This window comes from Ancylomarina sp. YFZ004 (genome assembly GCF_054254355.1).
Genome location: NZ_JBTCHQ010000009.1, coordinates 173,014 through 230,684 on the forward strand (window position 1 = coordinate 173,014; position 57,671 = coordinate 230,684).

Annotated in this window: 46 protein-coding genes (2 of these 46 only partly in view); 21 read left to right on the top strand and 25 right to left on the bottom strand. The window is 35.6% G+C overall.

The window, feature by feature from the left end; genetic code table 11:
* The 9 genes from ACXR6G_RS14630 to ACXR6G_RS14670 all read right to left on the bottom strand — a co-directional run.
* Positions 1–1,504: the 5' portion of a YjjI family glycine radical enzyme gene (locus tag ACXR6G_RS14630; RefSeq protein ID WP_458362183.1), read on the bottom strand. 38 nt of this gene lie to the left of the window's left edge; the window shows 1,504 of its 1,542 coding nt (coding positions 1–1,504); its start codon is at positions 1,502–1,504; its stop codon lies off the left edge, out of view.
* 189 nt (positions 1,505–1,693) lie between these two features.
* Positions 1,694–2,038: a chaperone NapD gene (locus tag ACXR6G_RS14635; protein ID WP_458362184.1), complete on the bottom strand. Its 345-nt coding sequence runs from the start codon at positions 2,036–2,038 to the stop codon at positions 1,694–1,696.
* 11 nt (positions 2,039–2,049) lie between these two features.
* The gene (locus ACXR6G_RS14640) at positions 2,050–2,613 is read right to left on the bottom strand and encodes a nitrate reductase cytochrome c-type subunit (RefSeq protein WP_458362185.1); all 564 of its coding nucleotides are present in this window, start codon (positions 2,611–2,613) and stop codon (positions 2,050–2,052) included.
* A gap of 40 nt (positions 2,614–2,653) precedes the next feature.
* On the bottom strand, positions 2,654–3,451 hold the full coding sequence (gene napH / locus ACXR6G_RS14645; protein WP_458362186.1) for a quinol dehydrogenase ferredoxin subunit NapH: 798 nt from the start codon (positions 3,449–3,451) through the stop codon (positions 2,654–2,656).
* A 153-nt stretch (positions 3,452–3,604) separates the two neighbouring features.
* Positions 3,605–4,390: a ferredoxin-type protein NapG gene (napG, locus tag ACXR6G_RS14650; RefSeq protein ID WP_458362187.1), complete on the bottom strand. Its 786-nt coding sequence runs from the start codon at positions 4,388–4,390 to the stop codon at positions 3,605–3,607.
* 85 nt (positions 4,391–4,475) lie between these two features.
* Positions 4,476–7,265: a nitrate reductase catalytic subunit NapA gene (gene napA, locus ACXR6G_RS14655; RefSeq protein ID WP_458362188.1), complete on the bottom strand. Its 2,790-nt coding sequence runs from the start codon at positions 7,263–7,265 to the stop codon at positions 4,476–4,478.
* Positions 7,266–7,408: 143 nt separating this feature from the next.
* Positions 7,409–8,314, bottom strand: a complete 906-nt coding sequence (locus tag ACXR6G_RS14660; RefSeq protein WP_458362189.1) for a c-type cytochrome — start codon at positions 8,312–8,314, stop codon at positions 7,409–7,411.
* 1 nt (position 8,315) lies between these two features.
* Entirely contained in the window at positions 8,316–9,641 is a 1,326-nt protein-coding gene (nrfD, locus tag ACXR6G_RS14665) for an NrfD/PsrC family molybdoenzyme membrane anchor subunit (protein ID WP_458362190.1), read from the bottom strand.
* 59 nt (positions 9,642–9,700) lie between these two features.
* Complete coding sequence (locus ACXR6G_RS14670) at positions 9,701–10,603, bottom strand: 4Fe-4S dicluster domain-containing protein (RefSeq protein WP_458362191.1); 903 nt, start codon at positions 10,601–10,603, stop codon at positions 9,701–9,703.
* 416 nt (positions 10,604–11,019) lie between these two features.
* Here ACXR6G_RS14670 and ACXR6G_RS14675 point away from each other — a divergent pair, with 416 nt between their 5' ends.
* Entirely contained in the window at positions 11,020–11,433 is a 414-nt protein-coding gene (locus ACXR6G_RS14675) for a DM13 domain-containing protein (protein WP_458362192.1), read from the top strand.
* A gap of 50 nt (positions 11,434–11,483) precedes the next feature.
* Here the strand turns inward: ACXR6G_RS14675 and ACXR6G_RS14680 are convergent, their stop codons facing one another.
* From ACXR6G_RS14680 to ACXR6G_RS14690, 3 genes are all read right to left on the bottom strand, one after another.
* Positions 11,484–12,491, bottom strand: coding sequence for an NAD-dependent epimerase/dehydratase family protein (locus ACXR6G_RS14680; protein WP_458362193.1), 1,008 nt, complete (start codon positions 12,489–12,491; stop codon positions 11,484–11,486).
* 78 nt (positions 12,492–12,569) lie between these two features.
* Positions 12,570–12,980, bottom strand: coding sequence for an OsmC family protein (locus ACXR6G_RS14685; RefSeq protein WP_458362194.1), 411 nt, complete (start codon positions 12,978–12,980; stop codon positions 12,570–12,572).
* A 244-nt stretch (positions 12,981–13,224) separates the two neighbouring features.
* Positions 13,225–13,608: a GxxExxY protein gene (locus ACXR6G_RS14690; protein WP_458362195.1), complete on the bottom strand. Its 384-nt coding sequence runs from the start codon at positions 13,606–13,608 to the stop codon at positions 13,225–13,227.
* Positions 13,609–13,959: 351 nt separating this feature from the next.
* On the opposite strand from ACXR6G_RS14690, the gene ileS reads away from it, so the two are divergent.
* From ileS to ACXR6G_RS14705, 3 genes are all read left to right on the top strand, one after another.
* Positions 13,960–17,400: an isoleucine--tRNA ligase gene (gene ileS, locus ACXR6G_RS14695; protein WP_458362196.1), complete on the top strand. Its 3,441-nt coding sequence runs from the start codon at positions 13,960–13,962 to the stop codon at positions 17,398–17,400.
* A 38-nt stretch (positions 17,401–17,438) separates the two neighbouring features.
* On the top strand, positions 17,439–17,819 hold the full coding sequence (locus ACXR6G_RS14700) for a TraR/DksA family transcriptional regulator (protein ID WP_458362197.1): 381 nt from the start codon (positions 17,439–17,441) through the stop codon (positions 17,817–17,819).
* Between the two features lie 187 nt (positions 17,820–18,006).
* Positions 18,007–18,621, top strand: coding sequence for a lipoprotein signal peptidase (locus ACXR6G_RS14705; RefSeq protein WP_458362198.1), 615 nt, complete (start codon positions 18,007–18,009; stop codon positions 18,619–18,621).
* Between the two features lie 108 nt (positions 18,622–18,729).
* On the opposite strand, the gene ACXR6G_RS14710 is transcribed toward ACXR6G_RS14705, so the two are convergent.
* From ACXR6G_RS14710 to ACXR6G_RS14720, 3 genes are all read right to left on the bottom strand, one after another.
* Positions 18,730–19,740 (bottom strand): hypothetical protein, encoded by a 1,011-nt coding sequence (locus ACXR6G_RS14710; RefSeq protein WP_458362199.1) that lies wholly within the window; start codon positions 19,738–19,740, stop codon positions 18,730–18,732.
* A gap of 119 nt (positions 19,741–19,859) precedes the next feature.
* Positions 19,860–21,434: a glutamate--tRNA ligase gene (gltX, locus tag ACXR6G_RS14715; RefSeq protein WP_458362200.1), complete on the bottom strand. Its 1,575-nt coding sequence runs from the start codon at positions 21,432–21,434 to the stop codon at positions 19,860–19,862.
* A 159-nt stretch (positions 21,435–21,593) separates the two neighbouring features.
* On the bottom strand, positions 21,594–22,550 hold the full coding sequence (locus ACXR6G_RS14720) for an HU domain-containing protein (protein ID WP_458362201.1): 957 nt from the start codon (positions 22,548–22,550) through the stop codon (positions 21,594–21,596).
* An 823-nt stretch (positions 22,551–23,373) separates the two neighbouring features.
* Here ACXR6G_RS14720 and ACXR6G_RS14725 point away from each other — a divergent pair.
* The 4 genes from ACXR6G_RS14725 (at position 23,374) to ACXR6G_RS14740 (ending at position 25,825) form a co-directional block, all read left to right on the top strand.
* A complete protein-coding gene (locus ACXR6G_RS14725) occupies positions 23,374–24,273 on the top strand; it encodes a hypothetical protein (RefSeq protein WP_458362202.1) in 900 nt (299 codons plus the stop codon).
* Between the two features lie 41 nt (positions 24,274–24,314).
* A complete protein-coding gene (locus ACXR6G_RS14730; RefSeq protein WP_458362203.1) occupies positions 24,315–24,773 on the top strand; it encodes a hypothetical protein in 459 nt (152 codons plus the stop codon).
* Positions 24,774–24,884: 111 nt separating this feature from the next.
* A complete protein-coding gene (locus ACXR6G_RS14735; RefSeq protein WP_458362204.1) occupies positions 24,885–25,220 on the top strand; it encodes a CidA/LrgA family protein in 336 nt (111 codons plus the stop codon).
* Positions 25,220–25,825, top strand: coding sequence for an LrgB family protein (locus ACXR6G_RS14740; protein ID WP_458362205.1), 606 nt, complete (start codon positions 25,220–25,222; stop codon positions 25,823–25,825). The genes ACXR6G_RS14735 and ACXR6G_RS14740 overlap by 1 nt, the downstream gene beginning before the upstream one ends.
* 153 nt (positions 25,826–25,978) lie before the next feature.
* Here ACXR6G_RS14740 and ACXR6G_RS14745 read toward each other — a convergent pair whose 3' ends face one another.
* The 4 genes from ACXR6G_RS14745 to ACXR6G_RS14760 form a co-directional block, all read right to left on the bottom strand.
* The gene (locus ACXR6G_RS14745; protein WP_458362206.1) at positions 25,979–26,866 is read right to left on the bottom strand and encodes a hypothetical protein; all 888 of its coding nucleotides are present in this window, start codon (positions 26,864–26,866) and stop codon (positions 25,979–25,981) included.
* A 295-nt stretch (positions 26,867–27,161) separates the two neighbouring features.
* Positions 27,162–27,914 (bottom strand): DUF4197 domain-containing protein, encoded by a 753-nt coding sequence (locus tag ACXR6G_RS14750; RefSeq protein ID WP_458362207.1) that lies wholly within the window; start codon positions 27,912–27,914, stop codon positions 27,162–27,164.
* A gap of 142 nt (positions 27,915–28,056) precedes the next feature.
* Positions 28,057–30,495, bottom strand: a complete 2,439-nt coding sequence (locus tag ACXR6G_RS14755; RefSeq protein ID WP_458362208.1) for a TonB-dependent receptor — start codon at positions 30,493–30,495, stop codon at positions 28,057–28,059.
* Between the two features lie 286 nt (positions 30,496–30,781).
* Complete coding sequence (locus ACXR6G_RS14760) at positions 30,782–31,144, bottom strand: hypothetical protein (RefSeq protein WP_458362209.1); 363 nt, start codon at positions 31,142–31,144, stop codon at positions 30,782–30,784.
* A gap of 228 nt (positions 31,145–31,372) precedes the next feature.
* Between ACXR6G_RS14760 and ACXR6G_RS14765 the strand changes: the two genes are divergently transcribed.
* The 11 genes from ACXR6G_RS14765 to gcvH all read left to right on the top strand — a co-directional run bounded on the left by ACXR6G_RS14765 (position 31,373) and on the right by gcvH (position 48,057).
* On the top strand, positions 31,373–32,245 hold the full coding sequence (locus ACXR6G_RS14765; RefSeq protein WP_458362210.1) for a M23 family metallopeptidase: 873 nt from the start codon (positions 31,373–31,375) through the stop codon (positions 32,243–32,245).
* A 54-nt stretch (positions 32,246–32,299) separates the two neighbouring features.
* Positions 32,300–33,448 carry a 1-deoxy-D-xylulose-5-phosphate reductoisomerase gene (locus ACXR6G_RS14770; RefSeq protein ID WP_458362211.1) on the top strand — a complete coding sequence of 383 codons (1,149 nt, stop codon included), beginning with the start codon at positions 32,300–32,302 and terminating at the stop codon, positions 33,446–33,448.
* 81 nt (positions 33,449–33,529) lie between these two features.
* Positions 33,530–34,873, top strand: a complete 1,344-nt coding sequence (gene rseP / locus ACXR6G_RS14775; RefSeq protein ID WP_458362212.1) for an RIP metalloprotease RseP — start codon at positions 33,530–33,532, stop codon at positions 34,871–34,873.
* Between the two features lie 87 nt (positions 34,874–34,960).
* Positions 34,961–35,161, top strand: coding sequence for a twin-arginine translocase TatA/TatE family subunit (gene tatA / locus ACXR6G_RS14780; RefSeq protein WP_458362213.1), 201 nt, complete (start codon positions 34,961–34,963; stop codon positions 35,159–35,161).
* Positions 35,162–35,351: 190 nt separating this feature from the next.
* A complete protein-coding gene (locus ACXR6G_RS14785; RefSeq protein WP_458362214.1) occupies positions 35,352–36,617 on the top strand; it encodes a transglycosylase SLT domain-containing protein in 1,266 nt (421 codons plus the stop codon).
* A gap of 82 nt (positions 36,618–36,699) precedes the next feature.
* The gene (locus ACXR6G_RS14790; protein WP_458362215.1) at positions 36,700–37,716 is read left to right on the top strand and encodes a DUF4837 family protein; all 1,017 of its coding nucleotides are present in this window, start codon (positions 36,700–36,702) and stop codon (positions 37,714–37,716) included.
* Between the two features lie 50 nt (positions 37,717–37,766).
* A complete protein-coding gene (locus ACXR6G_RS14795) occupies positions 37,767–38,147 on the top strand; it encodes a hypothetical protein (protein ID WP_458362216.1) in 381 nt (126 codons plus the stop codon).
* Positions 38,148–38,351: 204 nt separating this feature from the next.
* Positions 38,352–39,431, top strand: a complete 1,080-nt coding sequence (pdxA, locus tag ACXR6G_RS14800; RefSeq protein ID WP_458362217.1) for a 4-hydroxythreonine-4-phosphate dehydrogenase PdxA — start codon at positions 38,352–38,354, stop codon at positions 39,429–39,431.
* A gap of 54 nt (positions 39,432–39,485) precedes the next feature.
* Positions 39,486–40,067: a Holliday junction branch migration protein RuvA gene (ruvA, locus tag ACXR6G_RS14805; RefSeq protein WP_458362218.1), complete on the top strand. Its 582-nt coding sequence runs from the start codon at positions 39,486–39,488 to the stop codon at positions 40,065–40,067.
* A 26-nt stretch (positions 40,068–40,093) separates the two neighbouring features.
* Positions 40,094–47,566: a T9SS outer membrane translocon Sov/SprA gene (gene sov, locus ACXR6G_RS14810; protein ID WP_458362219.1), complete on the top strand. Its 7,473-nt coding sequence runs from the start codon at positions 40,094–40,096 to the stop codon at positions 47,564–47,566.
* A gap of 116 nt (positions 47,567–47,682) precedes the next feature.
* Positions 47,683–48,057 (top strand): glycine cleavage system protein GcvH, encoded by a 375-nt coding sequence (gcvH, locus tag ACXR6G_RS14815; RefSeq protein WP_458362220.1) that lies wholly within the window; start codon positions 47,683–47,685, stop codon positions 48,055–48,057.
* A 74-nt stretch (positions 48,058–48,131) separates the two neighbouring features.
* Here the strand turns inward: gcvH and ACXR6G_RS14820 are convergent, their stop codons facing one another.
* The 6 genes from ACXR6G_RS14820 to rimP form a co-directional block, all read right to left on the bottom strand.
* Positions 48,132–49,346: a hypothetical protein gene (locus ACXR6G_RS14820; protein WP_458362221.1), complete on the bottom strand. Its 1,215-nt coding sequence runs from the start codon at positions 49,344–49,346 to the stop codon at positions 48,132–48,134.
* 11 nt (positions 49,347–49,357) lie between these two features.
* Positions 49,358–49,963: a hypothetical protein gene (locus tag ACXR6G_RS14825; RefSeq protein WP_458362222.1), complete on the bottom strand. Its 606-nt coding sequence runs from the start codon at positions 49,961–49,963 to the stop codon at positions 49,358–49,360.
* Positions 49,941–50,480, bottom strand: a complete 540-nt coding sequence (locus ACXR6G_RS14830; protein WP_458362223.1) for an RNA polymerase sigma factor — start codon at positions 50,478–50,480, stop codon at positions 49,941–49,943. Before ACXR6G_RS14830 ends, ACXR6G_RS14825 begins: the two co-directional genes overlap by 23 nt.
* Positions 50,481–50,867: 387 nt before the next feature.
* Positions 50,868–53,921 carry a translation initiation factor IF-2 gene (gene infB / locus ACXR6G_RS14835; RefSeq protein WP_458362224.1) on the bottom strand — a complete coding sequence of 1,018 codons (3,054 nt, stop codon included), beginning with the start codon at positions 53,919–53,921 and terminating at the stop codon, positions 50,868–50,870.
* A 63-nt stretch (positions 53,922–53,984) separates the two neighbouring features.
* Complete coding sequence (gene nusA / locus ACXR6G_RS14840) at positions 53,985–55,223, bottom strand: transcription termination factor NusA (protein ID WP_458362225.1); 1,239 nt, start codon at positions 55,221–55,223, stop codon at positions 53,985–53,987.
* Positions 55,224–55,243: 20 nt separating this feature from the next.
* Positions 55,244–55,708, bottom strand: coding sequence for a ribosome assembly cofactor RimP (gene rimP, locus ACXR6G_RS14845; RefSeq protein ID WP_458362226.1), 465 nt, complete (start codon positions 55,706–55,708; stop codon positions 55,244–55,246).
* Between the two features lie 341 nt (positions 55,709–56,049).
* Here rimP and ACXR6G_RS14850 point away from each other — a divergent pair, with 341 nt between their 5' ends.
* Together ACXR6G_RS14850 and lpxD are read left to right on the top strand one after the other, a co-directional pair.
* Entirely contained in the window at positions 56,050–57,285 is a 1,236-nt protein-coding gene (locus tag ACXR6G_RS14850) for an HD domain-containing protein (protein ID WP_458362227.1), read from the top strand.
* A 349-nt stretch (positions 57,286–57,634) separates the two neighbouring features.
* Positions 57,635–57,671: the 5' portion of a UDP-3-O-(3-hydroxymyristoyl)glucosamine N-acyltransferase gene (gene lpxD / locus ACXR6G_RS14855; protein WP_458362228.1), read on the top strand. The gene runs 998 nt beyond the window's last position; 37 of the gene's 1,035 nt are visible here — the first part of the coding sequence; the start codon lies at positions 57,635–57,637; its stop codon lies off the right edge, out of view.

The following is a 57,671-nucleotide window of genomic DNA, read 5'->3' on the forward strand; positions in this document are numbered from 1 at the left end:
TTTTAGCTATTCTTTTATCTACATCGGCATTATCCATTGAGTTAGCTGCAAACAATGTACTCCCATATCTCGAACCTTCTTCTCGGAATTCTTTTAAATCACTTCGACGAACTAAGTAGCCAGTTATTCGAACAAACTCACTATCTGATAGATTGAAAGTGAACATTCTCATTCCCTTTTTAAAAGCACCTTTGATGATATCTAGAACAGCTGCAGGGTTTCGTTTTACGGTATCATCGAAATGGAAAATATCACTTATGCCACCATTAAAGAGATGGTGATGTGGAGCGACGGTCTTGATGTGAGAGTAGATGTCAGGCTCTTCGCCAATAGGAATTCTAGCTCCTGCAGTTTCTTCAATATCAATATCAATTCCAGACTGAGAATGAAAGAAAGCTTTGCCGTTGTTGGCTTCACAATAAGGTAGTTGTCTAGAATCAACCAATTTTTTCATTTCCTCAAGAATACGATGTCCTAATTGATTTGCCTCTTCGCTATGTCCATAGGTAAAATCTTGACCATCATTTTTCATCAAGATATTTACACATTCCGCGAGTCCGTAGAATCCAAACATCGCAGAGAAATTATCTAACTTGATGATGCCTTCTTGAGCTAAGAAATCGGTTTCGAAGTATTTCACAGTCTCAACCAAATACTTTACCCTTGCTTCAATAACATCCAGTGTCATCTGGCAATATTTGGGTAAGGTCTCCGAAAAAAATGTGTCTAAACTTCCTTTATGAGTATCTGTAATCTTTTTTAGATTCAAACGGATTAAAGTATGAGATCCTCCGCCTTCAGGTAGAGAATTATAACAACTCACGACACCATAGTCACCCTTAAAATCGGCAGCCGTCATTTTATGATTTGCAATATGTGGCTTAGCAACTTCAAATACAGTTTTTACAGCTTCGGTTAGAAGTGCATCCGATGTTTTTTCGGTATCGTACTTTAGAGTCAAATTCGGAACGACTTGTTTGAGTTCTCGCTCAACTTTCAAAATTGCTCTAGCTATGATATTGTCCTCAGGACCAATGTTGATGTGTACAAATGCATCTGGCAATGTTCTGTCAATATAACGCCAAAAAAGTTTAAGCTTTTTATATATTGCTTCTTCAGATAGGTCACCAACAAAGGGTAGTAATAATTGATCGATATTTCCCAAATAAACAGAATAACCCGTTATTGATGGAACATGGCTATATAGGATAGATAGGAAATTGATGGCTTCATCAAAATCAGATGGAGGATCGAGTTCGAGATACGTTACACCTTTTTTAAGAGCCAACTTATAATCAGGAAGTATGTAACGTGGGCGATAGGGAGCAGATCCTTCAAACAGGTCACAAATGACTTTTTCGCTCAATGCTTCCATCGCTTCAGTCGATACTTTAGGATAAGCTTGTGTACTTTCAGCAATATAGGCCAAATGGTGTTTTTTCTGCTTGTAATCTAAGTTCCCGTCTGTTAAGACTTCGCGAACTCTATTTTTAATATCTTCCATTTTCTCTCAATTTGATAATTAGATTTTTGCTAACTAATTATTTGCCCTCAAAAATAGCTAATTCCTACTTCATATGAAATGTTATAAAGCCTCATGATAATTAAATAAAAACACGAATTCACGAATCAATTTCTAATTCGTGAATTCGTGGTGTAAACCTATTTTATGAGATAATTAATCTCTATTTTATCAAAATTTCTTTTTTAAATCGCCTGCATAACTTATTAATCCAGCATCTTGATTTGTGTCATTCAGCCATTCGTTAATATCTTCAGACTTTTCAATTTTATCCTTCTCTTTTTCTAACTCATCTTCTGAATAGGAATACATCAAATCAGCAGATATCACATGATCCATTTTTTGAATCTGTTTGAGTTTTCCAATCTCTTCACTTATATCTTCTCCATCAATAGTCACTATAATCTTTGTTTCGTCGTGCATGAAATAATCACACACATCCGAAGCTTTTATTAACTCTAAAGTCGATTCGCAATACTCAGGTAAGACCCGAATCACTATACTTGAAATATTCATATTAATCTGTTTTAGATCCCTTCGTTTACTTTCTCCTTCAAATCTGATTCCTCAATTCCGAACGTTTCGCGGAATTCGCGTGTAAACAAATTCTCAATATTGATAGTCACATTTGCTTGAGGAACGTGACATTGAGAACAGTGAAAATAAGCATTATTTAATACATCCATCTTTTCGATAAAGACTTCTGAATTATCAGGGTTAGAATACTTTCCGTTTTCTTCTTTTAAACTAGGACGCCACGATTGGAAATGGGTTTTTGAAATCTCACGAGCTCCAGATTCTTTAACCTTATCAGGCATATGGCAGCTTAAACAAATGTTGTTATCCATTTTAATTGGAAAGAACCCAGCTGTAGTGTGTGGAATCATAGGCGGTGCATTTTCAAAAGCACGCTCTATCGTGTTTCCAGCCGCAGGTTTATCGACATTGAAATCAGCTTTCATCTTAAAATTGGTTTCATCTGAATCCAAATCCGCATCAATAAAGCCCAATGTGTCTTCATCAATTTTAGTCTCTTTGGGCTGCTGGCAAGCCACAACAAAAAATAGAGTAATTAGGGCTAAATATTTCATGTGTTCTATTTTAAATGTCATTTTCAATTTTATAATTAGTTTACTTTTTCAAATCAAATTTCAAAGCATATTTAAGTGCATTATCATCGCAAGCTTCTATGCAACGACCACAATTTGTACATGCTCCAGAGCGAATGAAATCACTCTCTTTACCAACTATTGATAGCACTTGTTCTTCGACACAAACATCGAAACAAGCCATGCAATTGGTACAATTATCATGATTGTGTTTTATTTTGATGATGGCTTGTTTCCCAAAAACGGAATAAAAAGCCCCAAGAGGACAAATATGTCCACACCATCCTGCTTTTAGAATAAACAGATCGACTAAGAATACCAATGCAACAATAGCTAAACCAGATCCTGAACCAAAGACGATTGCGCGATGTAACATTGAAATTGGACTAATAACCTCAAAGGCTGCCATTCCAAAAACAAAGGAAACGAGTAAGCTTAGTCCAAGAATGTAAAATCTGATACTTCTAGTGATATTGATCTTACTTTCGTTCTCTATCTTAAAGGTTTTTCGAAGGCGGAAAGCTATATCTGTGACTATATTCATTGGGCAAACCCATGAGCAGAACATGCGTCCACCAATAACTACATAGATAAGAAAGACAATTAATGCTCCCCAAAGAACAGAACTTGAAGCCAGAAATCCAGCTGCAACTATTTGCATAACAGCATATGGATCACTTAGGTTAAGAATATCGGCTATAATCGCAGAGCTATAATTACCTCTGACTATTTCCCAACCGAAATAATTACCTCCTACAAAAAGTAAAAGGATTCCGATCTGGACAATTCGCCTTGGTATTAAATATTGATATTTTCTCATTCAAATTCGTTTATAAACGTATTCTTAAAAATGTTTAACCACAGATTACACAAATTCTCACAAATTCCTCACGATGCACATTATATCACCATTTTTTCTGACCGAAGCTCTCTTAAAGGCCAATATCCCCATATCAACACATCTTCAAATCATCTAATCTTCTATCAAATCATCATCATTTAAATAATCAATGGCTGATTCTATATCTTTTTCATCATCATTTCTTTTGACGTCCTGTTTAATTCGGTCTTCATCAGATTTATCCCAACTCTTGATATAATGATCGCCAACCTCACCAGTTGATTTGTCTATTGGTAATATGAAGACAGCTGCCTTCTCTACGATACATACTTGTTCACATACACCACATCCGGTACACACATCGCTATGAACGATAGGTAAAAGTTTAGCATGTTTTCCAGTGACAGTATTCTCTTCGTATTTCAGACTAATAGCTTTATCAATTAGAGGACAAGCTCTATAACAAGCCTCACATTGAATGCCCCAATAAGCTACACAGGATTCTTTATGAATAACCGCTAAGCCCATTTTCGAATTGAGAATATCAGGCTTATCTTCTTCCTTAGTCAAAAGTTTTAAATCTAAAGCTCCTGAAGGACAAGCATCGGTACATGGCATATCGGTACACAAGTAACATGGGATAGTGCGAGGCTCAAAAAATGGTGTGCCATTGGCAATTCCATCTCCGGGCTGTGCCAACTTAAGCGTATCGTATGGGCAAGCTTCGACACATTGACCACACTTGATACAAGCTTTAAGAAAATCTTTTTCTTTCAAAGCCCCTGGAGGACGCAGTACATAGTCAGACTTAGAGTTGGCCTTTATGGAACTTCCCCATATAAGACCTCCTCCGCCTAAAAAGACTGTGCCTTCAAATATTCTTTGAATTACTTTTCTTCTTGTTGCCATCGGTTTCATATGAATTATAAATTAAGAATTATGCGTTATGAATTATCGGATTAGAATATCTATAATAATTAATAACTCTACATTCATAATTAGTTTAGGCTTTCGTTATCTTAATTGCACACTTTTTAAAGTCTGTTTCTTTCGAAATAGGACAAGTTGCATCCAAGCAAAGCTTATTGATGAATACTTTCTCATCGAACCAAGGCACATAAACTAAGCCTCTTGGTACACGATTCCTACCTCTTGTTTCGATGTGTGCTTTCACACGTCCTCTTCGTGACTCAATCCAAACCAGATCACCTTCTACAAAGCCTTGTTTTGATGCATCCTTAGGGTGCATATAGCATAAAGCTTCAGGTACGGCACGATAAAGTTCAGGAACTCTCATTGTCATTGTTCCAGAATGCCAGTGCTCAAGAACACGGCCTGTACACAACCAGAATGGGTATTCCTTATTCGGAACCTCAGGTGCTTCCATATAAGGGCGGAAGAATATTTTAGCTTTATTCTTAAGGTCAACCTTAGGTTTTGACATATCGGGTTTTGATAGTGAACCTTGAGGCATGTTTTTAAGTGCTTTTCCGTAGAAGGCAAAAGGACCAACATTTGCTTTTTTAGCGTAAACATCGTATTCAGAATTGAAACGCCAAAGTGTTTCTTTTCCATCTACAACTGGCCACTTTAAACCACGACATTTGTGGTAAGCATCGAATGGAGCCAAGTCGTGAGCATGACCTAAACCAAACTCGCGATATTCTTCCCAGAAATATTTTTGAAGGAAAAAGCCATAACCTTCGAAAGGTTTGCCTTGTCCATCTAGAACTTTACGTTTATCACCTTCTGCTTCTGTGTTTAATCTGCCTTCACCAATAGGATCTGGCCATGCAAATTTCTTAGCATGTTCGTTAGCAAATAAAACATCGAAAAGTGTATCGTCAGGAGAATATCCCATAGCCTTAGCACCTTCCATTACATCAGGTAAGCCACCTTCTAAGCCAGGTATTTTTTGCTCTCCCCAAACTTCACTCAACTTAAATCGTTTCGCAAGCTCGGTAAATTGCCAGATATCAGGCATTGAATCTCCAACAGGAGTAACTTGTTGAATCCAGTGTTGTGTGCGTCGCTCAGCATTACCATAAGCTCCCCACTTCTCATATATCATCGACGAAGGAAGAATCAAGTCGGAAACCTTAGCTGAAATTCCTGGGTAAGCATCAGAACAAACGATGAAATTATCCATGGTTCGAGCTGCTTTAATCCAATGATTGGCATTGGCGGAATTTTGGTAAGGATTACATACAGTAATCCATGCAAATTTAATTTTCCCATCCTCTATGTCTCTGTGAATTTTCATCACATGACTTCCTACCTTAGGATTCAAAGTTCCTGCTGGTATCTTCCATATTTTCTCAGAGAAATCGCGATGTTTCGGATTTGCCACCAATAAATCGGCTGGCAAACGATGAGCAAATGTTCCTACTTCACGTGCAGTTCCACATGCCGATGGCTGTCCGGTTAAACTAAAAGCTCCACTACCAGGTTTCGATTGCTTTCCTAATAACAAATGCACCATATAGGCCTGTTCGTTTACCCAAGTACCACGAGTATGCTGATTAAAGCCCATGGTCCAATAAGAACAAATTTTCCGGCCCTTTTCAATATATAAATCAGCTAAAGCTTTTAGCTTCTTCTTGAAATCTTCAATGGACTCATCAGGATCACCCTTTGCTATATTGGCAACAAAGTCTAAATTATAGGGTTGTAAGCCTTTTTTAAAATCTTCGTAACCGATAATCCAATGGTTCTTCGCTTTATCGCGATGTGTCATTTCCATTACATCACCTTCTTTATAACCTAAGTAGGCAAGAGATTTTCCTTCATCTCCAGTAAGCTTTTTAGCTACCTCGTTACGTACGGTTTCTTTTTCCTTATCTGTAAATTTTGGATGATCAGGCTTACGCATACCGTAACCGATATCAACAAATCCTGTAGCAAATACAGTATATTTCTTCACAAACTCCCAGTCGATTGATTCCGGCTGGTTGTAAACAATTTCATTAGCGATATAGTTCCAAATAGCAAGATCGGTATTGGGTTTAAACACAATTTCGATATCAGCTAAATCAGAAGTTCTATTGGTATAAGTTGTCAGGTTTACAATCTGAGTTTTTTCAGGATGACTCAACTTATTTGCCGTGATACGAGACCAAAGAATTGGGTGCATCTCTGCCATATTTGCTCCCCACGTTACAACGGTGTCTGTTATCTCCATATCGTCGTAATTTCCTGCAGGCTCATCGATACCGAATGTTTGAATAAATCCGGCTACAGCCGAAGCCATACAGTGTCTTGCATTTGGATCGATATTATTAGAACGGAAACCTGCCTTCATCAGCTTCACTGCTGCATAGCCTTCCATAATAGTGTGCTGACCGGAACCAAAAATTCCAATTCCTGTAGGCCCCAATTCTTTCATGGTAGCTTTCATTCGTGTTTCCATCTCATCAAAAGCACGTTCCCATGTTACTGTTTTAAATTTACCTTGTTTAGAGAAGTTTCCATTCTCATCAACTCTTAGTAGTGGCTTTTTTAGACGGTCGGCGCCGTACATGATTTTGGCATTGAAATAGCCTTTAATACAATTCAATCCACGATTAACTGGAGCTAATGGATCACCTTTTACGGCAAGTATTTTATCATTTTTTGTGGCAATCATGATACCACAACCTGTTCCACAAAAACGACAAACGGCCTTGTCCCATTTCCATCCCTTTTCTGCTTCACGAGCTTCTGCTTTTAAAGTTTCGGGGATAGCAACACCAACAGCTGTAGCAGCAGCAATGGCTGCCGAACTCTTCAAAAAATCACGCCTAGCTAGTTTCATATATGTAAGGTTAAAATATTCAAGGATAAAGTAATTGTAAGGTTAAAGTATTTAAGGATAAATGTTAAAGTGAAAAAGTATAGAGCTTAGAGTGATTGTATTTCTACTTCACACAATATTCATCTCATCTCCATATCGACATATCACTCAATCATCACATCATCTTCTCGGCCAGCTTTTTTAATATTGTAAAAGCCAATTACAATGAAGAATAGTATGGTCCATACACCAAAAATGGTAATGAAGAAACTCGTCTTTAACCAGATTGGCGCCATTTCATCAGTACTCCAAATATGACGACCTTCTATCGCTGATTTATGAATGCTTGGCTGAACCATTTTCATTTTCTGATTTAGCTTTGCTAATCCATAACCTTTAGTTGCTTTCACCATAATGTGTAGCTTACCTTCTGCATCACCAGGAAGTTGAGGGTCAACATCTAAATAAGCAATACCCAATTCGTTGGTTTGAGTTTTACCTAAAAGGAATTTTCCAAACATACCTTTTACAAAAGCTGATACACTTACCTCTGGCTGAGGAATCTCTTTTGAGAATACTTTTACAACCAACTTATCTACATTCTCGTCGAATGCTAATTTTAAGTCATATTTTGGTATTTCAACGCCACCTAAATCTGGAATTGGCTGCTTGTAATTCTCATTAAAGCTACGGATGTAGGCAACGATGTTCCAGGTTTCGTCATCAGCAAATACATCTTCAAACTTAGGCATAGCACCACGTCCCAATTTTATTTTATAGAATAAGGCACCGTCGTTTTGCAACTGAAACTGATCAGAAGCAGGATCTCCAGGAGGAGGAGCCATAGGTGTATAATCTGCTAGTCCTGGCATACCGTGGCACGAAGTACAAGAGTTTTCGTATGAAATCCCCCCTTCTAAAACCATTTCATCGTCGAACATGAAAGGGCTGAGGTTTTTATCTTGATCAGGCGTGACTTCCCAATCACTTTGTGCCTGAACATTTGCCACAGTTAAAGAACAAAGGCATATCAGAATAATCGACTTGTAGTATTTATAGTAGTTCATCATGCTATTTCTTATTGTGGTTAATTTCTTCTTTTATCTCCCAAATTGGAATAACAGGGAAAAGCTTGGCTAGTACAGACATAATAATCAATACTAAAATAAATGAGCCCGTAGTAATAGCTATTTCAGGAATAGTTGGCATGTAATGTGTCCATTCTTCGGGTACGTTTTGAATAGGATAGTAAGGAGCCAATTGAGTAGGAACTACAATTAAAACACGCTTGAACCATGCACCTGTCAAAATCACAATAGAGATGAGCATTAGTGGCAAGGGTCTTCTCATTGGTCTGAAAAGAATTAATAGGAATGGAATAATCAGCCCACCTAACTGAACCATCCAAAACATGATAGATTCGTGTCCTGATAACATTTCTTGTACGTGCTTGGCATCTGCTGTATTGGTCTTATATGCAGGTACAATAATCTCGTTAATATTGAAATAGACATAAACCAATGCCACAAGAACGAGTAAGCGTCCCATTCTATCGAAATGGTCGATCGTAATATATTTCTCTAGCTTATAATTCTTTCGGAAGAAATACATGGTAATGATAACGGCAGCACAACCTGCTACAAATGCACCAGATACAAAGTAAGGTCCGAATATAGGTGAATCCCAACCCGAACGAAGAGTCATCGCAAATAACCAAGATGTTACCGTATGTATCGAAAGGGCAATAGGTATAATTAGGACAAGTAGAATACGAGTATAGTTATGCATCAGCTTAAATTGCTTCGCTTTTCCTTTCCAACCTAAGGCTAGGATCTTATACATTTTTTGTTGCCACTTAGGTACATTTTTCAGCTTATCTCTACAGATTGCTATATCCGGAAGTAGAGGGATATATAGTAATAGAATACTGATGGCAACGTAGGTAACGACAACGGCGATATCCCAAACAATAGGAGACTGAACTCTACCATGCATAAATACATTTAGTAGACGATCGGGGCGCCCCATATCAGTAATAATAATAAGACCAGCTACCATGGCAAAGGCAACAGCTACAAGTTCTGCTATTCGGGCAAGTGGTTTTACCCAACTCACATTCATCAAGCCTAATACTGATGATATGAGCATTCCAATTAAACTGGTTGCCACAAAAAAGACGAAGTTGGAGATGTAAATACCCCAGGAAACGTAGTCGTTAAGACCCGTTACACCCAGCCCGTGTTCTATTTGTTGGTAGTAATAATACAAGCATATTATTAGGGAGACAGCTAGGAAAGCTAGCCATAGCTTAAATTTATTTCCCCAGTTTATATTCTTTAAAAGATCCTGATCGATTTGTTCATTAGTCAGAATTTCTTTTGATAGGGTATCGTTCATAAGTCAATAGGTGCTAGTAAATTGTCAATAGTTTTTTCAGAAAGTGTACCGTTTTAATCTCAGCCTTTGTTCTGACGAGGAGGCAAGTAGTAAACGCTGGGTTTTGTTCCAAGTTCAGGCATTAGGGTATAAGCCGCATTCTCTTGAAGAAGTTCACTTAATCTTACGGTCATTTTAGTTGTTCCATTGGTTACCAAATCTTCGTTGGAATCACCAAAATAGTAGACTCCATTGGGACAAGCTGAAACGCAATAGGGTAATTTACCTTCGCGCAAGCGATCTGCAGAAAAAGCACATTTGGTTACAGTTCCTTTTTTCTGAGGAACATTTAGCTCCATATCGTATGTTACTTCGGCAAATTCTTCAGCATCCTTGGGTTCTGTCCAATTGAAGGTACGTGCTGAATATGGGCAGGCAGCTACACAAAAACGACAACCAATGCAACGCTCGTTGTCAATTAGAACAATGCCATCCTGACGTTTGAAAGTTGCATCAACAGGGCAAACCGAAACACAAGGAGGGTTGTCACAATGTTGACAAGTTTTAGGCATATAATAACTCGTTTTACGAACTGGATCGTTCATCTCGAGCACATTGATATGATGCATTTCAGGCTTTAACTGATGGGCATTTTGACAAGCAGACATACATTTTCGAGCATTCTTACATTTGGCCAAGTCTACCACCATCACAAATTTCTTTCCAGGGATACCTTCACGACCTCTGTCTTGTAGGTAATCCAGATCTTTTATCTTGTCGCTGGGCTTTAAATTGGCCACATCAACCTCGACCAATTGATTGTCTTGAGTCAGTACCTTTATCTTCTTTCCAGATGTTGAATCCTTTGGATCAGAACAACTTTGAAGTAGTAATGCGGATCCGCCTACAGCACTTACACCTGCTAGACCTAAATTTTGCAGGAATTTTCTTCTGGACTTGTCGTTTTTATTAGCCTTGCTCATATATTTATGCTTAATCGTTATTATCAACTGATTACTAAATATATAAAAACTAGACCTCTATCGCTGGTTTTATGTTTAATGGGTGGTGTGTGTTAATGGATGTTAAATTCAATAAAATGCTTCTATGTGTTGAAATTCAATCGTTTGCAGCGAATAAAAGATATAAAGATAATTTCATCGGAATATGCTGTTTATATTTAGAATAAATATGCTTAGGAGACCTGTGTTTAATGATTCTTCTTCATTCTGATTTTTACTATCTGCTTTACTCGTAGTTTATTAATGAAATGTTAAGATCATTGTGAAGTTTGTTCATTCTATGGAATTTAATTAATTTAAGACTTCCGACTCTTAAATTATTTCAAACTGTTTTGAAAGTGCTTGAGATTCTAATTAAAAACACAAACTAAATGCAGATGAAAAATTGGTATATAATCTTAATCCTCATTCTTGCAGTTTCCTGTTCAAGTGATGATGATAATATGAATGAGACAGATGTATCTCCTGATATGGAAATGAAAATGAATGAGGCTGAAGTAAAAGGAAATTTTGTTTCAGGAGCTCATGAAACCTCGGGAGTGGCTAGTTTAAACGAAGCTAAAACAATTCTGAAATTTACAGACTTTAAAACCGACGATGGCCCTTTATTAGAAGTGTATTTGTCTACAGATAAGGAAGCTACTGAATATATAAGCTTGGGTGATTTGAAAGGAATCGAGGGGGATTTCCAATATGATATTCCTTCTGGAACCGATTTGGCCAAATATAAGTATGTTCTTATATGGTGTGTCGATTTCTCAGTCAGCTTTGGCCATGCTAAACTGGAATAGTAAAAGTTAGAAGAAATTATTGAAGGCCGAATCTCTGGATTCGGTCTTTCTTATTTAAATGGATAATGCTTAGCCGCATCCTTAATGCTATCTTCCACACTTATAAATTCAAAATCTAAAGTATCCTTTATCTTCTGATTAGAATAAAAGGTGCGATTGTGAGATGATCGAGCAGTGGCTCTTGTGAAGCTAGGCTCTTGAAATAGGAAAATCTTTTTCAAATAAGCCAATCGCCATCCAATCCCAGTTAATAATGGGGAAGCATATTTGCTAGGTTCTGGTAATTTAAGAGCCTTCGCAATACTTTTGAAGATGAATTCGTAGCTACAGTTATCAGCATTTAAAAGGAAACGCTCATTCTTGATGTTTGAATCCATGAGTTGAACCATCGCTTTGCTGACATCTCTCACATCAACGTATCCCGTAATTCCTCTTGTGAAATAATTCATGCCCTTAGCCACAGTTGTGAATAGTAAGGATGATCCTTTATGCCATTGACCAGGACCCAGAATAATAGAGGGGTTCACAATAACGGCATCAAGGCCTTCTTCAATACCTCGCCAAACTTCAAGTTCCGAATTGAATTTACTGATTGAATATCCCGAGCGTTTATCTTCAGGACTCCAAGGTGTTTTTTCTGTAACGGTATCTCCATACTCTTCTGGACTACCTAAGGCTGCAACCGAACTTACGTAGCACAACTTCTGAATTTTGTGTTCAATGCAGGCATCAACAATATTTCTAGTTCCCTCAACATTGATATTCTTCATAAGCTTTTTGTCAGCTTTCTTAAAAGAAACGAGAGCTGCACAATGGTAAACTCTTGAGATTCCCTCAAGCGCTTCATCCAAAGAGTCCGTATCGAGCATATCGCCATTTACCCATTCAATTTTATCAAAGAGTTCATCTGCCGAATCGGAATAGTATGCAAAGCAATCACGTACATCCTTCAAAGAGCTGTTTTCTCTTTTTAAGGCACGAATAGACTCGCCTTTTTTAACTAAATCGAAAAGTAAATGTGAACCGACTAGGCCAGTACCTCCTGTAACAAGAATCATAGTGAGTAAATTGCAAGATGTGTGAAGAAAATTCGAGCCCTATTTTTTATTAATAGGGACTCAATCTATAAAATGTTATTATTTAGGCCAAACCAATTTAATGTTTTGTGTCATATTAGGACTAACACTCAATGGAACCGGGCTTGTTCCTGCTACTGATTCGATAATCTTCTTTTCTTCGTCAGTATAGGCTTTGTTAGGAAATACAAATTCAGCAACCACTTCAGAAACACGACGAGGATCGGCAGCCATTATTTTAGTGATGTTTAGTTCCGTGCCTACAATGTCAATATTGTTATCACGAGCTACAATGCCCATAATGGTCATTATACATGATCCGAATGAAGTTGCCATTAAATCTGTCGGAGAAAAAGCTTCCCCTTTACCTTGATTATCAACAGGAGCATCGGTATAAATCTTGTTTCCTGATTGCAGGTGAATATTTTCAGTTCTTAAATCGCCTAAGTAAGTTGTTTTTACTGTTGTCATATTTTTAAAATTGATAGTTATCTTTTCTTATAATCTGTCTATAAATATAGTCTGTCCACAAATTTATCAAATTAACACAAATTTTATTGAGTGATTTCAATCTCAGGAATCAGTGAAATATGATTTTTAGTTATCCTCTTATTTTAAAATGTCTGTCCACAAATTACTCAAATTAGCACAAATTTTATTGTATTATTTTAATTTGAGAAAACCTGTGAAATTTGTGGCTTATAATTTATCATCTTTAGATGATGACTCGTTTGTATTGCAAGCTTTTTGATCCAAAATTGATGAGTAATCCTATTTTTTTATCTGTGGCTTTTAAATAATTCAATAGTTGTGCATAATGTGAATCATCCAATGTTTTAACTGCTTTGAGTTCTATAATTATTTCTCCATAACAGATGAAATCAGCAAAATATTTCTTATTCAGTTTCTCTCCTCTATAGCTAACATCAATTCCAACTTCTCTTTCAAAAGGATGAGCTTCTCTATTAAATTCAAACTCTAAAGCCTCTTGATAAATGACTTCAAGAAAACCAGCACCAAGTTCTGAATGAACAGACATACAGCAACCGATGATTTCATAACACTCATTTTTATAGATGTATTCTTCTGAATTATTCATTATTTGAGATAATTTGTAGACTACAAGAATGTAGGATTTCTTAATGAATCCAAAGCTAAATATATTTATTAATTTCGGATTATAAGTTATTTCCCTTTTCAGTTTAAAATTTGTTCTTTTCAATGCTAATGACTTCACTCATATTCCTTTGATTAAGTGCTTAGTATCGTTATCATGTCTTGTATTTTTTCTATATTTGTGAACTTTTGAGAAGAAGTATCGTATCCTGATTGATACCTATCTAGCTTATCCCATAATTCATGATTGGTGTAAGCTGAATTGTTTCAGTAGTTTACATTCTTCTCAGCCCGTTGGTTTACGGGATAAATTGTCAAGTATCAAAACAAAAATATGAGCACAAAATTTCCAGATTACAAGAACTTAGATCTTTCACAGATCAATAAAGATATCTTAAAAGAATGGGAAGAAAACAAGACTTTCGAGAAGAGTTTAGAAACTCGTGAAGGAAATCCATCTTTTGTTTTCTATGAGGGACCCCCATCAGCAAACGGTATGCCTGGTATTCACCACGTAATGGCCCGTGCATTGAAAGATATTGTATGTCGTTATAAGACGCTTAAGGGTTTTAAAGTAGACCGTAAAGCAGGTTGGGATACACACGGACTTCCAGTTGAGTTGGGTGTTGAGAAGGAATTGGGTATTACCAAAGAGGATATTGGTAAGAAAATTTCTGTTGACGATTATAACGAAGCTTGTAGAACTAACGTGATGAAATACACACGTGAGTGGGAAGATTTAACTGCTAAAATGGGATATTGGGTAAATATGGACGAGCCATATATTACTTACGATAACCGTTATATTGAGTCTTTATGGTGGTTGCTTAAGCAATTATTCGAGAAAGGATTCTTGTATAAAGGTTATACCATTCAGCCATTCTCACCAGCAGCAGGAACGGGATTATCGACTCACGAGTTGAACCAGCCAGGTTGTTATAAGGATGTAAAAGATACAACAGCTGTTGGTCTATTTAAGATAGAAAAAGACGAGAAGAGTAACTTCCTTTTCGAAGGAATTGACTGTGATGCATATTTCATGGCTTGGACAACAACGCCTTGGACTTTGCCATCTAACACAGCTTTAGCTGTTGGAGCAAAGATCAATTATGTACGTGTTCGTACTTTCAACCCTTACACAGGTAAGGATTGTGTTGTGGTTTTGGCTAAAGCGCTTTTCAATAACTTCTTTGATACGAAACTTGAAGATCTAGATTTAAGCGAATATAAAATTGGAGACAAGAAAATTCCATATAAGCCACTTTCGGAGTGTGTAGGAACTGATCTTGAAGGAATCAAGTACGAGCAATTATTGCCATGGGTGAAGCCTGAAGGTGATGCTTTCCGCGTAATTTTAGCTGATTTTGTTACTATTGAAGATGGTACAGGTATCGTTCATATTGCCCCAACTTTTGGTGCTGATGATGATAGAGTCGCTAAAACTGCTGGAATTTCTCCACTTATTTTCCGCGATAAGGAAGGTAAGATGCAACCAATGGTTGACCGTACTGGTAAGTTCTTTAAAATTGAAGATCTTGATGAGGAATTCGTAAAGAACCATGTAAATGTTGAGCTTTATGCTCCATATGCAGGTCGTTATGTAAAGAACGCCTTCGATTCTAGCTTAACTGAGAAAGATCCAACTTTAGATATCGATATTTCTGTTGAGTTGAAAAAGAGCAGTCAGGCATTTAAGGTTGAGAAGCATGTTCACAACTACCCACATTGTTGGAGAACTGATAAGCCAATTTTATACTACCCATTGGATTCATGGTTTATCCAGACAACAAAGGTTCGCGATCGTATGATCGAACTAAACAAGACGATTAACTGGAAGCCAAAATCAACAGGTGAAGGACGTTTTGGAAAATGGTTGGAGAACCTACAGGACTGGAATCTTTCACGTTCTCGTTACTGGGGAACGCCTCTACCTATCTGGGTAAGTGAAGATCGAAGTGAAATGAAATGTATTGGTTCGGTTCCTGAATTAAAAGCTGAAATTGAAAAATCTATTGAGACAGGTTTCATGGGCGAAAATATGCTCGAAAAATATGTAGAAGGTGATAACTCAAAGGAGAACTATGAGAAGTTCGATCTACACCGTCCGTATGTTGACGATATCGTATTAGTAAGTGAGTCGGGACAGAAATTATTCCGTGAACTTGACCTTATCGATGTATGGTTCGATTCTGGAGCAATGCCTTATGCACAGCAACATTATCCATTTGAGAACAAAGAGGATTTCGATAAGAAATTCCCAGCTCAGTTTATTGCTGAAGGTGTAGACCAAACTCGTGGATGGTTCTTTACGCTTCATGCAATTGCAACAATGTGTTTCGATAGTGTAGCTTTCGAGAATATTATCTCAAACGGATTGGTATTAGATGCTAAAGGCAATAAGATGTCTAAGCGTCTTGGTAATGCTGCTGATCCTTTCGAAACTATCGAAAAATATGGTTCTGACCCATTACGTTGGTATATGATTACCAATGCACAGCCATGGGATAACTTGAAATTTGATATAAATGGTGTTGAAGAAGTTCGTCGTAAATTCTTCGGAACACTTTATAATACTTACAGTTTCTTCCAATTGTATGCTAATGTTGATGGATTTACATATTCAGAAGCTGATGTGCCAATGGAAAAACGTCCTGAGATTGACCGTTGGATTCTTTCTCTTCTTAACTCATTGGTGGAGGAAGTTGAAGGGTGTTACGAGACTTACGAGCTAACACGTGCGGGTCGTGCTATTCAGGATTTCGTAAACGAAAACCTATCTAACTGGTACGTTCGTTTATGTCGTAAGAGATATTGGGGTGGTGAGTATGATACAGATAAGATTTCGGCATATCAAACACTTTATAAATGTCTTGAGACGATTTCTGTTCTTGGATCACCAATTGCGCCATTCTTTATGGATCGTCTATTCTTAGACTTGAATTCAGTAACGAATCGTTACACTGAGAATTCAGTTCACTTGGTAGATTTCCCTGTTGCTGATATTTCAGTAATTGACAAGGCTCTTGAGGAAAGACAAGATATGGCTCAGAAGATTTCTTCTATGGTATTAGGACTTCGTCGTAAGGTGAAGATTCGTGTACGTCAGCCATTGAGTAAGATTATGGTTCCAATTCTTGACGAAAGCATCATCCCTCAGTTAGAGGCTGTAAAAGGCATTATCCTTTCTGAGATTAATGTGAAAGAGATGGAGTTCATTACGGATACTTCAGGTGTATTGATCAAGAAAATTAAGCCAAACTTTAAGACTCTTGGACCTAAGCATGGTAAGATCATGAAGCAAATTGCTGGTGTGATTGCTAAAATGAATCAGGACGATATCGTCGTATTTGAGAAAGAATCTGAATTTACTATTGTTGTGAACGAAGAGAAGGTTGTTCTTACATTGCAAGATGTCGAAATTATCTCTGAGGATATTCCTGGATGGTTAGTTGCTAACGAAGGAAAGCTTACAGTAGCCCTTGATGTTAACATTACTGAGGAATTACGTAAAGAAGGTATTGCTCGTGAATTTATCAATAGAATTCAAAATTTGCGTAAGGATAGCGATTTTGATGTTACAGATAAAATTTCATTAGAAATTGCGATGCACGATGGCATAAATGAAGCACTAACAACTCATAAAGATTATATTGGAAGTCAAACTCTCGCAGAATCAGTAAGTTTGGTTGAGAAAATCGAAGGAGATGATGCTAAAGCTGTAGAAATTGAAGCTGGAATCGAAACTTATATTCGAATTAAAAAGCTTAGTGAGTAATACTTTTTTTGTTATCTTTAGGATCAAATCCAAAATCTATGACTGAAAAAAAACGCTATACAGACGAAGAGTTAGGGGAGTTCAAAGAATTGATTACCCAGAAACTCGCAAAAGCTAAGAAAGATTATGAAACCTTGAAGGCTGTTATTTCAAATAGCTCAGGAAACGACACTGAAGATACTTCTCCAACTTTTAAAGTTTTAGAAGAAGGTGCTTCAACTTTGTCGAAAGAAGAGGCTGGAAGATTAGCACAGCGTCAGGCAAAATTCATTAGTCATTTGGAAGCTGCACTTATTCGAATTGAGAATAAGAATTATGGTGTATGTCGCGAGACAGGAAATTTGATTTCTAAAGAAAGACTACGTGCTGTTCCTCATGCAACATTAAGTATTGATGCAAAGAACAGGCAGATCCAATAACAAATTATAACATATAGAAGATGATTGGGAGAGAAGTCTTCCAATCATTTTTGTTTATATTCGGGGGCTGTTTGTTCTGAAAGTGAAAAAGCATTCAGTTTTTAAACAGCGATTTGTTTTTTCAAGCTAGGGAGGTGTTTATTACTGCCAGTAGTCATCGCTGAAATCTTAACATTAAAACAATAGCATGTCATTAATAAAAAAGTCTGCACTCTTTATTGTTGTGCTTTTAATACTCGATCAAATTTTTAAAGTTTGGATTAAAACCCACATGATGCTCGGGGAAGAGTTCTCCGTATTCGGTGATTGGTTTGTTATTCATTTCATCGAGAATAATGGAATGGCTTTCGGTATGGAGCTGGAAGGTAAATGGGGTAAAATTCTATTAAGCTTGTTCCGTATTGTAGCTATATGTGGAATTGGATGGTATTTGAATGATATTTGTAAGAAGAAAGCACCTAAGGGCTTAATTTTATCTATCGGTTTAATCTTTGCTGGAGCAATGGGAAATATTATAGATTCTGCTTTTTATGGTGTCATTTTTAATGATAGCTATTATCAAGTAGCAAGCTTTTTACCTGAGGCTGGAGGTTATTCTTCTTTCCTACATGGTAAAGTCGTTGATATGCTTTATTTCCCTTTAGTTGATGGTAATTTCCCATCTTGGTTTCCAGTTTGGGGAGGTGAGCATTTTGTATTCTTCCGCCCAGTATTTAATGTAGCGGATTCTTACATTACAATTGGAGTGACCTTTATACTTCTGTTTCACAAGAAGTATTTTGTCGAAGAAACATCTAAATAATAGAAAGAACTTTCAAATAAGTAGATATTAAAATAGCCTTGGAATCTCCAAGGCTATTTTTGTATCATTTTGAAAAATGCTGTATAGTATTAAACCAGATTTTGTCAATTATCGCCCTTTCTGATGAACGATTGTTGTAGGATCAACACCTTCTTTCGTTTTTGTTTTATTGCGAGTAACTACAATTGCATGATCCCACCAAATATTGGTTGCTTTATCTAAATCTTCTGCTCTATAATATCGTCCCTCACCCTTATTTGATCCACCACTGTATTTATTTCCATATCCATTTGGATCATAAATTTCATAAAATACCTTTCCATCAACAACCTTATATCCTTTGGCTATTATAAAGTGTCCCCAGTCTTTTGTTTGTGTGGTATAAAACTTATCAACATGCCAGTTGGCCTTTTTTTGATTACTGATATAATACATATCTAAACAAATAATCAAAATATTTCCTTTGTCCAATTCATCCTTTACTTTATTAATCGTAGGTAGCTTGATAGTGTAATTTGAGATGTTATTCAGATCTAAATAGTTAATGATATCATCTGTATACCACCATCCACCTTGAGATCTGTATTTGGATCTAGCATCCTCGGGAGTATTTGAAAAGCTTTTGTTAGCCCATTTAATGGCCATTGTTACACTTGTGGGACCACAATTAACACCAGCGTGTTTACCTGTTTTAGCTTGATCGAAATACCATCCGTAATCAACATCATTGCTTTTTTCTTGAGTCAGCTTTGCACCTAAGCCAATTTTTCTTGTTTCTGTGAATTTTGGAATACTGATCGTTTTAGTTCTAGAATTCTCAGATTCGACATCACTAACAGTTAGAGTGATGTCAATGTTTTGTTCTTGGTTTGACTCAGATAGTTCAAAATATGTTGAAACATCACTTACATCTGCTAATTTGACTAATTCTGATTCTGTAGACCATTCATATGTAAGAAGATCACCATCGATGTTATTCGAATTATAAGATATTTTTATTTCATCAATTTCAACTTCATATTTAAAATCAACATTGGGGACCGAGTTATCCTCTTCGGTGTCGTCTGTACATGAAAACATAATAGCCGAGAGACTTAATAATAGAATTGTTTTTTTCATTTTACAAATACTTATCATTTCAATTTTTTATATAAAAAAGCCTTACAAATATATTATAATATTTGTAAGGCTTTGATATGTTAAATAACAATGGTGCTTATGATGTTATTAGTTCACAACTAAAGAGTTTCACAAGCAAAATCGATACGAGATAAAGTTTCTTCCTTGCCTAATAGCTCAATAATATCGAACATATGTGGACCTTTTCCAGCGCCAACCATAGCAAGACGGAATGGGTTCATGACTTTACCAAAGCCAATTTCCTTAGCGGTAATCCATTCTTTTACGATGGTTTCAGTATTCGCCGAGGAGAAGTCTGAGATATCACATAAAATAGTCTTTAGCTCTTGCATAAGCTCAGGAGCATCAGCCTTCCAAGCTTTTTTAGCCGTTTTAGCATCGAACTCTATAGGAGCTTCAAAGAAGAAGTTGACTTGATCCCAAAGTTCTGCAACAAAGTCTACACGGTCTTTTACCATGCCACAAACTCGAGTTACTTTATTTGAATCTGCTTCAATGCCTTTTTCAGCAAGAACCTCTTTACTGAATAATTGGCCAATTTCTTCGTCAGACTTAGTCATTAAGTATTGGCGGTTGAACCATTTTGTTTTCTCAGGGTCGAACTTAGAACCTGATTTACCCACTCTTTCTAAAGAGAAAGCTTCTGAAAGCTCTTCCATAGAGAAAATCTCTTGCTCTGTTCCTGGGTTCCAACCTAAAAGTGCAAGCATGTTTACAAATGCTTCTGGGAAATAACCATCCTCACGGTAACCAGATGAAATATCCTGAGTTTTTGGATCTTTCCAAAGCAATGGGAATACAGGGAATCCAAGTTTATCGCCATCGCGCTTGCTTAGCTTACCTTTTCCAACTGGTTTAAGAATAAGTGGAAGGTGAGCAAACTTTGGCATCTCAGCTTCCCAGCCTAATTTCTTGTATAATAATACGTGAAGAGGCATAGATGGTAACCATTCTTCGCCACGAATCACGTGAGATATCTTCATCAAATAATCATCTACCACATTAGCTAGGTGGTAAGTAGGCATGCCATCCGATTTGAAAAGAACCTTGTCGTCAAGAGCAGAACTGTTGAATACAACGTGCTTTCTAATCTCATCATCAAGATGTAGCTCTTCGTTTACTGGCATCTTAAAACGAACAACGTAAGGTGTACCAGCTTCGATTTTAGCTTGAACTTCATCAGCGCTTAATGCTAAGGAATTATTCAAGTTACCACGAGTATCAGGGTTATATGTAAAGGTTTTCTTTTCAGACTCATATTCATTACGAATAGCGTCCAATTCTTCCGCTGTATCAAAAGCGTAATAGGCATCCCCAGAAGCAATTAACTTATCTGCATACTCACGATACATTGGTTTTCTCTCAGACTGACGGTATGGACCATATTCTCCACCTACAGTTGCACCTTCATCAATTGTAATGCCACACCATTTTAAGGCTTCAGCAATATAATCTTCAGCACCTGGCACATAACGTGTCTGATCGGTATCTTCGATACGCAATAGGAAATCTCCCCCGTGCTTACGGGCAAACAAATAGTTGAAAAGGGCTGTTCTAACACCTCCCATATGTAAAGGTCCTGTTGGACTAGGGGCAAATCGAACTCTGACTTTATTATCGCTCATGATTTTATCCGTATAATATTTTAATTCCTGACTATCAGGGATGATCATTCAAATTCCGACAAAGGTAATAATTATTGTATCATCTGAGTTCGCTTCTTTTATACTAGAAGCTTCTATTAAAGAAATATTTGATTTAGGATTTGATGGAAATTAAAAAGGAGCCACCATTTATGGAAGCTCCTTGAAATATTTTGATCGAAATGATTTTTATTTTTGTAAAACCCAGCAAGATGCATTCGGGTTCTTTTGTAATACTTTTTTGCGGAAACGATCAGCTTCTTTTTTTGAATTGAATTTGTTTAAGGCAACCGCATAAAGATTTTTATTCTTAATAATTCTAGCAGGATATGAATTGGCTTCAATCACAGTTTTAAGAATCTTAGCATTCTCAATGTTAGAGAAACTACCGGCTATCAAGTAATACTTTCCTTTTACCGATTTATTCTTAATGGCATGCTTAGGCTTAGCATAGATGATTCTAGGCTCAAAACTAACCAATTCATTAATGGGAGAGATCTTCTCGTTTACCTTAACTGACTTTGTTTTCTGAACATCGGGAGTACTCTCCATTAAACTGAATGAAGCAGTTGACTGATGTTGAAAATTGCTAATATTCACAGGGATTAATGCTAATCCTAAAAAGAAAGGAATCGTAACAGCTGCATATATTTTACGTTTAAGGCTAAAACGGTTCCAAATATTTTCTTTGATGATTAGAGATCGAATCTGAGTATTTTCCTGGAAGATTAAATCTGGAAGTTCGAAACTTTCCATTCCAAAAAGATCAGCAAGAAAATTAATGTCCTTAGCGGGTTCGAATTGTAATTTATGACGCTTGTTGTAAAACAAGTCACCTAGTTCATTAAAAACGACTCTTTCACTTCTACGTAAACGAACACTAATGTCTTCGATATAAAGCTCAACTGCCCTCTCTGCTTCTGGATAAGATAATCTTTCAGCTTCAGCCAAACAATTTATAAGCAAGCCATCATTCTGTTTTAGGTTTCGATTGAAACTAACAGCCTTTGATGGAGGAAGCATTTCATTAGTCAGTGGGTTTTCTTCGGCAGGGCAATAGTTGGCAACAAAACCACCTAAACCAGGAAGAATTACACAGTCATGAATGAACAATAAATCCTTAATATACCTTGATATTTCTAGCATAAAAACAAAGATAAAAATTCTAGCCTCTTATTAAAATTGATTAGCAGCAGAAATATACTAAAAGCTTAGTAATCAAAAGTGAAAAAATGAATATTTTTTCAAATAATTAGAACATAAGCATTATTGTTTTTGTTGTTGATCTACTCCTTATGGTTTCATACTAAGTTATATAAGTGAATAAATTATTGGTGTATTAGTTATAGTTTTTTTTCCTTTCAATAAGGTGAAAATGAATCTAGAATTATATTTGTTCCTGTAAAGAGCAGACGCTTGGGCTTTCTTTGTGTATTAACTTATTTTATAAGGCTAGTAAATTGCGTCGTTTAAATTGTATCTATTGTGAGTCTGGTTTTTGAATCTTGAAGAAACTATTATTGCTTTATATAAGCCAGGAGAAACTTAAAATCTTGAAAAAACTGTCAATATTTTATCAAATTTGGCGATAATCTTACTATTCAGACTTTATTTATTAAAGGTGAATATAAGGGCAAAAGAATCAAAAATATTTCTCAGCATGAGATTGATTTTTGATTGCCACATTTGAAAAAAACACAAGCTCGGTAGTGATGATTTATCCGATATTCAGAGATACTCCAATAGAAACACTTAGGAAGGTTGAACTTGCAGATTTAGAAGAGATTGCAAAGATGTTATAGGACGCTGGTTTTTCAACACAAATTAGTGCTTAAGTCACCCAAACTGATAGAATTAACTTCGTTTTTTTTTACGAATAATTAAAAAATACAGATCAGGAATTGAAAAATTGAGATAAATGGGTTAGTTTTATTGAATTGAAATATTTTAAGCAATAAATTATTCTACTATGCTCAAATTTAGCATTCGTTTGTCTTACTTTCTAATATTGCTAGGTTTCTCCTTTGTTTCGGTAGCCTGTCAAAATAAGACTAAAACTAATTCTTCTACTGTGAAGGACGAATTGGTTGTCAACAATCAAAGTCTAAAGAAGGTTAAGAATATTTTCTATAATGTTCCATCACCTGTTGAGGTGACTACTATTATACAGAGAATGAATCTGCCTTACCATCCAGATTTATTGAATCCAAGTTCAAACTCTGATAATTACTTAACTCAAGCTGATAAGGCTCTGAATATGGGAGTTTATGGTGCAGATTTAAGCTATATTCGTATCTATGAGCAATATCAAGATGCCGCAAAATTTTTAGTTGTTGTTAAAAAGTTTACACGTGAGTTAGGTATTCCTGAAGAAGGGGAGCGAGTAATTGCTAAGCGCCTTGAGAAGAACTTGCAAAATCAGGATTCTTTATTGAGAATCATTACTGAGACATTTACTGATTCGGATAGCTACCTAAAGGAAAATCAACGAGGAAGTACCGCAGCTCTTATCATTTTTGGAGGTTGGATTGAAACGCTATATTTAGCAACCAATATTTTAGATCCTGAGGTTCCTCATAACGATATGGTAAAACTAATTGTTGAACAACGCTTTTCTGTTAAAAACTTATTGGCACTTATGGAGCAGTTCTCTGATGAAAAAAGAGTTCAGGATTTCTTACCAGATTTGAAAGAGTTGAATGAAAAATTCAAAGAAATTGCTCAGGAAAAATCAGGGAAGGCTAAGTTGATTTCTAAAAAAGGTAAGGCAGTCATTGGGAATAAGGCAAAACTTAATGTACCTCCTAATATCTTGAATGATGTGAAGACTATTAATGACAGAATTCGAGCACGAATTACGGAAATGTAGAGTTGTTTAATGAGTCTTAATGATAAATAATAATCTTAAGGATGAGTAAAATTTACAGATATATCACTTTAATTATAGCATTAACTTGTATTTCGAGTTTTGCTTTTTCTCAGTGTAATGAATTTACTAAGAAAGACTGTATTCCTTTATTAAGCCCTTATACTTTTAATGGACAGCTTAATAATACGGTTTTATCAGAAGGAGAAACAGCTGAGCTTCAATTAACGTTTTACGCTGATCAGGAATATAGAGTTTTGGTTGAAGGTGAAGATCAACTTGGAAAGTTAAGATTTCAACTTTTGGATGTCGAATATAATATTTTGTACGATAATAAAGATGAGGACTTTACGAATGCATGGGATTTTTCCGTTGAAAGTACTGATGAGTTTATAGTTAGAGTAATTGTCGATCAAAATACAAATCCTGAGGATACTGAAAGTGGATGTGTTTCGATGTTAGTTGGATTTAGAGCCTTTGGCTCACGAACACTTTTTAAATAAAAATGGATTTACAATAAAATACACGTTTTTTTACAAGTGATTAATCCACCTCTAAGGGTGGATTTTTCTATTTTGGTGGCTTTGTGAGAATTTGAAAGATTACTTTTGTGCATGATTTTAATAAAGCAAGTTGTAATATTTTTAGGCTTATGGCTATTAGGAGAATTGATATCCTATTACAGTCACTTGCCACTTTCAGGCAGTATTATTGGGATGTTATTATTAGTAGTAGGCTTAGAATTAAAGTTGATAAGAACAAAGGATGTTAAGGATGTCGCTAATTTCCTGCTAAATAATATGGCTATGTTTTTTATTCCGGCTGGAGTCGGTTTAATGTGCCATTATCGCATTTTAAAACAAGAGTGGCTACCGATTTCGGTGGCTATTATTGTAAGTGCTGTATTAGTTATGACTGTCGTTGGTTTAATCATGAAAAAAAGATCCTAATGGAAGAGCTTCTAAATTCACCATTGGTTCATGTCTGCTTGACCTTGACTGTATTTATCCTATCTAAAAAATTGCAAATAAAATATAAATCACCTCTATTGAACCCAATTTTAATCACAATACTTGTTGTGATTAGTTTTCTCTTGCTTACTGATACTTCTTACGAAGATTATGAGCAAAATACTCAAATAATTAGTTTCTGGTTGGCACCGTCGGTTATTGCTTTGGGATATGCTCTATATAGTTTCTTAGGTGAGATTAAAGCTGATTTTAAGAAGATTCTTTTCTCGATGCTAGCGGGAAGTATAACAGGTATAGTATCTGTATTTATGACTGCTTATGTATTTGGAGCATCAAAGACTACGATGATTTCTTTAGCTCCCAAGTCGGTGACAACACCCATAGCAATTGAAGTATCGAAGCAAATGGGTGGAATTCCTTCTTTAACAGTTGCTTTTGTTATAGTAGTAGGTGTTTTGGGGGCTATATTGGGTCAAACTTACTTGAAATTAATAGGCGTTAATGATCCCAAGTCGGTAGGTCTGAGTTTAGGGGCGACTGCCCATGCTTTGGGTACGGCCAGCATTAGCCGAGAGAGGTCCTGATTTTAGTGCTTTTGGCGGATTGGGAATGGCATTGAATGGGGTGTTGACAGCCATTCTAGCACCTTGGATTATTAAGTTGATGCTCTTTTTATTGTATTAAAAAAAACTCATATTCTTAAACCTTTGTCAAAGAATATGAGTCTATATATCTGTTTATTTCAATCTAAACTTGGCATTCCCAATATGAATACCTTCCGAGAAAAGATCTAAAGTATATTCTCCTTTTATAAGGCTACCATCGTTATCCCAGAAAATAGAAACCTCAAGTTCGTTACCTTCAAATTCAATATCACGCTTAGCTGAAAAAGCTATTTGTGTGTTTTCGTATTCGAATAATAAGCCTTCAGGATTACTTAGTATCACTTCATCGGGGCGAGCTATTCTTACGAAGATTGTTTTAAGGCCAGGCGTGATGGTGATATTCTTTCTAATGGTGAAACTCGTTTTAAGCTTAACCGTTTTAGATATCTTCTTGATTTCACGACCTTTTTTGTTGATTGGGGAACAATTAATAGCAACAGCATCAAGAGCCGAAGCCTTTGAGATAAGCTCTTTCATATTTTCTGTTGTGCTCTCTAATTTCTCATTGCGCTCTTTTACCCATGAAATTTGCTTTTTAACGCGGATGTTTTCAGCGTTAAGTTCTATGTTTTTACTATTTAAAGAGTCAATCTGAATCACATATGAACGTAAAACGCCTTTGAGTGTTCCAATTTCTTTTTTGTATTTGTTGATTTCGAAATATGAGTTATTTCTGAAAACTCGCATTCTTTCTAATAATTCGTCAATTTTCCCTTTCTCGGTTACAAGCAATTGGTTCAAGGTGTCATTACTTGTTTGTAGTGAATCGTAGTTTTGAGAAAGGTCTCTAAGTTCTGTTTCCAGATCTGCTTTTTCAATTTTAATCTCGGCAATATATTGTCGGTTCTCTCTATATGTCTTTAGGAAAAGTATAGAAACGGTGAGTAAGATAACTCCCAATGAAATTAATACGATTTTATAAATCTGATCTTTCTTCTCTGTCTTCAAATCTGTGCTCATTTAAAAATACGTTTATCGGTTATGATTGGACCAAATTTAATGGTTTTTACTGTTTTAACGCAAAATGATGCTTTAAATTGCAAAAAAAGCCGCCTAATCTTTGATCAAGCGACTTAGGAGTACTACAAAATTCCGACAATCGAATTATTGTTCTTAATTAATAGAACTCTTCCTGGCTTGCCTGAATTTGAATATTTACAAACTTGCCAGGCTTTTACTTTTCATGGAATCGTGCTTGACAATTAAGCTTATTTGAAGAAAGGCAGATCGGTTGGGATCTGCCTTTTGTTATTTATTAATCTTGCTGACTAAATACTTTTTTCAGAATGGAGCTGACACGTTTCATAGGATCTTTTCTGATCTGCAATTCTTCTTCAGCAACTTTCAAAAAGAGTGCATCAAGAGCTTTGTTGGTCACATATTCGTCTAGTGGGGTATTTACCGATTTAAGGTTGGCAATTTTACCAGCAAAACTTCCAGCGACTTTATTATAGGTTCCTGTTAGCATATCCCAGGATTCATTGGTTGATATATTGGCCAATAATTTTTTATCCAGTGAGGTTTTTACTTTTGGCAAGAATAGATCTCTCAATTTCGAGTAACTTTTATTTTTCAGATATTGAGTTGCTGCGTTTTTATCACCTTTTAGAATTCCAAAAGCATCTTGAATGGTCATTTCTGATATGGCAGATGCGAAGATAGGAGCGGCCTCAACAACAGCATCCTCAGCAGCACGATTTAATCTTAGAACCACCTTATTCACTAAATCTTCACCTCCTGGAACCATTTTAATGTGCTTACTAATGGTTTGTGCTTCGGGAGGAAGCAAAATTTTAACTAGCTCATCCTTATAGAATCCATCCTCGATGGAAAGTATGTTTGAAGCCTGTTTGCTCCCAATAAGTAAAGCTTCTTTTAAACCTTGCGATACATCGAATGATGTTAGAGGTTTGTTTTGCTCCACGGCATATTCGTTTACAATGGTTTGTAGTTCCGCACAGGATGTCAGGTAGAGAACACTTAATAGAAGGATGAATTTTCTAAACATTTTCTTTTAGTTGGTTTGTAATGCTTGCAATTTATAAAAAGATCAGCACTCCCAATAAAAAAAGAAGCGGAGCAAAACCCTAAAGTTTATACCCCGCTAGATTCTAACCGATAGAATCACTTATATTATTTGGATTTACTCACTATAGTAAGTTTCCCAATTTTATTCCAAAATAGATGGTGCGAGGGTTAAGTGGTCCATAAACCCAGCTGGCATCACGATAAGCTCCTTTGTCGAAATCATCTTGGAAAGAGTTGAAAATATTTTTCATTCCAAGATCGAACTCTAATTTGACATCACCACCCAAATCGAAATGGTAAGCAAAGTTGATACCTAAATCCATAAACTCACCACTTTTTACAAGCTGATCGCCTGTTGCTACACCATTTGCATCTTTTTCAACTCCGAAGTGAATCATATCCATCGATCCAGAATAGCTACCAGATAGAGTCGTTGTAAATTCGTGAAGAGGTTTCCAGTTCATAGTGAAGTAACCGTAATGGCTAGGTGTTCTTAACATCTTATCGGTCTTGATTTCTGTTAAGTCACCCTGTTCAATTTTTTCTTTGTATTCACTAGTCTGGAAGGTCATCCCCATTTGGAAATCGAGTTTGTATGAGGGAGCTACTTTAAATTCAAGATTAATCCCTTTTACAATGGCTCCTTTTGAATTTTTACGATAAGCAACCAAATTACCATTCTCGTCATTGGTGCTGTATTCGTTCACAAATGAATTATTCAAGTCTGTGTAAAAACCTTCAGCTAAAAAGTAGGATTGTACCTTTCCAAAACTCTTGTCTACATCGTAAGATATCGTATAAGAGTTTGAGGATTCTTCCTTAAGATTTTCTGAAAGCTTGTGAATCACACGACGTGCAGCAGATGCTTCGATATGTAAATCTTCATCGAATATTTGTGGAGCGCGAAATCCTCTGGCATAACTAAAACGCAATTGCATGGCATCATCCAATTTAAATAGCATATTGGCACGTGGACTGATAACCGTATTGTTGATTTCAGAATTATCAACAGAGTTTTTAATTCTATACGAATCCATTCTGGCACCTAGAAGAAAACTTGCAAAACCCAAATCCCATTTACTTTGTGCATAGGCGCCAATCGTATTAGAACTTTGATTAGCAATAATCGTAGTTGGTACAATTGTATTTGTAGTGTAGTCCATATAAGCCAGTTTTTTATCCTTTAGCTTATTGTACACATTCTCGAAACCCAAAGTGATATCAGCTGGAGCGAAAAGTAAATTTTCTGAATGACTAAAGAGTTGAACACCTGCAGATATAGCTAGATCTTCAGTTGCGCCGTATGAACTGTTATCGAAGATTGGTTTTGAAAGGTCGATTCCATTTTCATCTTTCAAGCGAGCGGCACCATAATACGATTCTCTGTCGATATGTTGGGCTGATGCATATACTGAAAGTTTACTGATTCTTTCTTTTGAGAAAAATTGATCTAGAGTAATACTTCCTGAATTGATATTGTGTTCTACTTGTTCAGCAATTAGAGACATATGTGCAGGTAAATTCAGTTGATCACCACCTCTGCGGAATTCATCAACAACATGGTATTCCATACTTAGTTTAGACAAATCGCTTAAGCGATGGAAGGCATTGAAACCTGCACTCAAGTTTTTTAATTCTACGATATCAGAGAAACCATCTTTATTAGCATCCCATGCTTCTTTATTACGTTTCATTCCGAAAAGGAAGATGCCTGATTTGTTATCATCAGAAACAATAGACGCGTTGAAATCAACTAGAATATCGCCAGCAGGACTGTCACTAGCGCTTACCCCAGTACCAACACTGCTATATTTAGCTCCAACTTTAAATGAATTACTTATAGGATCTTTTGTGATCACATTAATAGTCCCAGCAATGGCATTTCCTCCGAATAGGGCTGATCCTCCTCCACGTACAACTTCAATACGCTGAATCATACTTGGTGGAATATGCTCTAAGCCATAAACGCCCGCTAAACCACTAAATATTGGACGAGAATTGATTAAAATCTGTGTATAAGGGCCTTCCAATCCGTTCATTCTAACCTGTGAGAATCCGCAATTGTTACAATCATTCTCAACACGCAAACCAGGTGAAAACATTAGGCCATCTGCCATAGTTGAAGCTGCAGTATTATTAAGAAGTTTGGAACCTATAGAATTGACAACGACAGGCGCATCTTTTCTTGAAATCTGATTTCTATCGGCAGTAACCACAACCTGATCGAGACCTATAAAGTCTTCATTCATTTTGAATGTAAGCGTGTTCGCTTGTCCAAGTTTAACATCAAAGTGTTTCTTGTCAGCACGAAAACCGACACAGCTTACAATGATATGACAGTGCCCGGCAGGAACATTCAAAATTTCAAATTCCCCTTCGAAATTGGTAACAGCGCCAATTGAGGTTCCTTCTAGAGCAACACTGGCAAAGGATACGGGTTCGTTGCTAGCAATATTAACAACTTTTCCCTTTATACTAGTTGTGTTATTCTTAGCATGTGATACTAGAGAAATAGATGCTATTAGAACTAAGCTAAGGCATAATTTAGCGATAATCTTCATTATGTAGTTTTTGTTTGTGTTAGTATGACGCAAGCACAAGCATATCTATATGGATATGCAGTTCAAGTATGAGCTGAATATCATACAAAGCTTGTGACTGTATGACCTGGTAAATTGGTCGTTAAAACGAAATTGGAAATAGATTTTGGCTTGTAATTCAGCTAATCTTATGAAATAAACCACATTCTTCGGTGCATATATATGATTTTATAGTCTTGCTTAAAAAGACCATAGGCATGATGAAGAATATCAATCCGAAAAGAGTTAATCTGAAAAATCAAGGCAATTAGGCCAAGAAAGGAGGCGGTCTATTGTTTAGAAGACTGGCTGTATAGCCAAATTTTACTTGTAAAGATTCAAACTGAACGCGTTTAAGTTGTTTCTCGAATATCAAGCTCAGGATAAGAGCAGTTAAGGCAACAAATAGTAAACTGGTCAAGTGATGAATTGAAACGCAGTCATTACAAGAGTGTGAATGGCTGGTTCCTTTCTGTGTTCCGTTATCCTGCATAGGATGAGCATGAACAAGTATATGACCATTCGTTTGTTTGTGGAAATGCATGTTGAAGATAGCATTCCCAGTCAATGCAAGCATTGCAGGAAGTAGCGCTATCAGCACAGCAATTTTTATCTTTCTAAAGAATTCCATCAAACATTATAAAGTTTAAATCTTTCGACGATGCAAACATAGATGCTTTCAAATTCTCTTACAATACCTACTTCTTGTGATATTTGTAAAACTGCTTTAAAACATCTATTTAGACTTCAATTTTTATTTCGGAATAGCTTCACTCATAATTTGCTTAATTCTTATAACTTTGCCTTTCGAGTTTTGACAGAGTCTATTGATGTATTAGTCAATCAAATTTATGTAAGTATGGGTGAAGTAAAAGAGAAACAAGCAATCATAAAAAAGCTCCGTAATAAATACCGTTTAACGATTTCAAATGAGAGTACTTTTGAGGAAGCATTGTCTTTTCGACTATCTAGATTGAATGTGTTTACTGTAACTGGTTTATTTTCAATTGTGCTGATTGCTCTTATTACTATATTGATTGCTTTTACACCTTTACGTGAATATATTCCAGGTTACCCTGATGGCCAGATGCGCCGTACTATAGAACAGAATGCGACTTTAGTTGATTCCTTAACTTCAGAATTAGAGAAGCGTGATCGGTTTTTTACAGGAATCAAGAATGTTATTTCTGGAAATGATTTCGACAATACGGTTCAAAGCAAAGCTGATTCCATAGTTGACCCTAAATACAAAGGCTTACAGTTTACTCAGTCTGAAAATGATTCCATATTCAGAAAAGAGCACGAAGCTGAGGAGAAATTCAATTTGACCATTTCTGGAGAAAATAAAGCAAGAGGAATTTCAAGTATCCATTTCTTCACACCCATGAAAGGAATGATATCTAATTCATATGATGGCTTAGCAGGTCATTATGGTGTTGATGTGGTGGGGCCATTAAATGAAAGAATTTCAGCAGTGCTTGATGGTACTGTTATTTTTGCTGAATGGACTTTGAATACGGGTTATGTGATCCAAATTCAGCATGGAAAAGACCTCGTATCTATTTATAAGCACAATCAAGAATTATTGAAAAAACCAGGAGAGTTTGTAAGAGCTGGTGAAGCTATTGCGATACTTGGAAATTCAGGTGAGTTGACTTCTGGTCCTCATTTGCATTTTGAGTTATGGCATAACGGTAAAGCTCTAAATCCTGAAAATTATATCAAGTTTTAGATTCTATCAGTGAATTTTATTGATAGGATAAGCAAATCAAAAGCAAGGGACTAAATGAGTAAACATATTGCAATCTTAGGATCTACGGGTTCTATTGGAACGCAAACTTTAGAGGTAGTTGACGCTAATCCAGAATTGTTTGTTGTTGATGTTTTAACAGCAAATAATAATGTGGACTTGTTGGTTGCACAGGCAAAGAAATATCAACCCAATGTGGTTGTTATTGCAAGAGAAGATAAATACCAACAGCTATCCGAAGCTCTAAAGGACGAAGATATTAAAGTATATGCAGGGAGTGAAGCAATTGCACAAGTTGTAAGCATGTCATCAATAGATGTGGTTGTAACGGCTATGGTGGGATATTCCGGACTGTTACCGACTATTAAAGCTATAGAAGCTAAAAAGAATATTGCTCTTGCTAATAAGGAAACACTTGTTGTTGCAGGAGAGATTATTCAGAGATTAGCTTTAGAGAATGGCGTTAGTATCTATCCTGTTGATTCAGAACATTCAGCTATTTTTCAATGTTTAATTGGTGAATTCGAAAATCCTGTTGAGAAGATATACCTAACAGCATCAGGTGGTCCTTTTAGAGGGAAAGATCGAAAATTCCTTGAAACGGTTACTTCTAAACAAGCCTTGAAACATCCCAATTGGGATATGGGTGCAAAAATCACCATAGACTCTGCCAGTATGATGAATAAGGGCTTTGAGGTGATTGAAGCCAAGTGGCTTTTTGATTTGAAACCTGAGCAGGTTGATGTGATTGTACATCCTCAATCTATCGTTCATTCTTTGGTCCAATTTGAAGATTCTTCTATGAAAGCTCAAATGGGATTGCCCGATATGAAATTGCCAATTCAGTTTGCATTAACCTACCCTAAACGTCTGAAAACAAGCTTTGAAAGGTTTAATTTTTTAGATTATCCTAATTTGACTTTTGAGTCAGCAGATACTGAAAGTTTTAGAAATCTAGCTCTTGCTTATGAAGCTATGAAACAAGGTGGCAATATGCCTTGTATTATAAATGCAGCCAATGAGATAATGGTTGAAGCTTTTTTGAAAGATCAAGTTGGTTTTCTTCAAATGAGTGATATTATTGAAACTTGTATGCAGAAAGCTAGTTTTATTTCTCATCCAGTTTACGAGGATTATGTTGCTAGTGATTTTGAAGTTAGACAATTGGCAGCCTCTTTGCTATAATATTCTTACCTTGTCGTGATTTTTTAATCAATGATAATGCCCTATATGTTTTGGGCTAATGAATCTGATAATTGAAATTTAATGGAAATATTAATTAGAGTATCTCAGTTTCTTCTGAGTCTGTCTATTTTGGTGGTTCTCCACGAATTAGGACACTTTGTTTTTGCAAAATTATTTAAAGCTCGTGTAGAGAAATTCTATATGTTTTTTAACCCAGGTTTCTCTCTTTTTAAATATAAAAAAGGGGATACAGAATACGGTATTGGATGGATTCCATTAGGAGGCTATGTGAAGATATCGGGTATGATAGACGAATCGATGGATAAGGAACAAATGGCATTGCCACCTGAGCCCTATGAGTTTCGTTCAAAACCAGCTTACCAACGTTTATTAATCATGGTTGGTGGTGTATTGGTGAATTTTATTTTAGCTTTTACAATTTATATCGCAGTTCTATTTGCTTGGGGAGATGAATATCTTCCTGCTGAGAATGTGAAATACGGTTATGTTTGCGACTCTATTGCACAGAGTATTGGATTGCAAAATGGTGATAAAATTCTAGAATTGGATCATCAGAAACAAGAGAAATACTCGGATATTTTAATCAATATTCTTCTGAATGATCCTAAAAGCATGCAGGTTGAGCGTAATGGGAGTATGATAGATATTGCTATCCCATCTACTTTTGTGCCAGACTTGTTAGCTAAGAGTAGTAAAGGTTTTTCAATGAGCCCGGTTATAACACCAAGAATACCATTGAACCCCTTTATAATAGCTCGTTTTTCGGATGAGTCTGTAGCTAAGATTGCCGGTCTTAAAAAAGGTGATGAATTGCTTTTAATCGATGGAAAGAATATTCAATATTTTGATGAATATCTGGCTTATCTTCAAAGTCATAAAGGAAAAGCTGTTGCTCTTAAGGTGAAGCGTGGTGATACGACCCATGAGTTCAATGCTAAATTAGGAGAAGACGCTTTACTAGGTGTCTCGATGAAACCTTATAATCATTTTGAATTCGCTGCAATTGAATATAGCTTTTTAGAAGCGATTCCTGCTGGTATAAACAAAGGGGTTGATAAATTACAGTCGTATTTGAAACAATTTAAGTTGATCTTTTCTTCAGAAGCTAAAGGCTATAAATCAATTGGTGGTTTTGGTACTATTGCCAGTATTTTCCCAGGAGTTTGGGATTGGCATGCATTCTGGAACCTAACAGCTTTCTTATCGATTATATTGGCAATTATGAACATTCTACCTATACCAGCTTTAGATGGTGGTCATGTGATGTTCTTATTGTACGAAATTATTACACGTCGTAAGCCAGGGGAGAAATTTATGGAATATGCTCAAATTGGAGGTATGGTTCTTTTATTTGGTTTGCTAATTTTTGCCAATGCCAATGATATCATGAAGGCTTTCAATTAAGATGATTGATATGTGTTTCAGATATATGTATTGATACTTTATGTGAAAATGTTATATTTGTGAGGAATAATTCTTAAAAAAAAACTTATGAACCTTTTTGTAATAGCCGGAATGGTTGGACCATGGCAAGTTGTTATCATTGTATTTGCACTCGTACTTTTGTTTGGGGGTAAAAAAATTCCTGAATTAATGAAAGGCCTCGGTCAAGGAATGAAAGAGTTTAAAAAAGCTACTGATACCGAAGACAAAGACAAGGATAAAGATGAAAAGGATTTAAAAGATAAATAATACGAAAGCAGGTTTTAAAACCTGCTTTTTTTATGTCTTAGATTTTCAAAGAATTATAAGCACTTTCATAGGGCTTTTAAGAATTGTTATAATTACGATATAATTGAATGTTTTTTGATCTGATGCAAGGATAAAATGCTTATCTTAATTCCGGCAAAATTCATACTTATAATTGAAGTGATTATTCCCAATGAGATACATAACATCAGCTATTAAAAACCTAGTATTTACAGCCTTGGTGCTGTGTTTTCCTTATGCGAGTCAGGCTGATGAGAATGATACTGATAATCGATTAAGTAAAAATAAAAAGCATATATCTACCTCTCATCAGTTGAATGATCATGTGCTGGAAGCTAATATGGTTCCTGTCTTTACAAATGAGGATTATTCCTGGCGTATCGGGAAATTGAATGAAGCGAGTCCCATTCAACTTGACTTTAATGATATCGTGAAGCGATATATCGATGTATACTCTGTAAGACACCGAGATAAAACAGCTAGGATTTTAGGTTTAAGTGAAATTTATTTTCCAATTTTTGAGGAATATCTCGATAAGTACGATTTACCTCTCGAGTTAAAATATATTGCTGTGATTGAATCTGCTTTAAACCCAAAAGCGAGATCACGATCTGGTGCAACAGGCTTGTGGCAATTCATGTATCATGCCAGTCGGATGTTTGATCTAAAAATATCTTCTTACGTTGATGAGCGAATGGATCCTGTGAAGTCGACTGATGCTGCTTGTAAGTATTTACAATATTTGTATCGTATTTTTGGGGATTGGCAATTAGCTATTGCTGCTTACAATGGTGGACCAGGTGTTGTTCGTGATGCAATTAAGGCTTCGGGAGGCAAGACGAATTTCTGGGAAATAGCTGCTTTCTTACCAGATCAGACAAGGACATATGTTCCCGCTTTTATTGCTGTAAATTATGTGATGAACTACAATAAGGAGCACAATATTGATCCTAAAAACATGAAGTTTTCTTATCTAAAACTTTCAGATGTTACTGTAAAAGAGCCTTTGTCTCTTCAGACGGTTTCTGAAAAATTGGGTATTTCGATAGTTGACCTAAGACGTTTGAATCCTATCTATAAACTCGACTTTATTCCTAGTAGTGAATTACCAGCCAAGTTGACTTTGCCTGTAGACAAAGCTCTTGCCTATGTTGAAAAGGAATCCGAATTGTATGCAGCTCCTAAAACCAAGGTTTTATACCACGATATAGAAAGAACGATGTCGTTGACAAATGGTAAAAAGTGTATCATTCATATTGTGAAGGCGGGTGAGTTTTTTCATAAAATAGCGATGAAGTATGCTTGCACAAGCAATAACATCAAAAAATGGAATAACCTGACAGGAGATTTATTGCACATTGGACAGAAACTTAAAGTTTGGGTGCCGGTGTCACAAACGAGTCGATCTACTCAGGTTGGACTAAAATCGACTACTTAAAAATTTAGCATGCTCACATATTGAAAAACCAAAATAAGACCATTAAATACTAGAAGAAGATAAATTATTTAAAATATTAATTATGAAATCTATAATAAAATTAAGTGTCATTTGTTTGATTCTTATCACAAGTATCAGTTCATGTAAAAAAACAACTAAAGGTTTAATGCCTACAGTTACTGGTCAATCAGGAGAAGTGATTATTTTAAGTAGTAAGCCATTATTTGACGGTATCGTTGGTGATTCTATCAAAGCAATTTTCAATGATATTCAGGTAGGCATGCCTCAGGATGAGTCTGTAATGGATTTATTCCATCTGAATCATGACGCTTTTACAAGTATGTTTAAAACGCATCGTAGTATATTGGAAATCAAAATTTCATCTTCGGTAAAGAAAACCAGATTGCTTGTTAAAAATAATATGTATGCTCGCACTCAGGCATATATGCGAATTGAGGCAGCTAGCAATAAAGAAATGTTGAAAGTAATTGAGGAAAATAGAACTAAGATTTTGGCTTATTTCCTAAAAAGTGAGCGAACTCGTAAAATGGGAGTAATCTCGAAAGCACCCGTTCAAGAGATCTTCGATTATCTGAAAAAAAATAAGAAGTTTACATTAGCTTTTCCATCAGGATACGAAATTGGCAAAATTGAGCCTGATTTTTTCTGGGTTAAAAAAGAAACGCCACAATCAAGTCAAGGTATGTTTATTTACACATACGATTATCTTGCAGAAGAGGCTTTTGATAAGAATTCGATTTTGATGATGAGAAATGCAATGTTGAAGGATTTGGTTCCTGCCCAAAACGAAGGAAGTTATATGACAACTGAGATGAATTTCCCAATTGCCTTTAATCATTTTGATTTTCAAGGAAACTATGCAGTTGAAATGAGAGGTTTATGGAAAGTTAATGGTGATTTTATGGGAGGTCCATTTGTTAATATGTCATTCCTGGACTCAGTGAATAATCGTGTGGTTTGTATGGATGCTTATGTCTATTTCCCTAACCATGATAAGCGCGAGCTGTTGAGAGAGTTGGAAGCTGTGATGTACACATACACACCAGTGAAAGAAGTTGCTAAGAATAAGAAGAAATAGTTTCTGGTTGTAATTTTCCAGATTTGAGTTGAATAAATACAGAAAAAGAAGTGAATCTTCCTGATTATAATCATATTAAGGTTTCAAAGTATCGCGATAAAGTTGAGATTTTAAAACAAGTTGCAGCTCAAATTGAAAAGGATTTTTATCAATTTGGCTTTGAAGTTACATTCTCAGGTGAGCCTGAGGACGCCTATAATGAACTTTTTTCTCAGATAATTGAGCATGTTGCATTTATGCTGAGTCAGGATTATCATCGTTTGGTTTTGCTTTTGTATCAAATTGATTTAAGTGAGAAAGAAATTCTGAAAAATGAATTGAAATATCCAAACGTGGATAAGCATCAGCTTTTATCTGAATTAATTATTCAGAGAGAGCTTAAAAAAGTTCTTATCCGAAATTATTTTAAAGAAAACTCAGATAAATTATAATTCTACTTGATTGTTAAGTGATGAAATAGAGCAAGATGATTATAATAGATCTTTTCTTTAATCTTATTACTTTTGTAAAAACATATTCGGATTACTCTTTTAGTTACGATGTTAGAGATTGAATGCTAGTGAAGTTTTGTTAATGATGTGCTAACATTCAATTGAAAGAGAATAATCCAATCGAGATATATAAAATACATACAGATGAAAGATACTAAGATAAAAGTTGGAATAACTCAAGGTGATATAAACGGAATAGGTTATGAAGTCATTATAAAAACTTTGATGGATGCCCGAATTTTGGAGATATGTACACCCATTATTTATGGATCGCCAAAGGTTGCTGCTTACCACAAAAAAGCACTTAATATAGAGGAGTTTAGTTTAAATAATATAAAAATAGCTCAGGATTCTCATTCGAAAAGAGTTAATGTTATTAATTGTACTGATGAGAATATAAAAGTTGAATTAGGCAAATCGACCTCCAGTGCTGGAGCTGCTTCTCTAGCCTCTTTAGAGGCGGCTGTTAAGGATCTTAAAGAAGGAAATATCGACGTTTTATTAACTGCTCCTATCAACAAGAAGAATATTCAGTCTAAGGATTTTGTTTTTCCAGGACATACAGAATATCTAGAAGCCAGAATCAATTCTGGAAAATCTTTGATGTTACTGATCAGTGAGAAACTAAGAGTTGGTGTTGTTACTGGTCATATTCCTATTTCTAAGGTTTCTGAGAATATTACTGAAGAGAGGATTATCGAGAAATTGGATATTTTGAATAAATCATTGATTAAAGATTTTGGTATCCGTAAGCCTAAAGTGGCTGTTTTAAGTTTAAACCCACATGCTGGCGATGATGGATTAATTGGCTCGGAAGAAAAAGATGTGATTATTCCAGCAATTGAAAAAGCTAGAAAAAGTGGCATAATGGCTTTAGGACCATATCCTGCTGATGGTTTTTTCGGATCAAATGACTATTCTAAGTTCGATGCTATTCTTGCGATGTATCACGATCAAGGATTAACTGCTTTTAAAGCCCTTTCATTTGATTCAGGCGTTAACTTTACTGCAGGTTTATCTAAGGTGAGAACTTCGCCAGCTCATGGCACAGCTTATGCTATTGCTGGAACAAATGTTGCTTCACCAGAATCTTTCCAGAAAGCTTTGTATATGGCTATTGATGTTTATAAAAACAGAATGCAATACGAAGAGTTAAGTAAGGATCCTATGAAAGTAAAGGCTCCAAGTAACGATCATCAGAATAAAAGACAATCAGTTAAATAGTTGGTTTTTCTAACTTGAAATATACTGTAAGTCAACTCATCCAAACTTACCTATATGTTTGAATATATAAAAGGCGATTTAAATGACCTCACACCAACTGCTGTAATAGTAGAAAATCATGGTATGGGGTATTTTATCAATATTACACTAAATACATACTCTCAACTTTCTGGGCACACTTCTGCGCAATTGTATTTGCATCAAGTTATTCGCGATGATGCACATTTATTGTTCGGATTCAAGGAACAGAAAGAAAGAGAAATATTCCGTTTGCTAATTTCTGTCTCAGGAGTTGGAGCTAATACGGCTAGAATGATGCTTTCATCATTGACATCTGAAGAAGTTAAAAAAGCTATTTTCTCTAATAATTCTAAAACCTTACAAGACGTAAAGGGGATTGGAGCTAAAACAGCTCAACGAATTATTATTGAACTTAAAGATAAGATTGGTAAGGAAGATGAGATGGGTGAAATTGTATTGGCAATGGACAATACAATTCGAGAAGAAGCGTTATCAGCTTTAGTGATGCTTGGGTTTGCGAAAAATTCAATTGCTAAGATGCTTGATAAAATAATTAAAGCAAATGCACCAACAAGTGTTGAGGAGCTAATTAAAATAGCACTTAAACAGTTGTAATACCTGAATCAAAAAAATCCCTGTTCTTGAAAAAGTTACTACAATACATATTATCGTTTTTATTTCTATTCATACTAGGGCTGTCTTTTAATGATAGCTCTTTGAAAGCAAATGCCTACTCTTTTGATAATCTGCAGCAGGATAGCACCCTCGTGAAGGGTGAGAAACAAATTAAGAATGCGAAATCACCTTTTAATAAGGCTAAAAAGAAGAGTGCAAAGGATGAAAAATTACCTTATACTTTCGATGATGAAGATGATACGAAACTAAAGGTTAATCAAGCAAAATCGCCTTTATATCTTAAGGATCCAGCTAATATCGAAACAACGATTGTTTATGATCCCGTAACAGGTCATTATATTCTGAAGAAGCGAATCGGAGGAATAGATTATAGAAATTCAACTTCTTTGACGAAAGCAGAGTTTCAAGCTCAGCAGAATCAGGCCACACTTAGAGATTATTGGATGGAACGTATTTCATCTGATAGGAATGTTCGTGGTGTTGATCAGCGTTCTTTTTTAGGCTCAAAGGTATTTGGGAAGTTATTTGGTAACACAGCTATTTCAATTAAGCCACAGGGTGCTGCTGAACTAAGTTTTGGTATCAGTACAACGAAAGTTGATAACCCTACCATTCCTGAGGAACTAAGAAAAACAACCAGTTTCGATTTCAACGAGAAGATACAAATGAGTGTATCGGGTAAGGTGGGTGATATTCTTTCGATGGAAGTGAATTATAACACCGAAGCTACTTTCGACTATGAAAATCAGATGAAGTTGGAGTATAATGGTGATGAAGATAATATCATTAGAAAGGTTGAAGCAGGTAATGTGTCGATGCCAATTTCGAATACTTTAATTACTGGAGGTCAGAATCTATTTGGTGTAAAAACAGAGATGCAGTTTGGAAAACTTTCTGTAGCCTCAGTTTTTTCTCAGCAGAAAGGGGAAACCAAGGTTGTGAATATGGAGAATGGAGCTCAAAAAAGTGAGTTCGAAGTTTCCGCGGATAGATACGAAGCCAATCGTCACTTCTTTCTATCGAAATATTTTTACGATAACTTCGATCAAGCCATGGCTAAATTGCCCGTTGTGAGTTCGGCAGTTACCATTAATAAGATTGAGGTTTGGATTACTAATAAAAATTCGAATTTTGAGAATTCTCGAAATTTTGTTGGACTTGTTGATCTAGGTGAAAGTTACCCTCAAGGGGAATATCCTGATAATGAAAAAGATGCTTCGAATAGTAGTTTCTACACACAGTTTACAGAGGGAGCATTTAATGGCGTACGAGATATCAATCAGGTTACTAATGTTTTAAATGGAAGTTTAACTGCTGGTTCAGATTATGAGAAAGTTGAAAATGCTCGACTATTATCTGAATCTGAATATACTTTAAATCGACGTCTGGGTTATATATCATTAAATCAATCTCTAAATGGAGATGAAGTTTTAGCTGTTGCATATCAGTATACAGCTCATGGTGAAGTCTATCAAGTTGGTGAATTAACGAGTTCAAGTGTTAGTGCACCTCAATCTTTGATTCTTAAATTGATTAAAGGTACTAATCTCAATCCTTCCTTGATAAAGACTTGGAGATTGATGATGAAGAATATCTATAACATTGGAGCTTATCAGGTTAATTCTGAGGATTTCCGTTTAGATGTTTTGTATCAGAATGATCAGGCTGGTTCGCAATTGAATTATATTGATACGGATGGGAGTGGTAAGAATGAAATTTTATTGAGTCTAATGAATCTTGATAACTTGAACTCTCAACTAGATCCTAGTCCTGATGGCATGTTTGACTTCATTGATGCTCTAACGATTTACCCTAATAAAGGACGTATCATCTTCCCATCTATAGAACCTTTTGGTTCTTATTTGCGTTCGAAAATTTCTAATAATGCCATTGCTGATAAATATGCTTTTGATGAATTGTATTCAAAAACTCAAAACGAAGCTCAGCAAATAGCCGAAAAAAATAAATTTGCTTTAAAAGGAAGTTACAAGTCAAGCGGAGGATCTGAAATCTCTCTGAATGCTTTAAATGTACAACCTGGGTCGGTTGATGTTAAGGCAGGAGGAATCAAATTGATCGAGAATATTGACTATACAGTTGATTATACATTAGGACGTGTTAAGATTATTAATCAAGCCCTTTTAGAAGCAGGAACACCAATCTCAATTTCATCAGAAAGTAATTCATTATTCAATATACAGACTAAAACATTGGTTGGTGTTCAGATGGACTATCAATTTAATAATGATTTTAACATGGGTGCAACGGTGATGCATCTATCAGAACAACCCCTAACTCAGAAGGTGAATATTGGTGATGAGCCTATTTCCAACACCATTTGGGGATTGAATGGTAGCTATAGAACAGAATCGATGTTCTTGACTAATTTGGTTGATAAACTTCCATTTATCGAAACAAAAGAGCCATCTCAAATTTCTATTGAAGGAGAGTTCGCACAATTAGTTCCAGGACATAATAAGGCGATTGGAAGTTCAGGTACAGCTTATATTGACGATTTTGAGGGAACAGAAACCTCAATTGATATGAAGAATTATAATTCTTGGGTTTTAGCCAGTACGCCACAAAATCATCCTGATTTTCCGGAAGGCGACTTTAATAATGATCTTGCATATGGGTACAACCGTTCTAAATTAGCCTGGTATGTTATCGACCCACTTTTTAATAGAAATACGTCTTCTACACCAGCACATATTCGTTCGGATAAGGAACAATTATCGAATCATTACGTTCGTGAGGTTTATGAGGAAGAGATTTGGCCCAATAAGGAAACGGCAACGGGTATACCTACTAATATTTCGGTTCTAAACTTAGCTTATTACCCTTCTGAAAAGGGACCTTACAATTACGATGTTGATGGACAAGCTAATGTTTCAACGGGTATGAATACTGATGGTACGCTGAAAGATCCTGAAACCCGCTGGGGTGGTATTATGCGTAAGATTGAAACCAACGACTTTGAGGCTGCTAATATTGCTTATGTAGAGTTTTGGATGATGGATCCATTTGTGTATGATAATACACATAAGGGAGGGGATATCTTACTGAATCTTGGTAATATTTCGGAAGATATTTTGAGGGACTCACGAAAAGGTTTCGAGAATGGTCTACCTACAAGTAGTAATATTGTTTTAGTTGATTCAACTGCTTGGGGGCGTGTTCCATTAGTTCAATCCTTGGTTAATGCCTTTGATAATGATAATGAATCTCGAAAGTTTCAGGATGTTGGGATGGATGGATTAGCAACTGAAGATGAAAAAACATTCTTTGATACGTATATTTTAAATATTCAGAATTCTGCAAATTTAGGTGCAGGTTCAAAAGCCTACTCTGATGCGACAACTGACCCATCGAGTGATAACTTCCATTATTTTAGAGGAAGTGATTTCGATGCAAATGAGTTAAGTATTCTTGAGAGATATAAAAACTTTAATGGGCCTGAAGGTAATTCGCCTACGGCTGATTTATCACAAGAGTCATACCCAACATCAGCAACAACGATACCAGATGTTGAGGATATCAATCATGATAATACCCTTAGCGAAACAGAAGCGTATTACGAATACAAAATTCACCTTGCTCCAAATGAGATGCAGGTTGGTCAAAACTTTATTGTGAATAAGGTTGAGAGCACGGTTGATCTTGCCAATGGGACAAAAGAAACTGTTAACTGGTTTCAATTCAAAGTTCCTGTAGAGGATTACGATGGTAAATTGGGTAACATCAACGATTTTACTTCGATTCGTTTCATGAGAATGATGCTGAAAAACTTTGACGAGGAAGTGATTTTACGTTTTGCAAGCTTGGATTTAGTTCGAGATGATTGGAGAAAATATGACCAAACACTACGTCCTGATTTAGCACCACCAGGAGAAGATACTCGTTTCGAAATATCAGCCGTGAATATCGAAGAAAATGCAGAGAAAGAGCCTGTCAATTACGTCTTGCCTCCTGGTATCGATCGTGTTGTTGACCCAAGTAATCCTCAATTGTTGCAATTAAATGAACAAGCGATTCAATTAAAAGTGACTGGATTGAAAGAAGGGGATGCTAGAGCAGCCTACAAAACTCTGAATATGGATATTCGTAAGTATGGTAAGCTAAAAATGGATGTTCATGCTGAAAGGATTGAGAATCTAAATTTGGAAGATGATGATTTGAGAGTCTTTATCCGAATGGGCTCCGATTATCAGAACAATTACTACGAATATGAGATTCCATTGAAGATTACGCCTTTTGGGCGATATACCAATACTAATTTGGAGGATAGATTGATCGTTTGGCCTGATGCCAATCGCTTCGATTTCGATTTGAAATTATTCTCCGGGATTAAACAAATTAGGAATAATGAAATGCGTAAGACATCTCCTACAGCTAATATGACGGATGTTTTTAGTAGAAATGTAAATGAATTGGACAATAATGCAACACCTATAAGTGAAAATAATCAGGTTAGTATTAAAGGTAATCCAAACTTAGCTAACGTCCGTACGGTGATGATTGGTATTAGATACCCTCAAGAGGGAATGGATGATGGGGAAATAAAAGCTGTAGAAATTTGGTTGAATGAGCTTCGTCTGACTGACTTTGATGAAAAAGGTGGTTGGGCTGCAAACTTGAGAGTCACAACGAAACTGGCTGATCTGGGAACACTAACTTGGGCAGGTAATAGAATGACTGCAGGTTTTGGTGGCATTGAAGATGGTGTGAACAGTCGAAATAAGGAAGATATTTTCCAATATGACTTCTCTGCTAGTTTAGAATTGGGTAAATTTTTCCCAGAGAAATCTGGTGTAAGAATACCAATGTACTATGCCATTTCTGAAGAAACCGCGAATCCAGAGTATAATCCTCTTGATCCAGATATACCTCTTGATGTCGCACTTAGTCAAGCTGCGAATAAGAGGGAACGCGATTCAATTAAGCATATAGCACAGGATTATACCAAGCGTAAGAGTTTCAATTTGACAAATGTTCGTATTGAAAAGCAAGATGGTAAAGCGAAGCTCTTAGATGTTTCAAATCTGTCTGCGACTTATTCCTTTAACGAAACGTATTCTCGTAATGTAAATAAGGTGCGCGATTTGGAGAAGAATTATCGTGGCGTATTGAATTATACTTATAGTTCACGACCAAAGAATTATTCTCCATTTAAGAAATCTAAATCCTTAAAATCACCTTATCTGCGTTTATTACGCGATTTTAATTTCTATTTGATGCCTACTCAGGTTTCTGTTCGATCAGATATTCAAAGGTATTACAGAGAGGTTGAGACTAGAAATATTGAGCAGCCAGATCTATTGATAAAACCAACCTATGATAAAAATTTCAATTGGTATCGTTATTATGATTTGAAGTATAACTTGACTAAAAACTTGAAGTTTGATTTTTCAGCAACTAATACATCTCGTATCGATGAGCCAGATGGTATCGTTGATAAAGATAGGGATAGAGATGCGTACAATATTTGGAAAGATTCAATCTGGAATAATCTTATGGATGGTGGACGTAATGTTCAATATCATCACAATTTTAATGTCACCTATAAAGTGCCGATTAATAAGATTCCATTCTTGAATTGGACTTCATTGACGACCCGATACACTGGATCATATGATTGGAATGCAGGCGCAATATTAGAGGATGAGACAATCAATCATGGAAACACGGTTCGTAACTCGAATAATATTCAGTTGAATGGTCAATTGAATATGGTTAACCTTTATAATAAGTCTAAATTCCTAAAGAGAGTCAATCGGAAGTATAGTGGAACGCGACGATATAAAACCAAGAGCAAAAAATTCGAAAAAGTAAGTTTTGAAGGTGAAATAGACGAACTAAAAGCAAATGTAGGTAAGTCTGTTTATCACAAATTAGGAACGAAAGATATTCAGCTTAAAGTTTATGATCTGGAAGGAAAAGAAGTTCGAGTAGAGTATCGTGCCCTTTCTGGTAATCGTGCGAGAGTCATTTCAAAAAAATCATTGAAAAACGCTAGAGTAAGAATTAGTGGTAGAGTAGAAGAGAGAGATAATCTATTTGTGAAGGCCGGTGAAGGTATACTTAGATTGGGAATGAGTGTGAGAAATATTTCTTTGGGATATTCTGAAACCAATTCAACAACCCTACCTGGTTACTTACCACAAACAAATTTCTTTGGTGGTGAAACTTATAATGGTTCTAAAGCTCCAGGATTTAATTTCCTAATTGGTAATCAGGATAGAAATTTCGCAGCAGATGCAGCTCGTAAAGGTTGGATAACAACTGATCCTTCACTGAATGCTCCGTTTGTTATGACACATACCGAAAACTTCACATTTAGATCGACTATTGAGCCTATTAAAGGCTTGAAGATAAATTTGAATGCCAATAGAACTTATTCAAAGAATACGAATGAGTTTTATATTTACAATGAAGAAAATTCAACTGTTGATCAACCGATCTTCGATGCTAAGAATAAGACCTTAACTGGTAATTTTAGTATGACTTTCATGAGTATGAAGTCAGCTTTCTTTAGCATTGGAAATACAGGAGATTATTCCTCAACTTATTTTAATGAGTTTCTGGATGTAAGAAAATCTGAATCTTTACGCCTAGCAAAACAACGTTGGGGTGAAGGTTTTGATGAACATCCAATTCTTGATTCAAAAGATAAAGAAACAGGTTTTTATGAAGGGTATGGACCAACTTCTCAAGAAGTGCTTATTCCAGCCTTCTTGAAAGCTTATGGTGGAGGAGGAAGTAAGTATAACAAGCTCTTCCCAGGTATAGATAAGTTGATGCCGAACTGGCGAGTTACATTTGATGGTTTATCAAAAATTCCAATAGTGAAGCGCTATTTCAAGTCGATTAATATGAATCATTCTTATACTTCGACATACAATATTGGTTCCTATAATAACAACCTTGATTTTACAGGTGATGATGATAATTTCGATTTAATCGATAATTACCTTCCAATATATGAGGCGAATTCAGTTTCGATAAACGAACAGTTCAATCCATTGATCAATATCGATATGATGTGGAAAAACAATTTCACAACGACATTTGAAATGAAACGAACTCGCAATTTGATTCTAAGTCTTGCAAATACCCAATTGACTGAAGTTGCTTCTAGTGAATTCATCTTTGGATTAGGTTATCGCTTTGATAATCTGGGATTGATTATAGGATCAGGTTCTGGACAGAAGAAGTATAATAGTAACTTGAATTTACGTGGCGATTTATCTATCAGAAAGAATAACACGATTATTAGAAAGATTGTTGATGAAGTTGATCAGTTGACCTCAGGTCAGAAGGTTGTGACCATAAAGATGTCTGCAGATTATGTATTGAGTAGTCGTTTTAACTTGAGATTGTATTACGATAGAATCGTAAACGAACCTTATGTATCTCTTTCTTATCCAACTACAACAACTGAATTTGGTGTAAGTGTGCGTTTTACCTTAGCTCAATAGACTTATGTCCAACAACATAAACAAAAGCTTATTTTGAAATAAGAGTTTATTCAATAGTTAGAAAAAAAATGTAAATTTGGGGCAAATAATGAACCAGATATAAACAAGAATTAATCATGAACGTACCTGAAAATTTAAAGTTTACAAAAGATCACGAATGGATTCGTGTTGAAGGTGATGCTGCCTTTATTGGTGTTACTGATTTTGCTCAAGGAGAATTAGGAGATATCGTTTTTATCGAAGTTGAAACTGAAGGTGAGACTTTGGATAGAGAAGAAGTTTTTGGAACTATTGAAGCTGTAAAAACTGTTTCTGATATGTTCATGCCATTGAGTGGTGAAGTATTGGAGTTCAACGAAAAGTTGGAAGATAATCCAGAACTTGTTAACTCTGATCCTTATGGTGAAGGTTGGATCATTAAAGTTAATGTTGCAGAAGTTTCAGAACTTGAAGATCTATTAACTGCTGAGCAGTACAAAGAATTACTTTAATAGTATTCTTACAATATAGAAAAACCCTCATACCATTGGTATGAGGGTTTTTTAGCATATAGCAGTTCTTAGGTTTATAAACTAAAATAAACGCCTAGTCCAACAAATCCATTATTCTCTTTAAATGAGTAATTGAATTCTGGCTGTATTCCCCACATTTTAGATGAACGGTACTTTAAGAAGATTCTGGCTGTGTTTTCACCATAAATATGACCTTCTTGATGAATAAGATATCCGAAGCCTGCACCAACCCACTCTTCACGCTTGTAGTCTTTAGCAATATTCACATCCATAATGGCATCTAGGAAGCCATTATACTTAACCGAATGTTCATTGTTAAGATCTGCTTGACCAAAAGCTTTTAATTGGTAACGCGCCGCTATTCTTATTGCTGAATTCTGTTTGTGATTAAAGTTCATACCCAAAAGAGCACCCATATCCGCCGAAAATTGACCTTTAATAAGACTTGTTCCTACTTGTGGATAAAAGTTTAAAGACATATGTCTAGTTCTTTCCATTCGTCTAGGTTGATATGCACTTTGTTGTTTGAGTTCTCCCTCAATTAATTTATACTGCAAATTTGTATGAAAACGATACAAACGCTTTTTCATAAAGTTTGAACGCTCAGAACGAATAAGTTGTTTTATATTCTGAATGCTCAATGTTTCGATATCAGATATTTTATTTAAATAAAATCTTACTTTCCAGCGCTGATAATCAAGCTCTAGAATATGTTGCCACTGCGTTTGTGATACTAATTTACCGTTCTCGAGTTGATATTCTCTATGTTTTGTTGGTTTTACGCGCTCAGTAACTGATAGGACATGATTTCTCTGTGCCAGCAATTTATTGACGCTATCCATTCGTATTTTAATATTTTTTTTTCTTTCTTCTTTTGTTTTGCTTTTAAAATTCTTAATAGAATCACTCACGTGAAAATGCGACAATATGCTGAAAAAATTATACCGATCAAATCTAGACTTCAGAGTAATTTTATACTTTGTGTCATCTTCAAAAGAAAGGTCTTTTATTTTTTCCTTGAGTAGTTTGAAGTTTGAATCAAATGGATTCCAGAAATACTTCTCAAATTTTTGTTCGTCTTCTCTAAATAAATCGTACCACTGATATATAAATTCAACTTTCTGACCTTTTGTTAAATCTATAGAAAGTGTATCCTTGTATTGTGGGCGATGTCCCATATAGTTATCAGGAGAGTTGAAACCTTTACCTTGTCCATTTGCTTGCCATGCTATGCTTAAAAGGAGGCAAATTTTGATGAATATTTTCATGTTGATAATTTTTAATTGTTTAAAAGCTTTCTAATTTTTTTAGAAAGTGCTGCTGAATTTTTTTCACTGATGTTATTATTGGCCAATGTTTCACTTTCATAAACAACAGGAAGATCGAGTTCCGGTAACTTTCTTTCCTGCAGTTCGGGTTTTGTATTTATTGTGATATATCGTATTGTGATGTGTTCTGTTTCAATCTTATTTTTAAAGACGATGGGTTGATTAATAATAATTGTTGGCATAGCGACCAAGCGCACAATTTTTGGTTCATTGTTTATTTGCTTCCTCATATCTTTTAAGGAGTCGGTCAATATGTTTTTTGAAGCTATTTGTTGTTCTGATTCATTTGTAATTGAAACAATCATATTTTGTTGCCGATTAAGCTCATTGCTTTGGTAACGGATTGTTCTTTGCTGTTCATAGTTCCAATATCCCGAAGAGGATATTACCAGAATCAGAATGGCTACAGCCAAGTGCCATTTTCGATTTGACCTTTCAGCTATTTTTGTTTCTAAAGATTGGTAGATACGATCTTTTCGAAATATAATATTGTCAGGGGTATTTGTTTGACCCTTTAAGTGTTTTCTAATTATTTCATCCAATAAGTTCGCCTTCATAATCAAATGATTTTAATTGTTGTTTTAAGGTATGTCTTGCTCTTGAAAGTTGTGAACGCGATGCACTTTCACTTATATTTAAATTCTTAGCTATTTCTTTATGTGAATAGCCTTCTATAACGTATAGATTAAAAACAGTTCGATACCCGTCTGGTAGATTCCTAACTAATCTCAAGCATGATTCTAGTTCTAGCTTAATTTCTATTTCGGGTACTAGCAATATCGATCTGTTATTAATATCATGATCATCTGATAAAGTCATTCGTTTTTGTTCTCTCAAGAATAATAAACTTTCATTTACCATGATTCGATTCAGCCAACCAAGAGTTGCTTTTTCATTTTCATATTTGAAATGATCTAATCCTTCATAAGCTTTAATAAATCCCCTTTGTAAAACTTCTTCTGCATCAAATTGAGAAACGACATATCGTAGAACTAAAAGAAAGAGTCTTTCTGAATAGGATTCATAGAGTCTATTAAAAACAGCTTTCTTATTTTTTTTGAAGAGTCTTAGCATTTAACTATTGAGTTATCGAATTATCAATTATTAAAATTCACCATTCCTATTTCCTCTATTGCTATAGATATGGAGACTTCTCTAATTTACTTATAGAATACATAAAGTTGACAAAACGCTGCATCAAGTTTAAAAAATAATTTCACATAAGTATATTCTAATGTAAAGTACGTAGTTGTTGCCCTTGAAAGAGAATGAGCAATGTCTTGATTATTGCTGGGGAATGTATAGTAATAGAGCGTAGTCTATTTTCGATTGAAGTTAATTGGGTAGGGGCGTTGAAAAACTGTTATACAAACAGATGCAATTATTGAATTTATATTTCAGAATTTGGCACAAAAAAAAGCAGTCCATAAGGACTGCTTTTTAAAAATATGTTTTGAGCTATTATTTTAGCTTCTTAGCAACTTCTACTTCTTCAAAAGCTTCTACCATGTCACCAATCTTAATGTCGTTGAATTTATCGATATTCAAACCACACTCGTAACCTTTAGCAACTTCCTTAGCATCGTCTTTGAAACGTTTCAATGAACCAAGTAATCCAGAGTAAATTACAATACCCTCACGGATTAAGCGGATTCTAGAGTTACGCTTGATCTTACCATCACGAACAATACAACCTGCAATAGTACCAACTTTAGTAATTTCGAAAGTTTCAGTAACTTCAACAGTAGCCACAATTTCTTCCTTAATTTCAGGAGAAAGCATACCTTCCATTGCTGATTTCAACTCTTCGATAGCATCGTAGATAATTGAGTACAATCTGATATCGATTTCCTCTTTCTCTGCAATCTTTCTAGCTCCAATTGATGGTCTAACTTGGAAACCAATAATAATCGCATTCGATGCAGTAGCAAGCATTACATCAGACTCAGAAATCTGTCCAACAGCCTTATGAATCACGTTCACCTGAATTTCTTCAGTAGAAAGCTTGATTAATGAATCAGAAAGTGCCTCGATAGAACCATCAACATCACCCTTCACAATCACGTTAAGCTCCTGGAAGTTTCCAATTGCAATACGACGACCAATTTCAGCAAGAGTAATATGTTTCTGAGTTCTCAGACCCTGCTCTCTTTGTAACTGCTCACGCTTATTAGCAATTCCACGCGCATCTTTTTCACTTTCCATTACGTTGAAGTTGTCACCCGCTTGTGGTGCACCATTCAAACCAAGAACTAACGCTGGTTCCGAAGGACCAACTGAGTCAATTTTCTGTCCACGCTCGTTAAACATAGCCTTAACGTGACCAGTATAACTACCCGCTAGTAGAATATCACCAACTTTTAGAGTTCCAGCTTGAACCAATAAAGTTGTAACGTAACCTCTACCTTTATCTAGTGATGATTCAATTACTGAACCAATAGCACGTTTCTTTGGATTTGCTTTCAATTCAAGCATCTCAGCTTCAAGTAATACTTTTTCAAGTAACTCTTCGATGTTAACACCGTTTTTAGCTGATATCTCTTGACACTGATATTTACCACCCCAGTCTTCAACCAGGTAGTTCATAGTAGCAAGTTCACTTTTAATTCTTTCTGGATCTGCACCATCTTTGTCGATTTTATTAATCGCAAATACGATAGGTACACCAGCAGCACTAGCGTGATTGATTGCCTCAATTGTTTGTGGCATCACGTTATCATCAGCAGCTACAATAATAATAGCAATATCGGTTACTTGTGCACCACGTGCACGCATCGCTGTAAAGGCTTCGTGACCTGGAGTATCAAGGAAAGAAACACGTCTTCCATCGTCAAGTTTTACGTTGTAAGCACCAATATGCTGAGTAATACCCCCTGCTTCACCTTGAATTACGTTCGCATGACGTACGTAGTCAAGTAATGAAGTCTTACCGTGGTCAACATGACCCATTACGGTAACAATAGGAGCTCTGGAAATTAAATCTTCTTCCTTATCAACTTCTTCTTCAATTGATTCTTGAATTTCAACACTTACGAATTCAGCTTCAAAACCAAACTCATCAGCAACAACAGAAATTGTTTCAGCATCCAATCGTTGATTGATTGATACAAAAAGACCAAGTCCCATACATGTACCAATAATTTGAGTTGCTGTAACCTCCATCATCGAAGCAAGTTCACTTACTGTAACGAATTCTGTAAGCTTAATTGTGTTCTTTTCAGCTTCTTTCTTTTCATCGATTTCTTGCTGTCTAACACTTACCATATCGCGTTTGTCACGACGGTGTTTAGATTTTTTTGTTTTTCCACCCTTAGATGTCAATCTAGCTAGAGTATCTTTAATTTGCTTCTGAACATCTTCTTCAGTAACCTCTCTTTTGACAGGGGCCTTTTTCTTCAGCTTATTAAATTTCGAATCTCTTACTGGTCTTCCAGAAGTACTACCTGTAGCAGCTGCTCGCGCAGCTCCAGCACCTGTACCTCTAGGACGAGGTACTCCTTTTTGTGCAGCAACATTTACTTTTTCGCCATCCTTCTTAATACGCTTACGTTTCTTGCGCTGGTTTTTGGCTTTGTCTTTATCTACCTGAGAAGTCTTCTTTTCAACTGGTAGTTCAATCTTACCAATAACTGTAGGACCAGTTAATCTTTGAGTTGACGATTTGAAAATCTCTTCTTCTTTTTTCTCAGGCTTAGCAACAGGTGTAGTCGCAGAAGCAGCAGCAGGTGTTGCTTTAGTTTCAACAGCAGGCTTTGCTTTAGTTTCAACAGCAGGTTTTGCTTTAGTTTCAACAACAGGCTTTGCAGTTGGAGGAGTAACAGTTTTTTGTTTCTCTTTTCTTTCTACATCCTTTTCTGCTTTAGTTTTCTTAGCAGGGCGGGTTCTTTGATTCATTGCATTCAAATCAATTTTCCCGATGACTTTAAATTCATCTTTTTTGTCAGAAGATTTTGCTTCTGATTTTGCTTCCTCTTTTTTAGGCGATTCCATTTTAACAGATTGTTCTTCGGGACTAGCTTCCGAAGGTTGTTTAGTTTTCTCTTTAGATTCAGCCTTAGGTTTAGCAATTTTTTCTTCAGATACAGGAGTTTCATCTTTCTTCACAGGCTCCTTCTCAACTTTCGATTCCTTTACCTTTGCTTCTTCTTTCTTTCTTGGTTTTGACACAGCTTCTAAATCGATTTTACCAACCACTTTAACAGCGCTTTTTGGCTCTTCTACTTTAGCTATTTCTTCAGTTTTTTCTTGCACCACAGGTTCTGAACCTTCTAAATATACAGGCTCTTTCTTCTCTCGTGTGCTCTTCAGATTTACTTTCTCGGATTCCTTCTTCAGATTAATATCTGAACTGTACTCTTTTGCAAGAATATCATAAGCCTCTCCGGACACTTTATTATTAGGATTTGAATCCATTTCAATTCCTTTTTTATTTAAGAATTCCACAATGGTAGTAATACCTACATTGAATTCTCGTGCTAGTTTACTAAGTCTTATATTTTTATTGACTTTTGTCATATTCTGAAGTTAACTGTTAAAATGTCTGTATCTTAAACTAAAAATATCGAGGATAGAAAATGTTTATTCAAACTCTGATTTCAAAATATTTAAGACTTCTTCAATAGTCTCGATCTCAAGATCTGTTCTCTTTTCTAGTTCCTCTGCTGTAAGTTCCAACACAGAACGGGCAGTGTCGCAACCAATTTTCTTAAACTCTTCGATGACCCACGCTTCAATCTCATCACTAAATTCGGATAAGTTTACATCTTCGACGCCTTCAACTTCATTTTCTACTTTCTCACGATAAACGTCGATTTCGTAACCTGTAAGTTGACCAGCAAGTTTAATATTTAAACCACCCTTACCAATAGCCAATGAGACTTCTTCTGGGTTTAAGTATACTTCAGCTCTGTTTGTTTCATCGTTAAATTTAACCGAGTTAACTTTAGCTGGGTTAAGTGAACGTGAAATAAACAATGAAGTATTTGTTGTATAATTAATAACATCAATATTTTCGTTTTTCAACTCACGAACGATACCGTGGATTCTCGATCCCTTCATACCAACGCAAGCTCCAACAGGATCAATACGCTCATCATATGATTCTACTGCAACCTTAGCTCTTTCACCAGGAACACGAACAATATTTTTGATTGTAATTAATCCGTCGAAAATCTCAGGAACCTCAAGCTCAAATAAACGCTCAAGGAATACTGTAGATGTTCTTGATATAATAATAAGAGGACTATTGTTTTTCACTTCAACACGAACAACAACAGCTCTTAAAGATTCACCTTTACGGAAGTAATCTGAAGGGATTTGTTCCTCTTTAGGCATGATTAACTCATTACCATCATCATCGATAACAAGAATCTCTTTTTTCCAAATCTGATAAACTTCACCAGTAATAATCTCACCAATTCTATCCTTATAGATATTGAAGATATTATCTTTCTCAAGCTCCATAATACGAGCTGATAAATTCTGACGAAGTGTTAAAATTGAACGTCGCCCAAAATCTAAGAACTTAACTTCGTCTGTTACTTCTTCACCTAATTCATACTCTTCATCAATTTTCTTAGCTTCAGATAGTGAAATTTGTAGATTTTCATCTTCAATATCTCCATCCTTAACAACTTCACGATTTCTCCAAATCTCCAAATCACCCTTGTCTGGGTTAATGATGATATCAAAGTTTTCATCGGTACCGTAATTTTTCAATAGAAGGTTTCGGAATACATCTTCCAAAACACTCATCATGGTAGCACGATCGATGTTTTTTAACTCTTTAAATTCTGAAAAAGTTTCAATAAGATTCATATGACTCAGCGATTCACTTGTTAAAAAGTAATTATATCTTTTGTTGATTTTATATGTTCGAAGTTGAACGTAAGTGTTTTGGTCATTAGTTGCTTCTTTTTCTTCCCTTCAACCTTAACTAATTCCTCAACCTCTACTTCAATTTCGGTTTCTCCAACGACTAATAATTTGCCGTTGAATTTGTTGCCATCCACCGTAAGGATCTCAACTTCTTTTCCTACATTTTTATGATATTGTTGTATCACTTGAAAAGTTTGTCCAATTCCTGCTGTAGATACTGATAGTTCAAAATCTTCAACCTCTCTGTCTAACTGACCTTCAATTGCACGGCTTAATTCGATACATGTAATGATTGGGACGCCAACAAGGCTATCAATCATCACAGAAATAGTATTGTTAGAAGAGACCTTAGTTTCGACTAAATAAAGATCGCTATTTTCGATCTCTTTTTCAATAATTCCCTGTATTGTTTTTTTGTCAATCATAAAGGAGTTGCTTTCAATAAAATAGGGGACTTTGTTGTCCCCTAAAGCACATGTAAATTGTTACTTTTCGCTGCGAAATTAGATATATTTGTTTTAATATGCAAATCACTCGTGTCTAAATTATTGTTTTCTAATTGTTAATGGGTTTTTCTTTCTTTTGAATTTAGTGATTTGATGTTAAATGCGAAAGCTTGTATCTCTTTTTGTTACATTTGTTAATATGTGATTCTAAATTTGTTTGAATAGCTCAATATATCCTAAAGACGATTAGGATGTGAGAGGTTTGTAGGGAGCGAATTGCATAAAGGTGAATTAAATGCTGACAGTCTAAATTTTAAAATATGAAGCATAAAGTACTGAGTGATCCAATTCATGGTTTTATCCATATTCCATCAGGGCTTCCCCACGAATTAGTTGAGCATCCCTTTTTTCAACGTTTGCGTCATATTAAACAACTTGGAATGACTTTTTTGGTTTTTCCTGGCGCTAATCATAACAGATTTCAACACGTTTTGGGTGCAACTTATCTGACTCAAATGGCATTAGAATCCCTTCAGTCTAAAGGGGTAGAGATTAGTTATGAGGAATCGGAGGCTGTTAAAACAGCTATTCTTTTACATGACATTGGTCACGGACCTTTTTCTCATGCTCTTGAGTATAGTATTGTTGACGGTATAACGCATGAAAAATTGTCGGAGTTGTTTATGGATCGTTTGAATTCAGAGTTTGATGGACGATTGGATTTAGCTATTCAGATTTTTAAAAATGAATACCATAAGCCCTTCTTACATCAATTAGTTTCCAGTCAACTTGATATGGATCGCTTAGATTATTTGCGACGTGATAGTTTTTTTACGGGTGTAAGTGAGGGGTCGATTGGATCGACTAGAATTATAAAAATGCTCGATGTGGTAGATGGGAATTTAGCTGTTGAAGCAAAAGGAATTTATTCCATCGAAAAATTTCTCATTGCCCGAAGATTCATGTATTGGCAAGTGTATTTGCATAAAACGAGTCTGGCAGCAGAGGAAATGTTAGTTAGAATACTCAAAAGAGCAAAATACTTGGCTGGGAAAGGCGAAGATTTGTTTGGAACGCCATCTTTACGTTATTTTTTGTACAATAAAGTCGGCTTAAGACAATTTAAAAGCAAAGAAAAAGTAGTCGGAAATAAAGATGCACTCGAAATTTTTGCAGACCTGGATGATAACGATATTATGGTATCGATAAAGGTCTGGGCCGATCATTCCGACAAAGTTTTATCTTACCTATGTAAAGCGATGAAGGATAGGGTGCTTTTTAAAATTGAAATTGAGAAAAAGCCTTTCCCAAAGGATTATGTGGCTGGTGTACGTAAGAAAGTAAAAGATCAATTAGGCTGTTCAAATCATGCGTTGGATTATCTGGTTATTAAAGGATCCATTACGAATAATGCTTACAGCAGAGATGATGATAGGATAAATATCCTTTTTAAGGATGGTAGCCAACAGGATATTGGAGAAGCATCTGATATGTTAAATATTTCAGTCCTTTCTAAAACAGTCAAAAAATACTATCTCTGCTACCCAAAGTTTTAAGTTTGTTTAAGGAGCTTGTATTTAGCTAAGTAGTCTTGTGCCTCATTCGTTATATATCAATTTAAATCTTTTTTTATTAAAATGGTAATGCTAAATCATTGTATATATTAAGATGATTGTACAGGCTTTATGAGCTAAATTTTTATAGCCTTAAAATATTTATTAGATTTGCGTAAATTTTGCCTAATAAAACCGAGTTCTAGAACTGTCTATGATTCAGGCTTATGTTTTCTCATTAAGTCGATAATTAGATCTTAAAATCATAATTAAGAAAGATCTAAACTTCAGTGGTTTTTCATGATAAACATTCTGTGTTTACCTATTCATAAGGCATTTAGAAAATATAGAGATGAATTTTACAGCAAATGATATTGCAGAGTTTCTGA

Bases quoted from the DNA above. Each gene is read 5' to 3' on its own strand.
- ACXR6G_RS14635 (WP_458362184.1), bottom strand. From the start codon at position 2,038: ATGAATATTTCAAGTATAGTGATTCGGGTCTTACCTGAGTATTGCGAA.
- ACXR6G_RS14710 (WP_458362199.1), bottom strand. From the start codon at position 19,740: ATGAAAAAAACAATTCTATTATTAAGTCTCTCGGCTATTATGTTTTCA.
- rimP (WP_458362226.1), bottom strand. From the start codon at position 55,708: ATGATTGACAAAAAAACAATACAGGGAATTATTGAAAAAGAGATCGAA.
- ACXR6G_RS14705 (WP_458362198.1), top strand. From the start codon at position 18,007: ATGTCATTAATAAAAAAGTCTGCACTCTTTATTGTTGTGCTTTTAATA.
- ACXR6G_RS14755 (WP_458362208.1), bottom strand. From the start codon at position 30,495: ATGAAGATTATCGCTAAATTATGCCTTAGCTTAGTTCTAATAGCATCT.
- ACXR6G_RS14730 (WP_458362203.1), top strand. From the start codon at position 24,315: ATGAGTAAAATTTACAGATATATCACTTTAATTATAGCATTAACTTGT.
- ACXR6G_RS14765 (WP_458362210.1), top strand. From the start codon at position 31,373: ATGGGTGAAGTAAAAGAGAAACAAGCAATCATAAAAAAGCTCCGTAAT.
- ACXR6G_RS14680 (WP_458362193.1), bottom strand. From the start codon at position 12,491: ATGATTCTTGTTACAGGAGGTACTGGCCTAGTCGGTTCACATTTACTT.
- ACXR6G_RS14820 (WP_458362221.1), bottom strand. From the start codon at position 49,346: ATGAAAATATTCATCAAAATTTGCCTCCTTTTAAGCATAGCATGGCAA.
- napH (WP_458362186.1), bottom strand. From the start codon at position 3,451: ATGAGAAAATATCAATATTTAATACCAAGGCGAATTGTCCAGATCGGA.
- ACXR6G_RS14660 (WP_458362189.1), bottom strand. From the start codon at position 8,314: ATGATGAACTACTATAAATACTACAAGTCGATTATTCTGATATGCCTT.
- ACXR6G_RS14770 (WP_458362211.1), top strand. From the start codon at position 32,300: ATGAGTAAACATATTGCAATCTTAGGATCTACGGGTTCTATTGGAACG.
- ACXR6G_RS14720 (WP_458362201.1), bottom strand. From the start codon at position 22,550: ATGCTAGAAATATCAAGGTATATTAAGGATTTATTGTTCATTCATGAC.
- ACXR6G_RS14740 (WP_458362205.1), top strand. From the start codon at position 25,220: ATGGAAGAGCTTCTAAATTCACCATTGGTTCATGTCTGCTTGACCTTG.
- ACXR6G_RS14685 (WP_458362194.1), bottom strand. From the start codon at position 12,980: ATGACAACAGTAAAAACAACTTACTTAGGCGATTTAAGAACTGAAAAT.
- nrfD (WP_458362190.1), bottom strand. From the start codon at position 9,641: ATGAACGATACCCTATCAAAAGAAATTCTGACTAATGAACAAATCGAT.
- ileS (WP_458362196.1), top strand. From the start codon at position 13,960: ATGAGCACAAAATTTCCAGATTACAAGAACTTAGATCTTTCACAGATC.
- ACXR6G_RS14690 (WP_458362195.1), bottom strand. From the start codon at position 13,608: ATGAATAATTCAGAAGAATACATCTATAAAAATGAGTGTTATGAAATC.
- napG (WP_458362187.1), bottom strand. From the start codon at position 4,390: ATGAAACCGATGGCAACAAGAAGAAAAGTAATTCAAAGAATATTTGAA.
- infB (WP_458362224.1), bottom strand. From the start codon at position 53,921: ATGACAAAAGTCAATAAAAATATAAGACTTAGTAAACTAGCACGAGAA.
- ACXR6G_RS14750 (WP_458362207.1), bottom strand. From the start codon at position 27,914: ATGTTTAGAAAATTCATCCTTCTATTAAGTGTTCTCTACCTGACATCC.
- ACXR6G_RS14675 (WP_458362192.1), top strand. From the start codon at position 11,020: ATGAAAAATTGGTATATAATCTTAATCCTCATTCTTGCAGTTTCCTGT.
- ACXR6G_RS14700 (WP_458362197.1), top strand. From the start codon at position 17,439: ATGACTGAAAAAAAACGCTATACAGACGAAGAGTTAGGGGAGTTCAAA.
- ACXR6G_RS14825 (WP_458362222.1), bottom strand. From the start codon at position 49,963: ATGAAGGCGAACTTATTGGATGAAATAATTAGAAAACACTTAAAGGGT.
- ACXR6G_RS14745 (WP_458362206.1), bottom strand. From the start codon at position 26,866: ATGAGCACAGATTTGAAGACAGAGAAGAAAGATCAGATTTATAAAATC.
- gltX (WP_458362200.1), bottom strand. From the start codon at position 21,434: ATGATCATCCCTGATAGTCAGGAATTAAAATATTATACGGATAAAATC.
- ACXR6G_RS14670 (WP_458362191.1), bottom strand. From the start codon at position 10,603: ATGAGCAAGGCTAATAAAAACGACAAGTCCAGAAGAAAATTCCTGCAA.
- ACXR6G_RS14830 (WP_458362223.1), bottom strand. From the start codon at position 50,480: ATGCTAAGACTCTTCAAAAAAAATAAGAAAGCTGTTTTTAATAGACTC.
- ACXR6G_RS14785 (WP_458362214.1), top strand. From the start codon at position 35,352: ATGAGATACATAACATCAGCTATTAAAAACCTAGTATTTACAGCCTTG.
- pdxA (WP_458362217.1), top strand. From the start codon at position 38,352: ATGAAAGATACTAAGATAAAAGTTGGAATAACTCAAGGTGATATAAAC.
- ACXR6G_RS14850 (WP_458362227.1), top strand. From the start codon at position 56,050: ATGAAGCATAAAGTACTGAGTGATCCAATTCATGGTTTTATCCATATT.
- napA (WP_458362188.1), bottom strand. From the start codon at position 7,265: ATGAAACTAGCTAGGCGTGATTTTTTGAAGAGTTCGGCAGCCATTGCT.
- ruvA (WP_458362218.1), top strand. From the start codon at position 39,486: ATGTTTGAATATATAAAAGGCGATTTAAATGACCTCACACCAACTGCT.
- gcvH (WP_458362220.1), top strand. From the start codon at position 47,683: ATGAACGTACCTGAAAATTTAAAGTTTACAAAAGATCACGAATGGATT.
- rseP (WP_458362212.1), top strand. From the start codon at position 33,530: ATGGAAATATTAATTAGAGTATCTCAGTTTCTTCTGAGTCTGTCTATT.
- ACXR6G_RS14760 (WP_458362209.1), bottom strand. From the start codon at position 31,144: ATGGAATTCTTTAGAAAGATAAAAATTGCTGTGCTGATAGCGCTACTT.
- tatA (WP_458362213.1), top strand. From the start codon at position 34,961: ATGAACCTTTTTGTAATAGCCGGAATGGTTGGACCATGGCAAGTTGTT.
- ACXR6G_RS14790 (WP_458362215.1), top strand. From the start codon at position 36,700: ATGAAATCTATAATAAAATTAAGTGTCATTTGTTTGATTCTTATCACA.
- ACXR6G_RS14725 (WP_458362202.1), top strand. From the start codon at position 23,374: ATGCTCAAATTTAGCATTCGTTTGTCTTACTTTCTAATATTGCTAGGT.
- nusA (WP_458362225.1), bottom strand. From the start codon at position 55,223: ATGAATCTTATTGAAACTTTTTCAGAATTTAAAGAGTTAAAAAACATC.
- ACXR6G_RS14735 (WP_458362204.1), top strand. From the start codon at position 24,885: ATGATTTTAATAAAGCAAGTTGTAATATTTTTAGGCTTATGGCTATTA.
- ACXR6G_RS14640 (WP_458362185.1), bottom strand. From the start codon at position 2,613: ATGAAATATTTAGCCCTAATTACTCTATTTTTTGTTGTGGCTTGCCAG.